Annotated in this window: 35 protein-coding genes, 1 tRNA gene and 1 pseudogene (2 of these 37 only partly in view); 17 read left to right on the top strand and 20 right to left on the bottom strand. The window is 37.5% G+C overall.

The features are described 5' to 3' along the window. The 3 genes from LK994_RS12095 to LK994_RS12085 form a co-directional block, all read right to left on the bottom strand. On the bottom strand, positions 1–7,954 hold the 5' portion of the coding sequence (locus LK994_RS12095; RefSeq protein ID WP_229760344.1) for a YDG domain-containing protein. Its footprint begins 626 nt before the window's first position; the window shows 7,954 of its 8,580 coding nt (coding positions 1–7,954); its start codon is at positions 7,952–7,954; its stop codon lies beyond the left edge, outside the window. 213 nt (positions 7,955–8,167) lie between these two features. Continuing rightward, positions 8,168–16,642 carry a T9SS type A sorting domain-containing protein gene (locus LK994_RS12090; RefSeq protein WP_229760343.1) on the bottom strand — a complete coding sequence of 2,825 codons (8,475 nt, stop codon included), beginning with the start codon at positions 16,640–16,642 and terminating at the stop codon, positions 8,168–8,170. A gap of 396 nt (positions 16,643–17,038) precedes the next feature. After that, complete coding sequence (locus tag LK994_RS12085) at positions 17,039–22,078, bottom strand: beta strand repeat-containing protein (protein ID WP_229760342.1); 5,040 nt, start codon at positions 22,076–22,078, stop codon at positions 17,039–17,041. A 678-nt stretch (positions 22,079–22,756) separates the two neighbouring features. Here LK994_RS12085 and LK994_RS12080 point away from each other — a divergent pair. The 4 genes from LK994_RS12080 to LK994_RS12065 all read left to right on the top strand — a co-directional run bounded on the left by LK994_RS12080 (position 22,757) and on the right by LK994_RS12065 (position 25,783). Continuing rightward, complete coding sequence (locus LK994_RS12080; RefSeq protein WP_229760341.1) at positions 22,757–23,137, top strand: hypothetical protein; 381 nt, start codon at positions 22,757–22,759, stop codon at positions 23,135–23,137. A 386-nt stretch (positions 23,138–23,523) separates the two neighbouring features. After that, the gene (locus LK994_RS12075) at positions 23,524–24,486 is read left to right on the top strand and encodes a S1 family peptidase (protein ID WP_229760340.1); all 963 of its coding nucleotides are present in this window, start codon (positions 23,524–23,526) and stop codon (positions 24,484–24,486) included. Between the two features lie 22 nt (positions 24,487–24,508). Continuing rightward, the gene (locus LK994_RS12070; RefSeq protein WP_229760339.1) at positions 24,509–24,721 is read left to right on the top strand and encodes a hypothetical protein; all 213 of its coding nucleotides are present in this window, start codon (positions 24,509–24,511) and stop codon (positions 24,719–24,721) included. Positions 24,722–24,754: 33 nt separating this feature from the next. After that, entirely contained in the window at positions 24,755–25,783 is a 1,029-nt protein-coding gene (locus tag LK994_RS12065; protein ID WP_229760338.1) for an HNH endonuclease, read from the top strand. A gap of 486 nt (positions 25,784–26,269) precedes the next feature. On the opposite strand, the gene LK994_RS12060 is transcribed toward LK994_RS12065, so the two are convergent. Both LK994_RS12060 and LK994_RS12055 read right to left on the bottom strand, forming a co-directional pair. Next, entirely contained in the window at positions 26,270–27,070 is an 801-nt protein-coding gene (locus LK994_RS12060; RefSeq protein WP_229760337.1) for a hypothetical protein, read from the bottom strand. 12 nt (positions 27,071–27,082) lie between these two features. After that, the gene (locus tag LK994_RS12055; RefSeq protein ID WP_229760336.1) at positions 27,083–27,334 is read right to left on the bottom strand and encodes a helix-turn-helix domain-containing protein; all 252 of its coding nucleotides are present in this window, start codon (positions 27,332–27,334) and stop codon (positions 27,083–27,085) included. Between the two features lie 174 nt (positions 27,335–27,508). On the opposite strand from LK994_RS12055, the pseudogene LK994_RS14620 reads away from it, so the two are divergent. The 5 genes and pseudogenes from LK994_RS14620 to LK994_RS12035 all read left to right on the top strand — a co-directional run. After that, a pseudogene (locus tag LK994_RS14620) lies at positions 27,509–27,601 on the top strand (transposase-like zinc-binding domain-containing protein); the annotation flags it as partial. Positions 27,602–27,619: 18 nt separating this feature from the next. Further along, positions 27,620–27,877: a hypothetical protein gene (locus LK994_RS12050; RefSeq protein ID WP_229760335.1), complete on the top strand. Its 258-nt coding sequence runs from the start codon at positions 27,620–27,622 to the stop codon at positions 27,875–27,877. A 538-nt stretch (positions 27,878–28,415) separates the two neighbouring features. After that, positions 28,416–29,579, top strand: coding sequence for a ComEC/Rec2 family competence protein (locus LK994_RS12045; protein WP_229760334.1), 1,164 nt, complete (start codon positions 28,416–28,418; stop codon positions 29,577–29,579). A gap of 11 nt (positions 29,580–29,590) precedes the next feature. Next, positions 29,591–31,855: a ThiF family adenylyltransferase gene (locus LK994_RS12040; protein WP_229760333.1), complete on the top strand. Its 2,265-nt coding sequence runs from the start codon at positions 29,591–29,593 to the stop codon at positions 31,853–31,855. 107 nt (positions 31,856–31,962) lie between these two features. Continuing rightward, a complete protein-coding gene (locus LK994_RS12035) occupies positions 31,963–32,544 on the top strand; it encodes a hypothetical protein (protein ID WP_229760332.1) in 582 nt (193 codons plus the stop codon). A gap of 110 nt (positions 32,545–32,654) precedes the next feature. Here LK994_RS12035 and LK994_RS12030 read toward each other — a convergent pair whose 3' ends face one another. The 3 genes from LK994_RS12030 to LK994_RS12020 all read right to left on the bottom strand — a co-directional run bounded on the left by LK994_RS12030 (position 32,655) and on the right by LK994_RS12020 (position 35,315). After that, a complete protein-coding gene (locus tag LK994_RS12030; protein WP_229760331.1) occupies positions 32,655–33,302 on the bottom strand; it encodes a hypothetical protein in 648 nt (215 codons plus the stop codon). A 467-nt stretch (positions 33,303–33,769) separates the two neighbouring features. After that, positions 33,770–34,957, bottom strand: a complete 1,188-nt coding sequence (locus LK994_RS12025; RefSeq protein ID WP_229760330.1) for a site-specific integrase — start codon at positions 34,955–34,957, stop codon at positions 33,770–33,772. Between the two features lie 273 nt (positions 34,958–35,230). Beyond that, positions 35,231–35,315, bottom strand: a tRNA-Ser gene (locus LK994_RS12020). 135 nt (positions 35,316–35,450) lie between these two features. Between LK994_RS12020 and LK994_RS12015 the strand changes: the two genes are divergently transcribed. Then, entirely contained in the window at positions 35,451–35,888 is a 438-nt protein-coding gene (locus tag LK994_RS12015; protein ID WP_229760329.1) for a CBS domain-containing protein, read from the top strand. After that, positions 35,875–36,417, top strand: a complete 543-nt coding sequence (msrA, locus tag LK994_RS12010; RefSeq protein ID WP_229760328.1) for a peptide-methionine (S)-S-oxide reductase MsrA — start codon at positions 35,875–35,877, stop codon at positions 36,415–36,417. The genes LK994_RS12015 and msrA overlap by 14 nt, the downstream gene beginning before the upstream one ends. 2 nt (positions 36,418–36,419) lie before the next feature. Here msrA and LK994_RS12005 read toward each other — a convergent pair whose 3' ends face one another. After that, entirely contained in the window at positions 36,420–38,078 is a 1,659-nt protein-coding gene (locus LK994_RS12005) for an ABC transporter substrate-binding protein (protein WP_229760327.1), read from the bottom strand. A gap of 47 nt (positions 38,079–38,125) precedes the next feature. Between LK994_RS12005 and LK994_RS12000 the strand changes: the two genes are divergently transcribed. Next, the gene (locus LK994_RS12000; protein WP_229760326.1) at positions 38,126–39,823 is read left to right on the top strand and encodes a M1 family metallopeptidase; all 1,698 of its coding nucleotides are present in this window, start codon (positions 38,126–38,128) and stop codon (positions 39,821–39,823) included. A 19-nt stretch (positions 39,824–39,842) separates the two neighbouring features. After that, complete coding sequence (locus LK994_RS11995) at positions 39,843–41,357, top strand: polysaccharide biosynthesis C-terminal domain-containing protein (RefSeq protein WP_229760325.1); 1,515 nt, start codon at positions 39,843–39,845, stop codon at positions 41,355–41,357. Here LK994_RS11995 and LK994_RS11990 read toward each other — a convergent pair. Further along, positions 41,354–42,094 (bottom strand): C40 family peptidase, encoded by a 741-nt coding sequence (locus tag LK994_RS11990; RefSeq protein ID WP_229760324.1) that lies wholly within the window; start codon positions 42,092–42,094, stop codon positions 41,354–41,356. The genes LK994_RS11995 and LK994_RS11990 overlap by 4 nt on opposite strands. Before the next feature lie 268 nt (positions 42,095–42,362). Between LK994_RS11990 and dnaE the strand changes: the two genes are divergently transcribed. Next, on the top strand, positions 42,363–45,983 hold the full coding sequence (dnaE, locus tag LK994_RS11985; protein WP_229760323.1) for a DNA polymerase III subunit alpha: 3,621 nt from the start codon (positions 42,363–42,365) through the stop codon (positions 45,981–45,983). A gap of 77 nt (positions 45,984–46,060) precedes the next feature. Here the strand turns inward: dnaE and LK994_RS11980 are convergent, their stop codons facing one another. After that, entirely contained in the window at positions 46,061–46,357 is a 297-nt protein-coding gene (locus LK994_RS11980) for a hypothetical protein (protein WP_229760322.1), read from the bottom strand. A 205-nt stretch (positions 46,358–46,562) separates the two neighbouring features. Between LK994_RS11980 and trxA the strand changes: the two genes are divergently transcribed. Together trxA and ychF are read left to right on the top strand one after the other, a co-directional pair. Beyond that, positions 46,563–46,880 carry a thioredoxin gene (gene trxA / locus LK994_RS11975; protein WP_229760321.1) on the top strand — a complete coding sequence of 106 codons (318 nt, stop codon included), beginning with the start codon at positions 46,563–46,565 and terminating at the stop codon, positions 46,878–46,880. Positions 46,881–47,090: 210 nt separating this feature from the next. Beyond that, the gene (gene ychF, locus LK994_RS11970; RefSeq protein ID WP_229760320.1) at positions 47,091–48,191 is read left to right on the top strand and encodes a redox-regulated ATPase YchF; all 1,101 of its coding nucleotides are present in this window, start codon (positions 47,091–47,093) and stop codon (positions 48,189–48,191) included. 159 nt (positions 48,192–48,350) lie between these two features. On the opposite strand, the gene LK994_RS11965 is transcribed toward ychF, so the two are convergent. Continuing rightward, positions 48,351–49,370 (bottom strand): tetratricopeptide repeat protein, encoded by a 1,020-nt coding sequence (locus tag LK994_RS11965; RefSeq protein WP_229760319.1) that lies wholly within the window; start codon positions 49,368–49,370, stop codon positions 48,351–48,353. An 89-nt stretch (positions 49,371–49,459) separates the two neighbouring features. Then, complete coding sequence (gene glgB, locus LK994_RS11960) at positions 49,460–51,427, bottom strand: 1,4-alpha-glucan branching protein GlgB (RefSeq protein WP_229760318.1); 1,968 nt, start codon at positions 51,425–51,427, stop codon at positions 49,460–49,462. 396 nt (positions 51,428–51,823) lie between these two features. On the opposite strand from glgB, the gene LK994_RS11955 reads away from it, so the two are divergent. Further along, positions 51,824–52,552, top strand: a complete 729-nt coding sequence (locus LK994_RS11955; protein ID WP_229760317.1) for a pyridoxine 5'-phosphate synthase — start codon at positions 51,824–51,826, stop codon at positions 52,550–52,552. A 4-nt stretch (positions 52,553–52,556) separates the two neighbouring features. On the opposite strand, the gene LK994_RS11950 is transcribed toward LK994_RS11955, so the two are convergent. From LK994_RS11950 to LK994_RS11920, 7 genes are all read right to left on the bottom strand, one after another. After that, positions 52,557–53,639 (bottom strand): TlpA disulfide reductase family protein, encoded by a 1,083-nt coding sequence (locus LK994_RS11950; RefSeq protein ID WP_229760316.1) that lies wholly within the window; start codon positions 53,637–53,639, stop codon positions 52,557–52,559. Between the two features lie 46 nt (positions 53,640–53,685). Continuing rightward, positions 53,686–54,456 carry a tryptophan synthase subunit alpha gene (gene trpA / locus LK994_RS11945; RefSeq protein ID WP_229760315.1) on the bottom strand — a complete coding sequence of 257 codons (771 nt, stop codon included), beginning with the start codon at positions 54,454–54,456 and terminating at the stop codon, positions 53,686–53,688. Between the two features lie 21 nt (positions 54,457–54,477). Continuing rightward, complete coding sequence (locus tag LK994_RS11940; protein WP_229760314.1) at positions 54,478–54,714, bottom strand: hypothetical protein; 237 nt, start codon at positions 54,712–54,714, stop codon at positions 54,478–54,480. 133 nt (positions 54,715–54,847) lie between these two features. Next, complete coding sequence (trpB, locus tag LK994_RS11935; protein WP_229760313.1) at positions 54,848–56,065, bottom strand: tryptophan synthase subunit beta; 1,218 nt, start codon at positions 56,063–56,065, stop codon at positions 54,848–54,850. Positions 56,066–56,180: 115 nt separating this feature from the next. Further along, entirely contained in the window at positions 56,181–56,672 is a 492-nt protein-coding gene (locus LK994_RS11930) for a GNAT family N-acetyltransferase (protein ID WP_229760312.1), read from the bottom strand. Between the two features lie 12 nt (positions 56,673–56,684). Next, positions 56,685–57,317 carry a phosphoribosylanthranilate isomerase gene (locus LK994_RS11925; protein ID WP_229760311.1) on the bottom strand — a complete coding sequence of 211 codons (633 nt, stop codon included), beginning with the start codon at positions 57,315–57,317 and terminating at the stop codon, positions 56,685–56,687. A gap of 14 nt (positions 57,318–57,331) precedes the next feature. Then, on the bottom strand, positions 57,332–57,671 hold the 3' portion of the coding sequence (locus tag LK994_RS11920) for a phosphoribosylanthranilate isomerase (protein WP_229760310.1). The gene runs 290 nt beyond the window's last position; 340 of the gene's 630 nt are visible here — the last part of the coding sequence; the start codon falls outside the window, past its right edge; its stop codon occupies positions 57,332–57,334.

Genomic DNA, 57,671 nt, shown 5'->3' with positions numbered 1-57,671 from the left:
GCCTTGTAATTCCTTCTGTTGGAATGATGTATTTCTTATCTAAGTATTTATCGATCAAATATGCGGTCAATCCATTGGCAAAATTATTTCCTACAAATTGCAGCTGATAGGAATAATTAAAATCAAGTTTAAGCATTTGCAGAAAAATAGTGTCGTCAACAACGATTGTTCTTCTCTTTTCTACAGCCAGATTGCTGTCATTTCTCAGCAGAGATATTTTTTCTTTGGTTTGAAAAGTTTGCAGTTTCATTGCATCTTGTTCATCTACTTCATTGTTGAAATTTTCACTATAAATTGTTGCTACACCATCAGCTAAAATTGGTGTTTGATTTGCATCTATATATGCCAGATTGGTATAAAATGATGAAATGGAAGGATTGCTTGCAGGTGTTGCATTTTCGCCGGGCCTGCTTGCCAAACCTTCAATACCACTGGTGGTCAATTTATCAGATTCATGAAAAACAATTGTTCCGGCACTTCCTGTATTATTAATAAAGAATGTTCCTCCCGATTCAATTTTTCCTGTAGTGCCATAAGCACTCATATTACCGGCATCAATTGAATTAGGAACTACTGTATAAGAATTAAGGCCTGTACTGGTGAAAGTAACCCATGCTCCCACGCCTTTACTTCCCAATAGTTTTGGATCCCACATGTAGTATGTTTTGGTATTGTCAGAACCAATGGCAGCTCCCTTATACGTAACATTATTCATTGTAATGGCAGATGGATAAGGATTACTAAGTGCTTGTTTACCTGTAACAATATTTACCGCAGTATCACCAATATTTATTTTACCTCTGATGCGTAAGTTATCTCCACCGGTGGTATTAATATATTGGGTTGAAACAGTGATGCTTCTGTCTCCTCTAACAAAAAGCATATAGGCATTATAATTAGTAATGGTTGTACTCGTTGAACCTGGAACAGACCATACCCCTGTGCCCGGCTCCATTTTGTAAATAGATGGATTGGCGGTAGAGCCTGCATCAAATCCATTGATATTATTGCTGCCGCCATTACCATTAGTAATATGCGTACCATAACCCGGTGTGGGATTATAGATGCTTACCGTACTGGTGGCACTGCTTGTTGTAGGCGTTGGTGTTGCACCTTCCTGCCAGGCAGTGTTAATGCTTGGTGCATCCAATGGTGTTACAGGAACGCCAACCAAACGCCATCTTCTGCCCGAGTATGGAGTTTGCATGGGTAAAAAACGTTCTACAATAAAACGGCCGGTGCCGTAGGTTACATTGGCGCTTGGGATTGGTGTACGGGTAACATTTGCTGTATTACTGTTACTTGAAAGTAAACTGATATCATAATTATTCAGCGCAAGAATGGTACCGTCGCTAACAGTCTGGCTATTTCCTAACGTAAGTGCTTTGTAAACAGTGTTGCTGCCAACCAGTGTTTTTGTTCCGCCATTTTTATATCCAACATTATAAAAATTAAATGCCGGAATATTTTGTGTTGAATCTACTCCATTAAAATCTATAGTGCTGCCGGTTATAGTATAGGTATTCGTTCCCGGCAGGAAGGTGCTTTTTACCCCTATCGTACCCGAAGGAGATAGGATCCTTGTGCCGGTATTTGTTGATGTAAGGTTATTGTATGCTTCTGCAACGATGGTTTGCGATGCACTGCCATTATAGGTGATAGTACCTGTGCCCGAAGTAAAAGTGGCTGTATTGTTCCAGCTGCCATCTAAAATAATATTACCACCATTGGTCATATCAATGATACCATTGGTTTGGTTGGTAAGATTACCTGCTACATTCAATATACCACCGTTTGCAAAACTTAGTGTTTGGTTAGAAATAGAAATATGATTAGCATAAGCATTTCCTCCGGCTGGCGCATAAATGGAGGTAGGGTCAATTGTTGCAGGATTACTTGCGCTTGCATCGATGGTTACAGTTGTTGCAGAGGTAGGTACAACACCATTGCCCCAGTTACCACAATAAAACCAGTCGTTGGTTAAGCTGCCCACCCATGAGCCGCTGGTGCCGCTTGGTACAATGATATCCACATTAGCTGAAGCTTTACAGCCATCGGCATCTGTTACCGTTCCCACATAAGTGGTGCTGGTGGTGGGATATACAGAAGGGTTTGCAGCAGTACTGTTTGAAATATTTGTAGCAGGTGTCCATGAGTAAGTAGTTGCCCCAATTGTATTGGTAGTAGCTATTGAAATTGCATTGCTTGCCCCCGGACAGGAATTGATGGATGAACCTACTGCTGTTGGCAGAGGTACTTCACTGCCGGCTGTTATTTTATACCCTGTTAATGAAATATTGTCTATTGCCCAGTTCTCTTCTATACGGTTATTGGTAGCAGAGAATCTGAATTTAAACTGTGCAGTACCTGCTGGTAAGGTAACTGTAAATTTACTTTTTGTGTCTGAACCACTATAGCTTGCATTTGCATTATAAGCAAGTGCAGTATTGGGTGATGTAGAGAACGGGATCAACCTGTTGCTATGGCCAACTTCGGTTAACAGTGTACTCCATGTTGCCCCATTGTCCAAACTTATTTCAACTACCATATCTTCTCCATTATCAACGCCATCTCCGCTACCGCCGCCGCCTGTTCCTCCTAATGAGGCCAGTTGAAAACTAAATACTGCATAATCATACAATGATGTATTGATCGTTTGATTATCGAAAGTAACAGTATTCTTTGTGCCCTTCTCTCCCGATGCATTATTAACAGAATATGATTTTGTGAGTGTTTTGCTACCTGAATAATTTTTAACAGTTGTTACATCTGAACCTGATGAACCGCCTGCGCCAACAACAGTAGGTGTACCAACTGTATAATTCCAGCTTAATGTTGGTGCCGCCTGAAAATCTTCGCTGGCAATAACGGCAGAAGTTGGAGTACCTCCGGGAGATGTTATAGTAAAAGAATTGCTTGTGGCATTTGTGAGCGTATATCCTGTACCGGTATTGGTGGTGGTGAATGCTACTCCCGTTTGTACTGAACGGGTAAATTTAATTGTACTGAAAGTGGCTAATCCATTCACAAAATTTGCAGTAACGGTACCTGATACACCACATCCTGTTGTACCCACAGATAAAGTTACTGAGCCACTATTCAAAGAGGTGGCCACCACTCCATCACTGCATGTTGCAGCAACTACCACCGGTACAATCACATCCTGAGCCGTGTTTACGGGTTGTGTCTGGAATACTAATTTTGTAGGAACAGAACAATTGGTCACAACAATTGCATAATCTTCTACTTCTCCATCAAAGGTTGAGCCTCCACCCTGGCACGGAGTAGCCGCTGAACTATATTTAGAGATCAGCCGCATTCTTGTAGTACCTACCACTGCTCCTGCAGGAACTGTTATTGACGGTGTTATACCAGATGTGCCATTGGTAACATTTGTTGCTGATCCCAGATCGTATTCTTCTGTAGTGGTACTGAAAGTTCCATCCTGGTTCCAGTCTATCCAGGCTTTTGTATAGTTGGTATAATTCCCTCCTGTATGGATTTTTGCAGATAATGTATAAGAAGATCCTATTAATACTGTGGTAGAGACTGTACTGGTATAATCTGTATACGCTGTACGTGTAGAGGTATTGTTGATGGTATTGAATGTAACATTCACAATACCGTCAGCCGTTTGCCCTAAAGCTGTACAATAGCTGATAACAGGGGTGCAATTGGTAGTAACGCCACTTGTCCAGCTATTATCGTTTCTTGTAAAAATTTTATACGTATAGCTTGTACCGTTAGTTAGTCCGGTTACGTCAACTGAAGTGCCTGTGCCTTTATATACCACAAAGCCTCCGTCAAAAGCTGTTCCTGATCCAAAAACTGTATTGGCTGTATAACTGCCGCCATTACCGGTTGGTGTAGTGCCGGAAAAACTGCCGGAACTTGCTACAACCAAAATAGTATTGTAACATCCTGTTGGGTTTGTCCATCCAACGGTGGTACCTGCATTTACACAATTAGATGTTGCCTGACCTGTTACATTACTTGGGGTTGCTGAAGTAAATGTTTGTGTGCCGCCGGCATAGGCTGTGCCGGTTTTATTTCCGGTAGTAAAAGTAAGATCGGCGGTAGTAATGGCATTTACTGAAATGGTATTGCCGCCGGTGGCGCCGCATGGCAGATCAGTAGTAACATAAAAATATCCTGTGTTTCCTGCATTGACCGCTTGAGAAAAAGCAGGGAAAACCTGTGCTCCTGCCCCGGTAGGGCTTGCGATAGTTGATAACAACACATCACTGCCTGAGCTAAAGGTTGCATCGGCAGAATACCACAATTTCAGATTAGTAATATTGCTGGCAACATACGTACCTGCAGTGGTAATAGTTGCACCGGTCAATGTTGCAGTTGATGTTACTACAGACAGATCAAATCTATAAACAGGATTGTTGGTTGAATTTTGACTTAGCCCGGCCGCAGCCACTGAAGGATTGGGTGAAGTGAGTGTTATATCCGGTTTGGGAGAAACCGTACCATTTACGGTGATACTTGCTGTAGCATTACCTCCCGAGATACCAATCGTTTCTCCGTTATAAGGACTTGATGCACTCGTTAATCCGGTCTTTAATCTTACCCAAACTGTGTTAGGGCTGATAGTTCCTGATCCGGTATACGTTCTTGTGGCAGATACTCCAAATCCGGTTGTAGCACTTGTTGTTGATACTTCGTAATTGGCAGATCCGCTGATCGTTATTGTTCCGCCGCCTGCAGTAAGGTCTGTAGCACTCAATGTAAATGATTGTGCCGTTGAGGGGCCTGCTCCTTCTATATAATTGAAACCTGTTAATGAACTTACAGAAGGTGTCAGTACCGGAGCCGGTGTAACTGAGCCATTGACTGTAACTGTTTTAGTAGCTGTTCCTCCGCTTACTGTAACGGTTTCACCATTGTAAGGACTCGATGCATTTGTTAAGCCCGCTTTTAATCTTACCCAAACTGTATTCGGACTAATAGTTCCGGTACCCGTGTACGTTAGTGAGGCAGAGGCTCCAAATCCTGAGGTTGCATTTGTAGTAGATACATCGTAATCAGTAGATCCGCTGATGGTAATTGCACCTCCTCCGCCGGTAAGATTTGCCGCACTTATAGTAAATGATTGTGCAACAGATGGCCCAAATCCCTGGGCATAGGTAAATCCACTTAATGTTTTTGGGGAAGTTAAAATCGTTGGAACTGTTATAGGGGTAAGGTATCCGTTCACACCAAAACTTAATACCCTGAAATAAATACCAGAGCCACTTGCATCATATGGGTATACCCTAAAGTATAGCGTATTATCAGCAACATCTCCTGGTAAGGTTGCAGTTGCAGCGGTATAAGTCGTAGTCGTTGCAGTAGTTGTAACTGCTAAAGTACTGGTGTTTAATTTTGTTGATGTAGCAAAAGTGGGATCAGTTGAATAATAAATTTCAGCCTTATCGGAGCCGGAAGATACATTTGCTTTGATAGATACACTTGTTGTTGTCATTGTATAAAATGCCGCAGGTGTCAATGAAAATTCAAAGTATCTGTCAAAATTTGTTAACGAGGTTGTGGTGTAATAGCCGTTACCATTTATACCATAAGTTGCATCTGCTGCAGCATTAACATTTGATAATCCGCTTGTAGCAGCATTTGCTCCTGTAACATTTGATGTTACAACCGGTACGAAGCTGGTTGTATTTGTCCAGGTAGCCAAACCTGCAGACACCGTTAATGTTTGCGTTGCATCTGCTGCGGCAGAATAATTGGTATTACCGGCCTGTGATGCGGTGATGGTTGTAACACCGGCACCAACAATATGTACCTGCCCTCCAACAATTGTTGCAACAGAAGTATTAGAACTTACATAAGTTACGGTAAGCCCCGATGATGCTGTAGCCGGATTGTAATCGGCATCCCCCACATTTTTTGTTGCCGTTGAAGCTATAGATATCGTTTGACTTGCCTTTGTAATATTGGCTGTTATGCCCGGTTGTGTCAGCGTATAATTACCGGCATCTGTTCCTGACAGAATGAGTGTTACGGCTATATTGTTTGCAACAGTAGCACTGGCAAAAGTTCCTGTACTGCTAACAGATACAACATCACTCAACTGTATTCCTGACAATGTTCCCGGAGTTGAGATCGTTGCAGTAGTAGTGCCGTCATATACTTTGTTGGCAGCTACTGACCCCGAAACTGTTAAAGTAGCTGCAGTAATATTTGCAGTTAATCCTGTCGGTTGTGTAATGGTATAATTGTTCTGCGTAGTTCCACTCAAAGTAAATCCTGTGGCAGTAATAGCTTTTGCAGTTCCGATATTCTTGTTTGCAAATGTGTATGAAGGAGAAGATCCGCTGATGGTTACATCATCTGCTCCAACAATCCCGGTTAGTGTAGGCGTACCCGTTGTAGTGGCTGTAGTGGTAGCATCGTATACTTTATTTACTCCCGTCAGTCCTGTAATGGTCAATGCTTTTTTGTTTACTGTAAGGGTTTGATTAGCAGTGGCAGCATTCCAGTTAGCATCGCCTGCTAATGAGGCTGTTATTACAGATGAGCCAACGGCATATATAGTGATCGATGCAACAGTATTACTGCTGAAATCTGCAATAGAGGTGGTAGCACTTGAATATGTGATTGTCTTACCTGAAGAAGATGTATTGGTTGCTGCGGTAAAAGTATAGGGAGTTGTGCCATAAGTAGCGGCACTTAACGCTCCGAAAGAAATTGTTTGTGTGCCTTTTGCTATGGTATAATTAACAGCAGCGTTGGATGCACTTGTTCCTGCCGCATTGGATGCACTGAAACTTGCGGAAAATGAACCGGCGGTAGTGGGCGTTCCGGTGATGGCCCCGGTTGAAGTATTCAAACTGAGTCCGGGAGGTAAACTGCCACTTGCTAACGCATACGAAGTAGGACCGCCACTGAATACACCTGATAAATTAAAGGTTGAAACTGCTGTACCTACTGTTCCGGTTGGCGAACTGGTAGCAGTTGTTACAGCCGGAGGTACTCCTGGAGGAACAACCTCTCCCGAAGCCAAAATTATTGGTGTGCCGGGAAAACCGGTGAAACTGATCTGTGCAAGCTGGCCCGAAGTAAGGCCACCTACACCAACAAATATTTTTCCTGCGGTACCCGATACCCCTGCAGTACCGGTCCATCCGGTAATGGTTAAAGTTTTACCGGAAGTCCAGCTAACAGCACTGCTATTGGCAAATGTTAAAGAATGACTGCCGGTTCCTAATGCAATGGTAGCATCGTTGGTTAAAGCCAGTGTACCCACAGTTTCACTATACCCTGTTGAAGCACCGGTATTAAAGGTGCCGCCATTTAATATGATATTAGAAGCATCTGCAATAACCCCTGCAGCTCCTAAAGTAAGTGTACTGCTGCTGGAATTGATGGTTGTAGTGCCGGTATAAGTATTTGCACCGGAAAGTGTCAATATTCCTGCGCCTGCACCTCCCAAAGTAAGGTTCTTTGATGCACCGCTGATAACCGAACTGATAGCGATCCCTCCGGCTCCATCAATATTTATGATATTATTGGTAGAGTTGTTTAAAACAATATTCATTGTTTTACCTGTACCTGTTTCATTATTTTGGAGTGTTAAAAGATAACCGGAATTATTTCTGAGGATTACATTTGAAACGCTATTTATGGTTGTGCCGCTCAGGGTGAGGCTTCCGGTTCCGCTGGAACTACCGATCGTAAGTGTTCTTGTTCTGGCAGATGTTATCTCAATACCTCCGATAGAAAGTGAAGCAGTTCCCATGTTTATTCCGGCGGTAGTTGCCGAACCTGCATTGGCAAACTGTGCAATATTGCTTGTTAGCCATGCACCGGATGCGGTACTTGGAGACCAGTTAGCTGCTGTATACCACGCTGACGCATTTGAAGTGTTTGCCCACACAATTTGTCCCTTACCTCTGGATACCAATAATAAAAGACCCGTTAAAATCAAAAAGTACAATCTTTTCATAAAATATTTTATCTGTGTAAAGTTTACACAAGACAAGGTTTATATAACCAGACGAAAAAAACACTTAAAAGGTTCGGTCAATTTAAAAAAAATATGAAATATGATATGAAAAATACAATGCGGTCAAAATATATACACATAAATGCTGAATGAGTATCTGTATTTTTACTGACGCTTGCCTGCTTTAATCCATACTTTTTATTCGTATATATATTAATAAATCACTTTGATCGTTTGTTTTGAAAGATCAGGGCTTGTTATTTCAACATGGTAAATACCTTTTGCCGTAAGTGGTTGAAGTGAGATCAAGCTGTTTCCTCCGGCATGTTCGATATTTTTTGATTGCAATAACTGACCGGCATTATTATAAAGCCTGATCGCATATTGCCCCTTATCTGCATTATTCAGGTTCACTCCTATTTTGCCATCTTTTGTTGGATTTGGATAGATAGCAAAATTTGCAACGGCTTCACCATAATTTATTTTTACGATCCTGCTGTACAACAGACTACCATCTTTACCAATACTTTTTATTCTGTAAAAATTATCTCCAGGATTTGCATCAGCGTCAATCCAGCTATAGTTATTGCTTGTATTTCCTGTAGCAGCGGTCGTGTTCATTGTAGTGAAATTAATTCCATCTGCTGATCTCTCTACTTCATATTTAACAATATTGATCTCATTTTCTACTTTCCAATCTACTATGATCTTATCTGCATTTTTGATGGCATTGATCAATGTAAATGTTACCGGAACAGGAAGAGGCCCACTTTCAGGTTCTCTGAAAACAACCTTAAATCTATTCACATCTGTACTGGCAGTATTTGAATTGGTTTCAAAGTTATGTTTGGTATTTCCTTGCGTAGGAATAACATAATACTTATTCAGATATTTATCAATTAAGAATGCAGTCAGATCAGGAGCAAAATTTTTGCCATCAAATTGCAACTGATATTTGTAGTTACTGTTCAACTTGATCATTTGCAGATAGATCGTGTCATTGATCGTAATTGTTTTCCTTCTTTCAATTGCCAGCAAACTATCATCTCTGAATAAAGCGATCTTTTCTTTAGTGCTAAATGTTTGTACTTTCGGCGCATCCTCGTCAGTAACTTTATTATCAAAATTATCCCAATAAGTAGTTGCCACACCATCAGCTAATATTTCATCACCGGCACCGTTGATATAAAACAGGTTTGTATACAACGCAGCATAAGCAGCATTTGGAGTAGATACTACCGGTCTGCTGGCAATGCCGGTGGTAGTATTACCTGAAATGCTGGCAATTTTATCTGTTTCATTAAATACAAAGTTTGCAGAAGGAATCGCTCCGGATTTATTAACCATAAAAGCCATACCCGATTCGAGCGTACCTGTTGTTGCAGTGAAATTGCTCATTCCGGTGCTGCCATAGGGGTAACTGGTATAAGGAACATAATCAAATTTGTTGGTACCGCTGTTCCAGTTGAATGTGGCCCAACCTCCTACGTTGTTACTGCCTAATAGTTTAGGATCCCATAAATAATAAGTAGTGATAGGAGTACTCACAACACCACCACTGCCATATCCCACATTTACCATATTAATTGCAGACGGATAAGGGTTGCTGAGGAAATTATTTCCTGTACTCACCGGCACGTTTACAGCACCAATATTTATTCTTCCTTTAATACGGGTATTTGCTCCGCCGGAAGTAGTTTGGTATTGATTGGTTACCGGTACACTTCTATCTCCTCTTACAAAGAGCATATAAGCATTAGCGTTAGTAATGGTGTTTGTGGTAGCTGTCGGAACTGTCCATTTGGTTCCATCCCAATAATAAATAGAAGGATTATTGGTAGTACCTGCATCAAATCCGTTTGCGGCAGTTGTGCCGTTGGTGATACGTGTGCCATACCCCGGATTAGGATCGTATGCATCAGGACCTATTGTGTAGGCGCCTGTGCCTGATAATGCTAAGCCACCTTCCTGCCAGGCCGATTGAATGGTTGGGGCACTGGTGGTTGATATCGGAACTCCCATTAAGCGCCATCTGCGGCTTACAGAACTTCCGGTTATATCCATTGGTAAATAACGTTCGATCTTAAAATTACCAGTACCATAGGTAACATTGGCAGAGGCGGCTACTTGTGCAACTCTTGCAGTTTTTGTACTGCTCGATTTTAATGTTAATTCATTGTTGCCGATAGCCAATGTTGTGCTTGTGCCACCTAAGGTCAATGAGTCTACAAGACTGGCATCTCCTACCAATGTTTTTGTACTGCTACTTGTATTGGTAAGTGTCAGACTGTTGTAAGGCAAACCTGCAAAGTTTTGATTTGAACCATTCAGTAATACTAAACCATCATTGTGGGCAAATGTGCTTGTTCCAGATTTAACCAGGTCACCTTTTACCGTTAATGTGCCTGATGGCGCAGTTTTTATGCCATCTCCGCTAAGGGTCAGGTTTTGATAAGCAAGCGTATTGGTTATTGGCTGATTACCACTTACTGCAGTAAGTGTAGATCTGTAATAATCAACTGTACTTCCTGAAGCAAGCGTTATATTACTTGTTGAGATATTTGAATGTATAGAAGAATTGTCTGTAGCAATTGTGCCTCCAAATCCGGCACTATTACCTGTTTTAAAAGTTGAACCGGTTTCTACAACTACCGTAGATGAATTAGAACCTGCTGCACTTTTTATTGAATGATCATTCATATAAAAAATTCCGCCTGTCTTTAACGTGAAGTTTCCTGCGGTACTGTTAAGCACAATATCGTTGGAGCCATTGGCTACACTGGTGCCGGTAACTTCAATGTTTTTGTAAACGATATCTGCCGAAGCTGCATTCTTTGCTTTAATGGTCTCATTAGTTGCCAATGTATTATAGAACTCAATAACACCGCCTGTTAACGTGTAGGTTCCATCAATATCAGGCTTAGGACCGGTTCCTCTCATTCTAAAACGTCCGCCATCCATGATCAGATTAGTGGTAGAATTTCCAAATGAAACATTAATTGCATCTACAATTGCTGATCCGGTAATGTATGCGTTGCCGTTAGGATTGAATCCGCTGCTTAATAATTTTGTTCCGCTGCCTGAAAAAGTAATATTACTATAATCAGTTCGGGTGGTAACAGCCTGGTCTCCATACAATCCATATTCAATGGTACTGCCTGTATTTATTGTAGGAGTAATTCCCGGGATAGCTGTATTGGTTCCTGTAAATCCTTGTACATCTTGTGTAATGAACTTACCATTGATCGTTATAGAGCCTCCTGAATTTGTTATCTGACTTTCTCCACCGTTGTTATAGGTAGCACCAGATGCAATGGTCATTGCTCCATATAGATTGATATCATTTTTAGGAGTAGTAGCCATTGCCACTTTACGGGTATCTTCAATACTAACGTTTCTTAATAATATATTGGTGGTGGCAGGTAGCGGAATAACTACTGTATCTGGATGAGCTCCTTTTACAGTTAAGTCAGATGTTGAACTTCCTTCCAGGTATCCTCCCGATGCAGATAGTGTAGCATTGTTAAGATTTAACAAGCTGCTACCAATTTTTAAAGTACCGGAAGTGAGTGTCAGGCTGCTGGTCAATTCCATTCCCTGTGTGTTCAATTGAACAGAATTAGTTCTGTTCAATGTTAATGAAGCAATCACCGGACCAGAAGTAAATGTTCCCGAAGGGAAAATAACATTAGATCCTCCGAGATTTCCGGTGGTTCCAAAAACTAAATTACTTGTATTGCTAACAGTTAGTGTTCCGTTAGTTCTTACAAAAGGGAAATTACCATTGATAAATGTGAGTGTTTGTCCTGATGCATCTACCACACCTTCTGTCAATACGAGTCTTCCTGCATTTGCCGGATCATTCACTCCATCGATGGTGAGTGCAGAGCCAAGTGTCAGTGTCTTACCTGTTCTGTTCATCGTTAGCATGGCAATCACCTGGTAGCCCGATTTAAAACGTAAGGTTCCCGGTGTAGCTCCAACCGATCCTGCTACAGTTATAAAAGCAACATTATCACCTAATACAGAGCCACTGCCTGTCATAGTAGAGAATGACAGATCGCTGCCATTCAAAGTAAGCTCATTTGCACCCAACGCTACTGTACCGGAGGCCAGTGCAGATCTGTTGAGCGTTACATTGGCATTAAGTGTGATATCTCCGGGAGCCCCATAAGTGCCTACAACAGTACCGGAGAAAGGTGTAGTGGTAGCAGCATTAAATGTATAATTAACCCCGATCGCAAATTGTGCCCTGCCAGCAAGCGCACTTGCTCCCACACTTCCAAAACTTTGCACACTTCCGGATGCAGTTGTTCCCCCAAAACCATTGGTATTAGAAGTAATTAAATTTGTTCCGGAGGCTGTAATAAATTGCGGATTTGTTGTTCCTGCTGCTATGATGCTCTTCGTTTTAAAATCCAATGTACCATATACACTAAAAGTACTTGATGGGCCACTTGAAGAACTTAACGTAAGGTCTGTAAGCATTTCTACAACTGCGCCGGTAGCGATCTCATATTGTACATAGCTGGAGTTTGTATTACTGTAAGAAAATGTTGCTGGTGTTCCGGTAGTACCACCGGTCATTACAAAACCTCTGGCAGCTGAGGTAGAAGTTGTGCCGAAAGTACCTGTGCCGTCTTTTTTAAAATTTCTGCCAATGTATATCACATTTGATGTAACTGTACCTGTACCAAAGTCAACCATAGCACTACCCGAAGAAAACAATGATGTACCGGAAGCTGTAAAATCTCTTCCCACATTAATGGTTGCTACACCACCCGTACTTGAAATGACTTCCATATTTATTTTTCCGGCATTGGTAATTGTAAGGTCCCTGGTAACGGTAACGCTTGTACTAGGAGTTGTACTGCTTCCTTCTAAAATATTTAATGTTCCCCCCGATATCAGCAGGTCATTTCCTACAGAGAAAACTCCAACGCCTGCACTGGTACCATAGCTCATTTTTAAATAACCTCCGGATAAAGTAGCATCATTACCAACTGTAAGGGTTCCAGTTCCCGAAGATTTATTTAGAAATACATAACCTAAAGATTGGGTATAGTTATTTGTTACAGTAAGTGTAATACCTGTACCTAAAACGAAGTCATCATCCCCGCTGAATTTTAAATTATAATAGGTAAACGAAACCATATTGTATGAATTCAATCCACCTGTGTTGGATGAATAATTTACCGTACTGGTAGATGGGTTATATGTTCCTGATCCTAAAGAAAAAGTATAATTGATATTAATTTCTGCATTGGTTCCTAAAATACGATTTCCGTTGCCGCTATTGGTTATCTGGTAATAGTAAAAACCAGGTATGGTTTGAGAACCCGTGCCGGCAAAATTGAAGATATTGGTACTAACCGTTACTGTAAAACTGCTTAAAGTACTAACGTCAAATACATTGTACACATTGATAGTACCGGCAGGCAAAGTGATAGCAGCGCCGGACCTGCTATTACTCAATGTAAGGTTATAGTAATCACCGTCTGCAATTGATTGAGCAGCTGTGCCGATATAATTCACTGTGCTGGTACTGATGGTGTAGGTTCCTGTACCACGGGTAAAGCTATTACAAATGCCTACTGTTCCTCCTGTAGGTAATACCCTGTTGCCTCCTGTGGCATTCAGATTTCCGTAATTCAATGGAGGGATCGGTTGAGATAAATTGCTGGTGATATTCACTGTACTTCCACAACTTATGGTTGCAGTAGCAGTGCCACCGTAAGTAACGGTACCTGTGATAGTAAGTGTTCCGGTAGAAGCCATATTGAAATTACCTGTACCGTTCAATGTAAAATTCTTTACAGTACGTGAGTCTGTAATATTCAATAAATAAGTTGGAGCTGTGTTGATGATCACATTATCTGACGAAGTTGGAAAACCCGTATTAGGACTCCAGTTAGCTGTGTTTGTCCACAAGGTATTATTACCCGATCCAGTCCACGTATAATCTGTAGCTGCAGATGGAACACATACCAAGTCTTCCCAGCTTGTTGCTACACGTATACCATCCAGGTATCCTTCAGTTCTACTGGTAGGAGAATTCCCCTGTCTCAACCCAAAGTATTTCAGATCGGTGGCATCGGTTGTAGCTGTGTTTGCAGTAATCGTAGCTGAACCTGCAGCAGCTTCAGTAGCCGGAACCGAACCAGAAATAACCCACAGTGAAAATGGATCATTCGTTCCACCGGCAACAAATGTATATTTTAGGATCACTAGATAAGTAGTGCCAAAATTAAGGTCGGCTGTTTGGTTATCTGAACCGGTTTTGCCTATACCTAATTTAAAAGTAGTACTGCTTGTATTTTGTGCGAAGATACGGGTGGCATAAGTTGGACTTGGGCTTGAGGCCATCAATGAAGCAAAGTAATCATTTGTAGTACTTGTTCCATTGGTTAAATTTATCAGGAAAGATGCATATACCGATCCGGAAGTAATTGCTGTTCCGGTAAATGAACGATACAGATCTTCTGTATTACTTGTATTAAAAGCTGCTGATCCTCCAACACCTGAACTTCCATATCCTGAATAGGTTAAACTGGTAGTGGCATAATTGAAATTGGTTCCCGTATTGGTTACCCAGTTACCGGATGTCAATGATTTAAGGTCAGTACTTGTAGAGCCTCCATATTCAAAATTTTCTTCCAATAATGGGGTGTTACAGGTTACGACTGGTGTTACAGAACCACTAACAGTAACGATGGTAGTAGAACTTACGCCACCTCCAGCAACTGTGATCAGTTCTGAATTATATGAATTTACACCCAACCCTGCTTTCAATCTTACCCAAACAGTATTACTGGCCAAACTGCCTGTACCCGTGTACGTTAGTGTAGCTGTATTGCCAAAACCTGTTGTAGAACTGGTGGTAGAAACATCATAGTTGGTAGAGCCTGTAAATGTGATGGTACCTCCGCCGGCAGTTAAATTAGTGGCTGTTACTGTAAAGCTGCTGCTGGCAGATGGACCGCTTCCAACAACATAAGTAAGTCCGGTAAGTGTGGATGTACTAGGTGTAATTGTTGGAGACGTTGATCCTGGTACTACTTCTCCGCTGATAATTGTTGCTGCACCGGCATAACCATTAAAAGTTATTTGTGCCAATTGTCCGCTGGTGAGTCCACCAGATCCTACCACTATCTTTCCTGCAGTGCCGCTTGCTCCTGCTGTTCCTGTCCAGCCATAAATGGTCAAGGTAGTGCTACCTGTCCAGCTGGCACCGCTACTGTTAGCAAAAGTGAGTGTATGACTACCCGTACCTAAATGTATTGTTGAGGTAGCCGAGAGCGTTAGTACTCCCATCGTTTCATTAAATCCGGCAGAAGCACCCGAACTCAGGTCGCCACCGGCTAAATTGATGGTACCTGCATCTGCCAATACACCTGCTGCACCCAATTGAAGGGTACCCGAAGTAATGGTAGTACCTCCGCTATATGTATTTGCCGCACTTAAAATTCCTGTGCCGGCTCCGTTTTGATTGATCGCTCCTGAACCACTTACTATTCCCGAGAGTGTAACCGAGCCACCTGAACCGGCGGCCAGCGTTAATGTATTACTACTTAAAGAAACAGGCCCCGGCAGTGTAGCCGCAGCACTTGCCGCAGTTACAAACGAATAGCCGGATGTGCCAATATTTGTACTGTTTGGTGCATACGCCAATGTACCCGCTGGTAATGTAACAGCTTTTACTCCTGCCTGTGTGTTATTAAAATAAGCATCATACGTTCCACTTGCAGATGGCCAGATAGAACCTGCTCCGGAAGCAAATACTGCACTGGTTGGTGTACTCCAGTTCTTATCTGTTGTATTCCAGGTAAAAGAACCTATATCAGTAGAGTTTGTGTTGGCTCCATTCCAGTAATAGCTTGTTGCCCCTGTTGCTACCGTTACTTTGTAATTATCAAAATCAGAACTCAAATTGGCTCCGGTATTGTGAGACCATAAAAAGCCAAATGTACTCAATGCAGATCCGGTGTATGTACTGTTTGCAGTAGTACTACCCTTTTGTGTGGTAACGCCGCTGGATGGATCGGCCCAGGCACTGGCACCATCATCTCTGACATATAATGACCAGTTGTTGGTAGAGGGATCGTAGGTTACCCGTACACTGGCATAATTATTAGTTGCAGAAATATCACTTGCACCCGAAGTGCAGATATTAGTAAGTGTACCTGTAACACCTGTTGTATACGCAACTAACCGGATAGGATCCGGAGTGCTGGCATTTCCGTAGATAATGGCATATCCATTTCCTGCAGTGGAAATGGTGGCACTTGATCCTGCCAATACAATTGCAGTTCCGTAAGCTCCACTTGCAGGAGCTGCCGGATTATTTGATGAGGCTCTGTTCCACCTGAAATTAAATGTCCAGGTTACCAGACCGGTATTGCTGCTGAGTGTGGTAGAAAAAGGAGAAGAAAATGTGGAGTTGCTGCCCGTTACGTAAGAGATACCACTTGTGGGGGCTGTAGCTCCAGATCCAATACTTAAGTAAGTAGAAGAGGCTGTAGTAGCAGAGATATTACTGGCAAGCGTAGACGTGTAGGTCATACTTGGAGTACCTCCGGGGCTAAGCGTAGCCCTGTTAAAATCATCCGTAAAGACAGTAGTTTGCGCTACAATTTTTCCGGATAACAAAAAACAAACTCCTAACAACAATAAGTAAAATCTCCTCATAAAATATTTTTATTCATTCGTGTCTTTTTCACACTATGAAAAGTAATCGTTAAAACACTGATACGTAAAGTAGGTAAACAGTTGCCTGTTTAAATTGTTTTCGATACTGGTAATGGAATATTTGCTGGAAGAGGATTTTACTTAATGCAATTTACGAAATAAAAGCAAAAATAGTACCACTAATGAATTATGAAATCATTAAGAAAGTTGTGTTATTCTGCAATAATTTTTTAGTACAAAGGCATCATAACTGCAATTTATGTAAAAAAGCAATACGATTTATGTAATTATTTCCACATTGGTTGAAAAAGTCTTGAGCAATTCAAAACTTAAAATCTTGTGCATAAGTTTAGCCCGATGCGGTTAGAAAAGCAGCTATAAATGGGTGAAATGGAACTATTTACGCAATATTACGGTGTAAACGCTTTGTGTATTGTCGGGGTGTATCAGGGTCGCCTGGTATTTTCCGGCAGGAAGTGTGTTGTTTACCGGGATAGATTCTATGGCATCTCCCCCATTGTATCCGATGTTTTTTTGCAGTAATATTCTGCCAACCATATCAGAAAGTTGAATGAGGTATTTTCCTTTTGGTAAATTATTGATGGCAATGTGTATTTGCCCATCAGTGATCACTGTTGGATAAATATTTACAGCTGTTATTTGTTCACTGTTACTCACTTTTGCGATCGCACTGTAATAATATTGCCCGGTGTTGCTGATACTTTTAATCCTGTAGTACACAAATGGTGTTGTCATTTCATTTACATCAATAAATGTATAGCTGTTGGTGCCGTTGCTGTTAGCGGCAGTTTCATTTAATACACTAAAATGTATACCGTCTGTAGATCTTTCAATTGCATACTGATTGATATTGATCTCGTTCTCTACTTTCCATGTAATGAAATTAGTGCTACCCGATTTTCCTGCTTTAATGCTGCTGAAAATAACTGGTAATGGTGCTGATTCCGCCGAAGGTCTTAATAGCAATTTAAAACGGGCAGTATTGGCAGAGCCCGGTATATCACTGCTTACAATAAAATCAAAATGACCGGTACCCGAAGTCACTCCCAACGCTATAGGAATGGTGCTGGCTGTAGCTGCATCTTCCAGGTATAGATCATATTTTGTTTTGAAATTCTCAGCGGTAAATTCCAGTCTGTAATTCTTGCTATCCAGGTTACGTATTTCAAAATATGTAGTGTCGGAAAGTGTTGTCAATGTTTTTCTTGTTTCGATAGAAAGCAATTTTCCGTCTCTCAAAATGCTGATACTTTCTTTACTGTTGAACGAGATCAATTTAGGTACATCAGCAAAATCAACTTCATTGTTATAAGTTGGATAATAGGTGTTGGCCACACCATCGGCAATCATTTTAGTGCCATCACTGCTAATGTAATACAGATTGGTGTACACTTTAGAAAGATCGGCTGCTCCTGCAGTAGCAATAGGTCTGCTGGCAATACCAACAGTGCTGCTGGTGGTTATTTTATCTGTTTCATGAAAAGTAATGGTGTTAGGTGCGCCGGCAGAATTAATAACAATGGCAGCCCCCGATTCTATCTTACCATCAGTGATACCACTCGAGTTGGTATTTGGTGTAACAGTATAATGAGATGGCTCACCTATGCCGTCATTTTTTACAGTGATGAATTTTCCTACATTATGTGATCCATCTGTTTTAGGATCCCAATAATAAAAGTAATACCCGGCATCGTTAGGAGTAGCTCCGTTCAGTAATACCTTATCAAAACTAATGGCAGAGGCGTAAGGATTTCCGATCACCTGCTTTCCGGTAACAAGCGTTTTTGTTACATTCCCAATTTGTACATTTCCTTTTGGAGCCAGTGTTGTTGGTGCGGCAGAAACAAATTGGTTATTGATGATAACGCTTCTATCTCCTCTTGCGAAGATCATAAATCCTTCTTTACTCGCTATCAAAGTAGACAAGGTGCTGGTAGGCGCTGTCCATGTAGGCGCCAATCCCGGATTCATATAAAAGATAGAAGGGTTTGCTGTTGAGCCAATATCAAAACCGTTGGCTACAGCGGCGGCGGTATTACCATTGGTTATTTGAGTGCCATAGCCAGGTCTTGGATTGATAGGAGAACTCAAACTGCTGTTAGCTACTCCTTCCTGCCATGCCTGGCTGATAGAAGGAGATCCTGTTAACAACAAAGGAGTGGTCAATAATCTCCATCTACGGGATACAGAAGAGTTTTGCATCGGAAGATATCTTTCAACGATCATTTTACCAACGATCGTATCTCCACTATTAACTCCACCGTTAGTAACATCCGCTATTCTTGCAGTTGCGTTTGCGGTTGACCGTAAGGTGATATTATCTCCTGTATTTAAAGTGGTATTATTGACATTACCAAAGCTGATACTGCCTGTTATATTCAATGTGTCGCCGGCAGTAGATGAAACAGTTACGCCTGCGGTATTTGATATCTTAAGGCCGTCAATGGTCTTATTGGTGAATACCGTTCCGCTGATGGCCTGGGCCGTCGTGCCATTCAATTCGATCGTTCCGCTTTCTGCATTGAAGGTACCAGAATTTCTTATTATACCTGCGATTGACAAGGATGAAGTCACTGTTAAGGAGGAGCCTAAACCAATGATCACATTTTTTGTACTGCCTGATGCTGATATTGCCGGAGCATAAAGAGTACCAGCAGGTATCACAGCATTTCTGGTTGAATTAGGTACACCGATACTCCAGTTGGTGGCATTTGTCCAAACACTGGAAGTGGTGCCGAGCCATATATTATCTCCGCCATAAACAAGATCTACTTCATCGGCACCGATATCAGGAGCGGATGAACTGCTAAGGATAGAGCCTGTCGGGCCCGGGCGGGAATCATTATCCAGATCGACTGTTGTGCTTAGGGTTGCTCCCCTGCTTTCTATATTGCTTACATATGCTGCTGCTGCCAACGTAACATCGGCCGTATTGATATGTAAATTTCCGGTAGTTACATCGGTGAATGGGATATACTCGTTACTAAAACTGTTATTATCTCCGCCTGTAGAAGATTTCCATGAAGTAAAATCTTTGTCATTTGTTACGAGGGTTGTACCCCATAAACCAATTGAAGACGAGGATGACGAATTGAGGATGTTATTGTCAGAAGTGAAGTTTGCTGTGTTGGATGTTTTATTAGCGATCGCATAAAAACTTGCAGAACCGGCACCTTTAGATCTGGCCATTGCAAGAATATTATTTTTGATCACGGCCGTACCGCTTCCGCAATTATATAATAATGCCGCCCCATAACTATCTGCCGGTCCACTACCGCCTACATACACACTATTATAGTAGTAATTTCTTGTTCCTGTTGTTCCTGTTTTATCATATATACCTGCCACTAAAGCCGCCGTTGTATAAGATCCATTGGTCAGGCTGATCATATTGTTGGCAACTGTCCAGCTACCGCTTGCTATCTGGCAACCGGCTACAAGACTACCGGTATTATTGCTGATATTGGTAATGTCATAGATCTTGTTTTTACGCAAATTACCACCTCCTGCCGAAGATAAAATGCTGATGCCACTTGCTCCTACTGCTAAAGATGTGGAGTTGTAGGTAGCACGAATACCTGAAACAATATTACTGTCAATCACATTTGCTGTGCCTGTAGAGTAAACAATTATTCCGGCAGCAATAGGGTCTGTAGTATAGGTAGAACTGGATGATATATTGCTTATGGTATTTTTTTGGATGGTCATACTCAGATTGGATCCAAAGTAGGTGGTAATGCCATACGCTGCACCTGCAGCACTGGTAGAAGTTTGTGATATATTATTGATCGTATTACTTTGGATAGTGCATGTTCCAAACCTGGCATCAGCAAAGATTCCCATGATACTGATATTGGCACTTGAAGAAAAATTACTGATTTGATTATTGTTAACAGTATATCCGATGCTTGGAGAACCCTGAAAACTGATAGCTCTTAATGCCGGCGAAACAGTTGAGATCAGAGAAACGTCTTTAATGACATTATTAGAAATATCAATCGTTGTGTATGATAAAGCTCCGGTTCCGCATTGAATCATGGAAGCAAAAGCATTAGATGAATATAGTGCCAATTGAATATTACTGATCGTATCGTATGTGCAATTCATCGCACCAGCAAAAATACCAATTGGTCTGAAATTAGCGGTAGCTCCATCTGATGTAAAATTGATGTTCATTACCTTATTCCCGCTAATGGTTGAAGTAGCGCCTGCAACAGAAGTAGCGATACCAAGAAATTGCCCTGATCCTGTAAAAGTGAGTGCCCCTCCAGTAGCTTTTGATGCAGTTCCTCCCAGATAGTTATTATTGATTTGAAAACTATTGGTGCAGGAGCTGGTAACATTGATACCATTAAATTGAATACTATTGGTGGTCAAATTCCTGGTAGCAGATTGGTACAAACTGTTCCCGGTGATCGTCCAATCGCTGGAATTCCGAAGCAGTACACCACTTGGAGAAGCTATGCCGTTATAAAAATCATGAATATCATTGTTGGAAATAATATTACCACTATTATACGTTGCTGAAGAAGTTGTAGATCCATCTGAATAGATTGCATTGAGTGGTGTATTGGTGGCATCTCCGCCAATATCACAATTGTCTACTGTATTATTGTCATTGCCGGTTGTTCCAGTAGTATTTGAAAAAAATACTGTGGAGGAAGTAGCGCTTTTATTCCTGCTTTTTATATAACAATATTTGATCGTGTTGTTGGATGCATCATTAATGAATTTAATGGCAGCATTATTGTATCCGGCAGTGATAACGGTAGTAGCACTCAACGCACTTGTAGGCGCAGCTGTTACAACAAAATGTGTTGCATCTGTAACAGAACTTACTTTTGTACCGGCAGCAAATAACCCGCTACCAGGCGATACACCCACAAACATTCCGGCTACAAGGCCTGTTGTAGAAGCGCCAGATCCTGTAAGCGTAATAGTTGTTCCCGAGGAACTGGCTCCTGCAACGTTAAGAACATATAAAGAGGTACTTGTATTTTCTATCGTAAGATTTTTTGTTGTACCGGTGCCTCCTGCCCTTCCATCGAAATAAATATATTTTGCTCCGTTCAGATTTATAGTGCAACTATCATTGCTGCTTACAATGGAGAGATTGGTTGCTCCGGCTGCCGGTCTGAATGTTACGGTATTGGTTGCTGTAGTACCAAGATTGGGAATGGTTATCGGGAATGTTTCAACTGTAGATACATAAGTACTTTGTAATTCGAAAATATATGCACCGGATAAAGAACCACAAGAACTGATATCTGTTAACGCAGCTGTGATGGACGCATAATTTCCTGTAGGACCAATAGTATATGTACCGGGAGAAGGACATGCAAGTGGCTTGGCCATTACAAGATCACTTGAAAATAGCAGGGAAACGACAAATAACAAAATGTAAAATTTCCTCACTTAATTAATTTTAATACAAATAATGGTTCGCTAACACTTCAACAACAACTAAATCATCAATTGGTTTGATTAAGGGGAGTAAGTAACTTTTGCCAGTCTTGTAGATATCCTACTACACATATGCAAGTTACTTTTTTTTGATAAAACGTTGCATCCGAACCAAAGAAATTTGACCTGTTTTCAAAGATTGAGTACTTGAACTCGGAAAACTCGAAAATATACGGATTGCATTTGCGGATTTTACCAAACTATGCCCTTTTTTTAGTACTTGAAAATATCTTGTCTGGTTTTTGCAGGGTAGGTTTTTATCTTTAAAAAAGCATGTATCAGAAATTTTAAAAGCAAAAAAGCCTGTAAGTAGTATGACTCACAGGCTTTTAAATCGATTAAATTTATGAGGCGGAGAGAGAGGGATTTGAAGATTTTAAGGATATAGTGAATTGGTAAGGGTTTTAGGGATAAGGGGGTAAAATGGACAATGATTAGGACATTTTCACGGGAATTGGGGAAATATTGAACAAATTGGATATTTTATATAGAATTATGCAAATATCGTTGGTGTAACTGCCTGTTTTATTGCTTCCAATTAAACTTTCATATATATTTGAGTTAGTGTCCCCCTTTTCAATGTTTTATTACAAAAAATGTAAATAGTGTTTTCACGAAACCAAGTTTAAAATGGACTGGACGAAATTAACAGAGCAAGTAAATAAAATCAAAGTAAAGAATGTGGTTGACATGCCATTATTCTATGGACTTTGGGTGCTTGTACTTGCGGTAATTTCTGCTATTTTTTGCAAGTTAGTTTGGGTTACATTACTACTTTTTTGTTTTGCTGCACTCCTATTTTTAATTGCAGGTTTTGGATACTTCTATTTTACCTTCACTAATCCGGATTATTTACGTTCTGAACAATATCATTTAAGAAAACAATCTTTAGAAATACTTGGAGACAAAGACAATCTATTACCGGTTGACGCACGAAATATTGTTGACATAACAAATCCTTATCAATTACAAATTGATGAAGGTAATAATGAAGGAGAATCAGATGAGTAGAACTGCTTACATACTAACTTTTGACAGAGACGATAATCTTGATTATAAGTCATTCCATGAGTTGCTTATTAATTGCCCAAGTGTAATTAATTGGTGGCACTATATTAAATCATGCTATATACTTATAGCCGACACAAAAAATGCGACAGTTTTGCAACAAGAGATTAAAGAGATAATTCCAAATAAAAGATTTCTATTAGTTGAAGTCAATTTGAAAAATAGAAATGGCTGGCTACCATTAGAAGGTTGGGATTGGATTAAAAGACAAACATCAAGGATTTACTAGCAGAAATTTAAGAAATTTTGCACTAGGTTATGCTGCTAACATTGGATTTGCCAAAATGAGTGGCGGATGGAAGCAGTGCTTCAACTATAATGAACAAATTATGACATACGAAAAAGCAGTAGAAATTCAATTAGAAATTTGCGATAGATTTTTCTTTAATAGAAAAAATCGAGAGGTTTTTGCTGGAGATTTCGAAGATGAACCTGAACCTTCAGATTTGGTTTATGATATATTTGGTGAAGTTTTCGCAGTAAATGTTATTAACTCATTAGAAGGAGCCTATGTTATTGAGTTAATGAGTCAGAATGACGATTTATATATTACGCCCATAATCGAATTTTTCGGTCTTAATAAAACCGATATTGTAAGTACAAAATCCGAAAAATTCGAATTACAAGTAAGAAAAAGACCTCTTGAAATTGGTTGCTCAATTGGTCCCCTTGTCGAAAATTGGGGAGGAACATTGGGATGCTTCGTGAAAGACATCGACGATGGGAACAACTATATCTTAAGCAATCATCACGTCTTATTTAGTGATGCTGGCAATAAAGATAATTTTATTGTACAGCCTTCAACTTCTAATGGTGGGAAAAAAGAAGATGCAATTGGTTTATTTGTTCGCTCTATTAGACCTGATCCAAGTGGGGTAAATAATTTTGATGCGGCATTAGCTGGCCCCATTTCCATTGAAATGCAAAAAAATATTCCTAGCGTCGGTAGCCCTATTATGGGAGTCAAATCGCCAACCATCGGAATGAAAGTTTATAAAGTTGGCATTAAAACTGGCAAGACATTTGGTGTTATTAGAAGTATCAACTCAGGTTTAAAGGTAGAGGATGATAATGGAGTTATTTTAGATTATCAAGATCAAATTGTAATTTCAGGTACGAAAGAGGATTTTTCAACTCCAGACTTCTTTTCACAAGCCGGAGACTCTGGCTCAGTAGTACTTGAATATGGAACTAATATGTTAGTGGGGTTACACTTTTGTGGGAATGGGACACTATATAGTTGTTCCAATAAAATTGATCCTCTTTTCAGTAAGTTAAGAGTTTCATTATAAACTATGTGATAGAATATAAGATATGAAAGCTGCAGATGCATCAAAAAAATTATATCAAAGACTTCGTATCTATGACGATGTTGTAGGGATTGGTGTTTGTTCAGCAAATGACGGTCAATGTATTGTTGTATATTTAGCAAAAAGATCTAAGGAAATTTTAAAAAAAATACCAGATATTTATTTTGGTAATTGCGTAAAAACTGAAGTTACAGGTAACTTTTACTTCCAGCAATGACTTGCAAAACCTCGAAACAATATTTTACCATTAATGACAGACGGGAGTACTAATATTAAACCAGAGGTTATAAAATCTCATTTATTAACCTATTTCAAATCCTTAAAAAATTATCCTGATAAATATTTGCATCGCTTCTTTGTCGACACAGCAAATCCACCTGAACATTTTGCATACCTCTGTCCACTTTGCTTAATGAATGGTATTATTGTCGAGCAAACAATTGGATTAGGAATGCATGCAGACTTTTCACTTGACCACTACCCTCCTGAAAGCATAGGAGGATTTCAAAAAATTCTTGTTTGTAAAAAATGTAATAATGACGCTGGTACTTTTTATGATTTCTCATTAAAAGAAAAAATACAACAATTGGCTTTTAATAATAGTACTCCAGAAGCATCTCTCAATTCTAAATTTATTGCCACTAATCTAACGGGTAGGTATCCAAGTAAGCTTACAATTGACAAGGATGGTAAAATTGAGATTAGTTTAAAGCCAAACCCAGATATTCATGCTCCGTTTTTGGATAAGTTTATTGAATATTCAAAAGACAATCACGATTATAAAATCGAACTGACTCAAAAAAATCCTGATGAAAAAAAGGTTTCAAAGGCGTTAGTTAAAACAGCATACCTGACCTGCTTTGATATGTGGGGCTATGAATTTGTTTTTTCAAATACAGGTGAAATGGTAAGGAAGTTTCTTAATGATGAATGTGAATATCCTGTTCTTAACCCGTCTTTTTGGTTAGGCAGTATTGCAAAAACAGAAGGAATACGTTTGCCTTTAGGTCTTTGTTATCTTAAAGAGCCTGCAGAATGGCGTTCTTTCATAATAAACATTTGCCTTCAAGACAAAGAGACTGGCTTTTCAGAAGTTGCCTCGGTTTTAGTTCCTGGACCATCGAAAGAAGATTGGGAGAATCTATCAAACATTCAAACCTTGCTGAATGAAATGCCGATTACAAGTATGTCAATCGCACATGTGACAGAAAATTTAATTACTGACAACATTTTTGACGGCTATACCAAAGATTGGAAACTTCTTACAGACAATAATTAAACATGAACTAATTTCAAATCCAAGTTTCAGTTGGTCGGATGAACAGCTCCTGCAGTTTTTGATATTTTTTTACTCTTTAAACGCATCCTACCTATATAAGAGAACTTGTAGTAATCTCTTTATCTAAATGTTTATCATAAAAGGATAAAGGTATTGTTACATGTTTAGCTTGTGTTTTATGGCGCTTTAATTTTCTCCCATATTAAAATGTTTTCTACACTGACTTACAAAAGCTTGTTTTGAGCAATAATCCTCACTTGTACTAATGACAAGTAATAATAACTACCTTGATAATCAATAAAATTACATTAAGTAAGTTTTAGAAAAAATAACATGCAAAAAAATAGAAAAAGTACTTGTACCAATGTTGTGCACCTAGAATCTTCAAATTTGATTTTTTATACCTGTAGAGTAACCCCATTCATAAAATTATAAATTTACATTTAATGGAGGGGGTCAGCTCAAAGGTTTATACAAATGAGATCATTAAAAAGTTTCTTCGCTGTCACGATCTTTGATAACTATATAAGATAATTGCCGTTGGAATCTTTCTTCATTAATCGCCTTATTCCAAAAACGAACAAAAACAAACGGCAAAGAGTCTTTAAAAAATTTAGGCTTGTTGCTTAATAATGCATTCAAAATCTTTAATAATTGTTCCATTTGTTTTTTCTCGCCAAAAGATTTTAAATCCTCAATAAATGTGTAATATAGTTTCGTACATAATTTTATTAAATCGGCAACAGTTTTTTCATCCCATAAAATAGAACAAATACTTTTATATGTTTTTTTACAACTCTCATAAAACTTCCATTTATTTAGAAAAGGGATATCTAATAATTTTTCGACTAATTCCCATTCTTTTTTATCATTAAATTTTGTTTCTTCAATTACTTCTTTTTTATCTTCATATATATCCTTACGTTTTTCGTATGACCCTTCTATTTTTTTAGATAGTTTACTATGCTCAGATAGTCGTAATGCCTTATCCATTTTTAAGTCATCTCTTACCCTTCTTACATATATGCCATCTTCATTTTTTTTATTGTATTTAATATAGCCTTTGGGGATAAGAATTCTATTAATTGACCGACTAACAGTACCCTTTTTACAATGTGCAATTCTTGATAAATAATAATTATTAGCCGTACACCCTTTTTCATCCTTGTCTAATTGAATTATCGCACCCAAAATCATTACATCATTAGCTGACAGGTCTTCGTCATTCATAATTTCGGCTGGTAAAAACAAGAACCACTTTCCTAGTGGTATTTTTTTCTTCTTCATTTTGTTTATTTTTTAGGTTATTAATTTCTCTACATCGTTTAGTTTATAGAACCATGTACCATTTACTTTTTTAGCATTTAATGTTCCGGTAACACGTAATCTTTGTAAAGTGCCATCTGATATATGAAGCATTTTTCGTACATCGGATGATCTAAGGAACTTTTGTTCAACATTTTTATTACCACCAATCAATAGCTGCAATTTTTCAATCGCCTTTAATACTTCTTCTATATCAGCTTTAGTTGCTATTTCGTTTAAATACATTGGTTAGATGTTAAACCGAGAATATATAAGAATGAATGTTTTAAACAAAACACAAATTTTAAAAAAAATAGTTTGCTATAATTTGGGATATAATAAACTGTAAGTGATATAATTATAAAATATTATTACATTTATAAAATCAACACAAATTATCTTGTGTGTGTGATAAATATCATGAAATGTATATATTGTAAAAGCTATTATTGTGTAAAAAATGGAGTTGATAGAAAGCGAAATCAACGTTACAAATGTGTCGATTGCAAGAAAACATTTACAAGCGCAAAAATGGCAAAATTGGCTATGCTGAAGCACAAACGTGTTGTTCTTCATTTAATTTTAGCAGGTTGTAAAGAATCGGAAATAGCTGAATATTTTGAAATCCGAGAAAGTTTGATAAAAAGTTGGAAAAAAACACATTTCAGAGAATTGCAGGAAATTTTACCTAATCAATCCTTATTATATATTAATACACTGGCACAAATTTATAATGCAATTGAGAAATCACGTATTGCAAGCTTACATAACAAACGGCACAAAAAGTAAGTTTATAATGAAATAAAGACTGCCAATTCATGACACTAACGTTACCCTATAAGTATTTATGACACATTATAATGTATTATTGGCAGGCAAACGGCACATTCAAATACACAAGAATAAAACCAATTTATTTAGCCAAAAAATACTAAAACACTTAGTATCAATAACTTGATTAAATTAACCACATTATGTGGAAAATTGCTAGTTTGACATTTTTGCATTTTATTAACTTTTGGCACAATCCTCGCTGTATGAGCGCATTGCTTGTGAGAGCATAGTGAGTTCAAATCCCCAAGAGGACTTTGGCATGGTAGCCTAATTAAGTAAGAATATAGATAATACCATTAAAGTTTCTCATTTTCTTCCCCTCTTCCTGATTTGATAAAGTGAATGTAATTATCATCGCCCATTTAGAAGTTAGTTACCAGATTATTAGGAGTTATAGCAATGTACTGCAGTTATATAAGTATGCAATTATGCTAATGATAACATGCAAAAAGACGAACCAACTTAACATTATAAACAACATAAACTAAAAAAAATGGACAATAAGATTAAATACTACCCAGTAGATAATGGAGACAATTCTCTTATTATATTAGAAGATGGGACATCAATTTTAGTAGATTGTGATATCAGACAAAGTTCTGTCGACAGCACTGATCCACTAATATTTGATGTAAAAAAAGATTTATTGAGCTCTATTAAGAAAAGAGATAAAAATCCGTTTGTTGATATTTTTATTTTAACACATGGCGACGAAGATCATTGTAGAGGATTTCGAAAACATTTTTATCAAGGAGATCCAAAAAAATATTCTGAAAAGAACAGAGATGCTAATGAAATAATTATTGATGAAATGTGGTTCTCTCCTATGATTGCAGAAGAATCAACAAATGAAGAAGAAGACGCTTATCAACTTGAAGCTGAAAGAAGAATAGAATTGCATCGAAAAAAGGATAATGACAGAAATCTCCCAGGCAATAGAATAAAAATTATAGGTTATGATGGCAATAAAGATTATGCGGAATTAAATCATTTAAGAGCAATTCCTGGAGATGTAGTAACAAAATTTAATGATAAAGAACAAAGTTTATTTTCGATTTTTATACATGCACCATTCAAAACACAACTAGCTTCAGCCGATCATGAAAAGAAAAATACTGCTAGCATTGTTTTTCAAGCAAGATTTAAGCAAAGCCTAACTTCAAAGAATTTTTCTACACTTGCCATGTTTGGTGGCGATGCCGATTATATCGCTTGGGGTGTTATTCTTGATAAGACAATCAATTCAGGAAAAGATGTATCGGAAAATGCGTTAGAATGGGATCTATTTTTAGCACCACATCACTGTTCATGGACATTTTTTAATGAACATGATAATAAAGATGAACCACAGGAAAGCTCCTTAGAAGTTTTAAAATACCAAAGAAAGGGCGGTATTGTTATTTCTTCAAGTAAAAAAATAGTAGATGATGATAAAAACCCACCTAGTTATTTAGCAAAAACTACATACATAGACAATTTAGAATCATCAGCAAAATTTTTAAATACTGCAATTGAACCTAAAGAATCTGGCCCTAAACCTATTGAGTTTATTATTACAGTAAATGGACCTGTAAGACCTCCGTCTACCAAAGTAGGGAATGCTACTGTTTCAGCTGGGGGCTCAGGTGCAGCGTCCACAATTGTAAAGCAAGGATAAAAGAGAAAAATATGCTTTTTAGTGAAGAATTAGAACCCTATACTGGAGAATTACCTGAATCTATTAATAATAGTATTAATGAGATCAAACGGTTCTTTAATTTGGAAGAAGTAGCGATTCTTAAATTTGATAATTATAACATAGCCATTCCTGTTGTGTTCACAGTGCCCATTCCACCAATGGGCACTGTAAATGATATTGATATAAGATCAGAAGAACCCATATTAATAAAATTCTCTTTAACTCAGTATCCGAATATAATCCCAAGAATATTAAGCAATCGAAAAGATTTTCCTAAAAAGTATTTGTCTCATTTATATGCAAGTGAAAATGAAACTGAGCCTGCTAGATTATGTTTAGTAAGAAATGATCCAAACGAATGGTTTTCAAATAAAACTACCCATGATTTATTGGCTGTCACAGAACAGTGGCTTTTTAAAGCCGCTATTGGAAAATTAGTTGATGATGGCGATGAATTTGACCCTATACGATTAGAAAGTTATAAAGGATATCATATTTACAAATACGATATGCTAAATAGAATTGTAAGTGAAAATTTAAGATTTACTTCTGAGAATCCGTTTGCAATATTATTAGGATATGTATATAAAGACGACTATCAAAATGTTCATAGTTTAACTTACAGAAGTTTATCGCTTATTCCATTTATAAGCATTGCAACTACGTTGGAGGCCATAAAAAAAATTAATACCAAACTCGAAGATAAAATAGAAGCATTCCCTCTGTTTTCAATATTAATTTGGAAAGAAGATAACGCTATTGAAAGTGATTATTATACTGAATTGCCTAAAAACTATGATGAATTAAAATTGTATTTTCAAGCGAGAAGTATTGACATAAATGACCTGATAACTAATTATCGAAACATTGACCTTCATTTACGTAATGGCATTCCGGTTATATATGCTATTAAAAGGCCAAAAAAAATTATTGGATACGATGGTGATTATGAGTTTATTAACTTTTTAATAAGTGCAGGTGAATTAAAAAAAAATAAAATTCCTGGTAGTGCAAAGGTGTCTATACAATCACATATAGAACCATTTAGTAAAGCGTTAGCCGAAAAAGTCTCAGGCGAAAAAAGAAATTCAAAGTCTTTTTATGTTGGTGCAGGATCTTTGGGCTCTAAAATTATTATACATGATGCCCGAAGTGGGAAAATGGATATAGGAGTAATAGATAGTGACGATTTTTTACAACATAATTTAACAAGACACGCTCTATATAATGGAAAAATTGGCCTTAATAAGGCGAATGCAGTAATAAAGGAAATAAAAGATTTATTTGAATCAGATAGCACCAATGGTTTTGTTGCTTATGATTATAAGATTCATAATATTTCAGATGAAATACTAAATAATTATGACTGGCTTATTGATACTACAGCTAGTAACAATGTTTTAAATTGGTTAGTTCAAAAAGAAGTTCCTGAAAACCTGAGTATTGCTCGCTGCGAAATAGTGAATGATGGAAAATTGGGATTATTATATATTGAAGGGGCAAACAGAAATCCGAGAATTGATGATCTTGTAAGCTTAGCATATTATGAAGCTGTCAAAAACCCAATTTTTGAAGATTGGAGAAAAAGAGATTCCGAACGAGAAGTTACAAATTTAAGTGTTGGACTAGGATGTAGTTCGTCAACTACTATTATGCCCGATGATATCATCTCTTTACATTCCAGCATATTTTCAAAGGTGCTACATAATGAAAGTGATAAACAAAACATATCCGACTTAGGTTTAATGTACGCAAGTATTTTTGACAATGAAGGACTGCCTATTATAAAAAGTGAAAGTCAATTAGTAGAACCTTTCGATATCTATTCCTGCAATGTTGGTAGCAAATGGGAGTTAAGAATGTTACCTGGGCTTAAAGATAAATTTTTTCAATTGTGTAAAGAAAAAGGTGATATTGAAACAGGCGGAGTATTAATAGGCGTCTCAAACTATAAGACTAAAACAATTCATGTATTTGATATAATACAAGAACCTCAGGATAGTAAAGGGTCATGCAATGGATTCATAAGAGGCGTTAAAGGACTACCTGAACAAGTGGAATATATAAAACAAAAAACTGGCCAAGTAATAGGCTATGTTGGAGAATGGCATACACATCCTATGGATCTAGAATCACTAAGTTGTAGGGATAAACAAACGATTGAGGAACTCATTACAATAAATAGAACAACACCAATTCCTACATGTGCAGTGATAGTAACAAACGAAAAAATTTTACCATTTATATTTGAATAATTATGAATAACTATTTCACCAAAGCTCGGTTATACCCTACTCTTATTACTATTATACCAGTAATAATTTTTTATTATTTTACATTAGGTACTAAACTTAACGATTTGATGAGCTACATAATTGCGGTTCCTATCATTTTACATGTTACAATTACTGGTAGTTTAATTTATGGGGTAATACAACTAAACCGATTTATTTCCAAAGAGATATTTCAAAGACTTTATTTCAAAGAAGAAATACATATGCCTACAACTAATTTTTTGTTACATTCTGATAAATCTTTAAGCAATGGCATGAAAGATAAACTAAGAGAAAAAATACATAATGAGTTAAACATCGCATTATTAAATCAACGGGATGAAAAAAAGAACGAAATAGAAGCTAGGAAACAAATAGCATTTGCAGTATCACAAATCAGGAATAAAACCAGAGATAATAAATTGTTATTGCAACATAATATTGAATATGGATTTATAAGAAACTTAGTAGGAGGAAGTTTAATAGCATTATTTGCATGTGTTGCAAACATTATTATCTTCAAAAACATCCATCCAATTAATATTGCTTACAAAGTCAGCATAGGGCTGCTTATTTTTTATGCATTGATTGTTCTTTTAAGTAAATGGGGTATTATGAGGAACGGTAGAGCATATGCCAAAGTTTTATTTGAGCAATATCTTAGTACGTGATTTTATTGAAAATATATAAAGCTTAAATTTTTGTGTATCTCGAAAATGGTCTGCTAGATTTGGCTAGTTATTTTTAATAAAGATGAATAATAGAGATATTATAACCTACTTCAATTTGCACTTACAGCATAATAAATTTTCTCAGAAGGGTTAAAACGAACATCAAAAGTGCTAATATTTAAAACAAGTCCTCCAAAAGCATTTTTGCCTCGGTATTTAACAACAACTACCCATCCCTTTTTTGATTGTTTTAGTATTTTGTAATTTTCAATATCAATACTATTTGGGTCATTTGCATATTGCTCTAAATAAGTTTGACAAGCATCTTTAAGTGCATAATCTGACATTGGTTGACCATATGTTAGATAATTTGATATAGCGGTTTTCATTTTTTTACTATCAATTAATTGTTGCCTAAGTTTATTCAATTTTGATGGCGAATCAACTTTAAAGGAAGGATCCTTTTGTAAAGCTGATAGTATTTCTTGCAAAACATTTTCAAGAGATACCTGATAATCTTCATACTGTGGAAATTGACCTTCCGTTTCTAATTTAACAGCATCCCATTTGTCTTGAAAATACTTTAAGTACTCTCCTTCTGTCATAGAAGGAATTTCATTTTTAACAGTCTCCGTAGATGTTCCATTTTTATCTTTGGTGTCCGTACAGCCCAATTTTTCATAAACAAATCCCATAAATAGAAATGCGCCTATGACTACTAAATATTGTTTTGTTTTGCTTTGTTTTGTGGGTGTCATATAATTTTTGTTTGAAATTGATAGTAACTAGCATAATAAATGGTCTAAATTCAAATCCTTACATCCTTCTTAATAAAAAGATTGCAATGATTGGCACAAGTAAAAGAGGGAATGCAATACACAGACATCCTACTACAACATATAATATGAATTTGAACATAATTAGTGATTTTGTCACTGCTTTGCTCTAACAGTTATTTAAATAAAATAGCGTGAGCAAAATAACAATCCCGTTGGAGGTACTGGTATACCTTGTGCAAGAAAGTAAATCACTCACGCTTTACGTGAGCATTCAACTTTTTCTCTGCACATTTTTAAATTACCAGTTTTCCAACGAAGAGAAATTAAACGCTATATGTTAAAATATTTTTATGTTTTTATATGCCTCTAGTTTTATTTTTTAATTTTTCAAATATAATTCTTTTTACAACCTATTCATGTAGAAGCAAATTTCAAATACCAGGTATTTAAACCGCTTTAAGTTGTTCATTGATTTTTACCATTTCATTGGACACCTTCTCCTCTATTATTTTACCATAGATTTGAGTAGTTCTAATATTGGTATGACCTAACATTGAACTTACAGATTCAATAGATGCCCCTTTTGTTAGCATTAAAGTCGCAAAAGTATGCCTTGCTGTGTGAGTGGTTAATTTCTTATTACATTCGCATAAATTGGCTATTTCTTTCAAATAAGCATTTTGTTTTTGATTGGTTTTAGTAGGAAGTAATCTGTCATTATATTGGCAAAATTCATTGTCTTTATATTTCTCAATAATTTCCCATGCTTTTGAAAGCAAAGGAATATTCGCAAGAATATCTGTTTTAGTACGTTTAATATTGATTTGTTTACCGCCGTTTATTCCAAGTACAATGTTTTGTTTACTAAGTTTTACAGAATCGGAATACGAAAGACCGGTATAACAGCAAAATATAAATACATCTCTTACTTCATTTAGTCTTTCATTAGGCAATATCTTGTTTTCAATGACATTCAATTCCTTCTCGGTTAAAAACTCTTTATCAATACGCTCCAATTTGCCCCTATAACGTTCAATTGGATTATTTTTTATCCATTCCTGTCTTACGGCAAAATTGATAACGGCTTTTAGGTTTTTGATATATTTTAAAGAGGTATTATGAGAACAACTTCTTGTAGTTTTTAGATAAAATTCATAATCTGTAGCAAAAGAGTAATTTAAATCATGCGGGAATAAATCATCTATTTTGTACTTATAGGTTAGAAATCGTTTTAGATGATCCAGCGACGTTTTGTAACGTTCATAAGTACCAATTGCATAATCCTTTCCAATTAGCTTCTTTACATGTTGTTCATTATAGTATTCATGGAGCTGTATTAAGGTGTATAATTTGCCCGATTTTCCTAAATGGGTATTTACAACAATTTCTGGGGTTATTAGTTTTCCTTGTGATTGAAAGTCGGCTCTAATATTTAGTAGATTTAGCTTAATTGTAGTCAATGTATGATTAGCAGTTTTAGCCACTTCAGTCGTTCCATTTATTTTGGCAGCCTTAGGATTCCATTTTTCATTTTGAGCCCAAATTTGGGTTGAAAACTCCCTTGATTTGCCTTGAATTGTAAGGCGACAATAAATTGGATGTTCTTTGTCTTTATTCGTTTTACTTCTGTGCATGAAAAACAGAATAGAGAATGTATTTCGGGTTGGTGTATTTACGTGATTCATGGACAACGATTAGTGTATTTTAATGGCATTAAGTTACAATTTAATACGTTAAAAATCAAATATTTACACGTAAATCATTGGATTGATTTTAAGAGGTAAAAAGACAAGGATATAGACATGTAAGGATGGGGTAAAATGATGGATTTTAAGGGGGTTAAAATGCAAAAAACCCATTAAATATTAGATTTTAATGGGTTTTGAGATAATTGAGCAATTATCAGGCGGAGAGAGAGGGATTCGAACCCCCGGACCTGTAACAGTCAACGGTTTTCAAGACCGTCGCAATCGACCACTCTGCCATCTCTCCGGCGCAAAAGTACGGAGCGGAAGATTTAATCCCAAAAAAATATTGAAATAATGTGTTTATTCTTGTTTTTATTTTTCAGATTCACTGATTTTTTGGGATTAAAGTTGTATTTTACAAGTACCTAAAAACTGTCGTATGAATAAAAAAGTTTCTGATGTACTTTCCCGTAAAGGCATCAATTTAATTGCTGTAACCCCCGACACATCAGTATTTGATGCCCTTACCATCATGGCTGAAAAAAATATCGGAGCAGTTGTTGTTCTATCAGGAGATGAATATGTAGGTATTATGACAGAAAGAGATTATGCCCGAAAAATAGTATTGAATCGTAAATCTTCAAGTGATACCAAGGTTACAGAAATCCTTTCGGATGATCTGCCTAAAGTGAGCCCGGCTGATAAAGTTGATTATTGTATGTCGTTGATGTCTGACAGGAATATCCGTTATCTGCCAGTTTTTGAAAATAATAAAGCGATCGGTATTCTTTCTATCAATGACCTGGTAAAAGAAACGATCTTATCTCAGGAAGAAACGATCAGTCATTTAACTAATTACCTGCATGCCGGACAATAATATTTCTGTTGCCACTTTAGGAACAGGCTGTTTCTGGTGTACCGAAGCTGTATTTCAGCAATTGAAGGGTGTTAATAAAGTAGCCAGTGGTTATAGTGGCGGCGCCACCCAACATCCCACGTATAAAGAAGTTTGTACGGGTACTACAGGTCATGCGGAATGCCTGCATATAGAATTCGATCCGTCAGTGATCAGTTTTGAGGAATTACTGGAAGTGTTTTGGAAAACACATGACCCTACTACGTTGAACCGGCAGGGAAATGATGTAGGTACACAATATCGTAGTGTGGTGTTTTACCATGATGCGGCACAAAAAGAGATCACTGAAAAATATATACAGCAACTTACCGATAGCAAAACCTTTAGTAGCCCTATCGTTACTACTTTGGAGCCATTCACTGTATTTTATCCTGCAGAAGATTATCACAAGAATTATTTTAACCTGAATGGAGATTCATCCTATTGTCAGTTTGTAGTTCGTCCTAAAGTAGAAAAATTTCAAAAAATGTTCAAAGACAAATTGAAGTAAGGTCAATTCTTTTTCGTTTCTCTGAGTTCCAGCAAGTTTATACTATTCGGATAAAACTGTTCAATATTTGGTTGCACCAAATGTATCACCATATCATACCACAATGGAACCACGGGTGCGTCATTGATAATTATTTTATCCATTTGTTGGTATAGCGCATATCTTATCGAGTCATTTTTTTCTGCGATGGCTCTTTCGTATAATGCATCATACGTTGGATTTTTGTAGCGTGTATAGTTTGGGGGCGCCGGGTTCTTGCTATAAAAAAGACTCAGGAAATTTTCAGCATCAGGATAATCTGCTATCCAGCTGCCTCTGAAAAACAACGCCTGTGATTTGGCTGTCTGTTGCAAAAGCAAACTTTTCTGTATCGTTTCTACCTGCACATTGATGCCTGTTTGTTTTAATTCGTTGGCAATATAACTTCCCAGGTCTGCATAGATAGGAATGGTTAATAGTTTGATGGCAGGCAGATCTTTCCCATCAGGAAATCCTGCTTCGGCCAGTAGTTGTTTTGCTTTGGCAACATCATAACGGTAACCAATAACTGCTGTATCGAAAGAAGGTAATCCCATCGGGGCAAAGCCATTTTCGGCTGCAGTGCCAATTGAATTACGCAGGTATAACATCATTTTTTTTCTATCGAATGCATAATTTATAGCCTGTCGTACTTTTTTTGATCGCAAAGGAGAATTTTTTACCAACTCATTGGTGCTATCTACCAATATACCTAAGTATTCTATGTTCAGGTATGGGTATTTTTGCAATATGAGTTTCCCCTCCCACTCTTTTTTCAAATTTCCTGATTTGGTTAATATCTCATCTTTAAAAGAAGCGTCAATATCATTGATAAAATCTAACCGGCCTTGTCGAAACTCTAAAAACTCTGTGGCTTTACTATCGAAGAAAGAAACTTTGATGCCGTCTAAATACGGTAAGCGTATTCCGTGCTTGTCAGTTTCAAAATAATGTTCATTCTTTTTTAACACCAATGCTTGTCCTTCTTCCCAGGCTACAAAGCTAAAGGGGCCGGTGCCAACGGGATGTCTGCGAAATTCGTTGCCATATTTTTCTACTGCTTCGTGCGGAACAACAGAACAATACTGCATACTTAATATGCCCAATATAGGTTGAAATGCACCTGATAATTTTAATTGAAAAGTTGAGTCATTAATGGCAGTAAAAGCATTGAGAGAGTCCACCCTATTGTTAAATATCCAAGCACCCGGGCTGGCAACACTTTTATCAATGATTCTTTTAAAACTATATACCACATCATCAGCTATCAGTCTTCTGCCCTTTCCATTACTAAAACAAGCATCATCATGAAAATTGACATCAGTACGTAAATGAAAAGTGATCAATATATTGTTATCGCTTATCTCCCAGCTCTTTGCCAATGAGGGCCGTAAGATGAGATCGCTGTCAATTTCCAGCAATGTATTATACAATTGATGCACCGGCCAAACGATGGCCTGGTTTTTTGCAAATGCAGGATCTAAAGAAGCAATACCTGATTGTTCGTTGTAATGAAATATTTTTTTATCGTGATGTTCATGGGTATTACAGGATGAAAGTTGCAGGGAATAAGTAATGAATAATAAGTAACAGGCATATTGCAAAGCTTTCCTGATTGCGGTATTATTATTTAAATGGTTCATAAATGCGATAAAAGAAAACTAAATTAGCATATAATAAACAAACAATAATGAAACATTTAGTAAGCGTGCTGCTCGTTTTTCATTTTTCATTTTTCATTTTTCATTATTCGATTGCTCAGTCATTTACACATGCGGATACTTTAAGAGGCAGCGTTGGCACAGGAAGAGACTGGTGGGATGTGTTGAGGTATGATGTGAATGTGAAATTTGATTTTGAAGATAGTACGATCAGCGGATACGCTAATATTGAGTTTAAAATTATAAGAAAGGGTATTGTCATGCAAATTGATTTACAGGAACCATTAGTTTTGGATAGCGTCTTTTATATCCGTAATGATACATTAAATAATGGTTTACTTAATAAAGGCATACTTACCGCCGCATCAAAAATTGAAAAAATCACCAGAGACGGTAACACTTATTTCTTCAATAACATTGCAGAAAAAAAATCTAAGAGAACTCATAAGTTAGTTATATACTATCACGGTAAACCACAAATAGCGATCTATCCTCCATGGGATGGTGGCCTTATCTGGAAACGAGATAAAAATAATAATCCTTGGATAAGTGTGGCTTGTCAAGGTTTGGGAGCAAGTGTTTGGTATCCTTGTAAAGATCATCAAAGTGATGAGCCGGATAAAGGAGCAAGCCTTACTATGACATTCCCTGATACATTGGTTGCAGTTGCCAACGGCAGGTTAAAAGAATCGGTTGATAATAATGACAATACCAAGACGGTAACATGGGAAGTAAAATCACCTATCAATAATTATGATCTTGCTTTTTACATTGGTAAATATGTTCACTTCGGCGAAACATACAAAGGTGTGAAAGGTAATCTCACTATGGATTATTGGGTGCTTGATTATGATCTGGAAAAAGCAAAAAAGCAATTTACTGATGCAAAAAGAATGATGAAGGCTTTTGAATATTGGTTTGGCCCCTATCCTTTTTATGAAGATGGATATAAATTGATAGAGGCTCCGCATTTAGGCATGGAGCATCAAAGTGGTATTGCTTACGGCAATAAATATCAGAATGGCTATTTAGGAAATGACCTGAGCCATAGCGGCTGGGGATTGAAATGGGATTTTATTATTGTACACGAAAGTGGTCACGAATGGTTTGGTAATAATATCACCACAAAAGATATTGCTGATATGTGGGTGCATGAAAGTTTTACCAATTACAGCGAAACATTATTTACTGAATTTTATTATGGCAAAAAAGCTGCTGATGCCTATTTGCAAGGCACCAGGGAAAATATCGAGAATAAGAATCCTGTCATTTCATCTTATGGGGTAAACAAAGAATCGGAAACTACTGATATGTATTACAAAGGCGCCAATATGATCCATACTATCCGGCAGGTGATCAATAATGATGCTTTATTCAGAAAGATTTTACAAGGATTAAATAAAACGTTTTACTATCAAACAGTCACTACCCGGCAAATCGAGGAGTATATCATCAAGCAATCGAAGATCAATTTCAGTAAGGTGTTTGATCAATATTTACGAACCATACAAATACCTGTTTTGGAATATAAGATCGAGGGGTACAAAATATCGTACCGTTATACAAATTGCATTAAAGGATTTATCTTGCCGTTAAAAATCAATGCTAAAGGACAGCGATGGATAAGGCCTACAGAACAATGGCAAACGCTTTCTCTTTATCCTGAAGGAGAAATAAATTTTTCAGTAGACCCAAATTTCTACATCAATACAAAAAAGGTAGAGTAATTTAGCAGCAAAGAAACCTATGTCTCAAATAAGAAAGCAAAGCATCATTTCCTCGGTAGTAGTGTATATCGGCTTTGCATTAGGTTTTGTCAATACCTATTTATTTACCCGTGAAGGAGGTTTTACAAAAGATGAATATGGCTTAACAGCTATATTTATTGCTATCGCCAGTTTGATGGCATCTTTCTCCAGTTTGGGGATGACGGTGTATGTTTCTAAATTTTATCCTTATTACAATGATAATCTGCCCAGAAAAAAGAACGATATGCTCACTTGGGCATTGCTGGTATCATTGATAGGATTTTGTTTGGTGGCTATTGCCGGTATTCAGTATAAAGACCTGATCATCCGAAAATTTGGAGGACACTCTCCCAAGCTGATCACTTATTATTATTGGGTTTTCCCTTTTGGGTTAGGACTTACCTTATATGGCATCGTTGAAAATTTTGCCTGGCAGATCAAAAAGGCAGTACTTGCTAATTTTTTACGGGAAGTGCAATTCAGGTTATTTACAACAATATTGATTGTGCTAACGATCATCGGTGTTTTGACTGATTTTGATCTATTCATCAAAATATATTCTTTTACGTACCTGGGCATCGCATTTATTATGATAGCTTACCTGATCGCAAAAGGATATTTTCATTTAACCTTTTCTGTCAGTATAGTTACAAAAAAATTTTACAAAAAGATATTGATACTTGCTTCATTTGTATTTGGTGGGAATTTTGTATTTACCATTTCCAGTGTTTTTGATTCTTTTTTGATTGCCTCCGTTTTAAAGGATGGATTGGCTGCTGTGGCAGTTTTTACATTGGCGCAAAACATAGCCAGTCTTATACAAGCTCCGCAACGTGGCGTTATTTCTGCTTCAATGGGACCATTGTCGCAGGCTTGGAAGGATAAAGATTTTGGACGGATCCAACGAATTTATCAGCGGTCATCGATCAATCAATTAGTTTTTGCTGTGGGGATGTTTTCCCTGATATGGCTGAATTTTACAGACGGCGTATTTACTTTTCACTTTCAAAAAGGATACCTCGATGCTAAATGGGTTTTCTTTTTTATAGGTCTCATGCGTATCGTAGATATGGGCACAGGTGTAAATGCACAGATCATTACCACTTCTGTTTTTTGGAGGTTTGATTTCTTTACGGGCCTGATCCTGGTATTCATTACTCTTCCTCTTGATTATGTGTTGACCAAGCATTATTTTGGTGTTGTAGGACCGGCAATAGCCAATCTTATTTCCTTTACTATCTACAATGCAATCCGTTATTGGTATATCAAAAAGAAATTTGATCTGCAACCATTTACCATTCAAACTTTGTATACCATCCTGTTAGGCTTGGGTACTTTTTTCTGCTGTTATTTTTTATTGGATAATTACCAGGGATTTGTTTGGATAGTGATCAGAAGTACACTTTTCTGTTTGATATACCTGGCGGGGATATTGTTGTTCAAATTATCACCGGATATACAACCGGTTTGGCAAACGGTGTTAAAAAGAGCAGGTATAAAAAAAGAAGACTAGTTGTCTTCTTCTGTAAAATTTGTTAGCGTGTCATCGCCTTGCTGCGGATATATTCTTCCACCTGAAATGAATTTCTTATCGTAATAAGGATCTGTAAGACTGCTGATAGTAACTCCATCATGCACACTGCTATGTACAAAATAATTATTACCAAGATAGAGTCCTACATGGCTTACACCACCACGGGTATTAAAAAACACCAGGTCTCCTTCACGTAAATGATCCCTGAAAACGATTCGGTTAGACACCTGGTATTGCTCTCTTGCAGTACGGGGAACAGTGATATTAAACACTTCCTTTAATAATTTTCCGGTGAATGCGCTACAGTCGATCCCAGCTCTGGTACTGCCACCATAACTGTAACGGGTACCCCACCACTGATCTATAAAACTATACAAAGCACTATTTGTAAAAGATTCAACTTCCATGTCCAGCATCATCGCATATTTAAATTGCCATGCTTCGCATGTTTCAATTGCACTGGATGAAGAAGCTGTAATCTGTTTTTCGGGAGCTTTATCTTTTTTTACGGGGGCAATAGTTTTTTCAGTATTTACCTCAGCTGAAGCAGGTGATACTTCAGGGGCAAATTCAATCCCATCAATAAATTTCAGTGATATCTTTTTGGCAGACTTTTGATTAAGTTTTTCAATATTGATATTCGTCTGGGCATCAGTAGTGTTGGTTGTGGTAGAAAAAATGCCAGCCATCACTACATAAATAAATAAGTTTTTCATACGTTAAATTTAAGTTTTCACGTAAGTACAACTTGATCTATTGTTATTTATTCAACTCTCAATCTTAACTCGATAATGTTATACTTTTCCTTTCTGTGATTCCTGTAATACAAACTATTAATAAAATGGTCGTTTCAAATCCGGGGCAAAGGTAATGCCGTAAACCTGTAAAACCAAGTTAATTATACTAATAATATGATTATCAGTAACTTGCATTTGTGGAAAACGATATTATTGTAACAATTTTGAGTGAACGATATTTGTAATAATGAAATTTTCGCATTTACACGTCCATACTCAATTTTCGCTTTTAGATGGAGCTGCATCTATAAAAAACCTCTATAAAAAGGCAATTGCCGATGGTATGCCTGCGCTGGCCATCAGTGATCATGGTAATATGTTTGGCGCTTTTGAATTTGTAAAAGAAGCATATAACCACAAAAATGCCGATGGTACATTAAAGGTAAAACCCGTTGTTGGTTGCGAATTTTATATTACAACCGACAGAACAAGAAACAAATTCAGCAAGGAAGAAAAAGATCCCCGTCATCACCAGATACTGTTGGCTAAAAATGAGCAAGGGTATAAAAATTTAGTAAAACTAACCTCACTCGGATATATAGAAGGGATGTACAGTAAGTACCCTCGTATTGATAAAGAACTGATCCATAAATATCATGAAGGGCTGATTGCTACCACTTGTTGTTTGGGAGCATTAGTGCCTCAAACGATCCTGAAAAAAGGAGAAGATGAAGGAGAAAATGAATTCAAATGGTGGCTGAATATTTTCCAGGAAGACTATTATGTTGAGCTGCAACGGCATGGCATACCCGAACAGGATAAGGTAAATGAAGTTCTTTTAAAATTTGCCAAAAAATACAATGTAAAAGTTATAGCAAGTAATGATAGTCATTATGTAGATCAAAAAGATTTTAATGCACATGATATTCTGCTATGCATCAATACCGGCGAAAAGCAGGCCACTCCTGCCCTGCGTGAATTCACCGATGACGATGTAATGACAAAGAATAAACGTTTTGCATTTCCGAACGATCAGTTTTATCTGAAAACCACGGCAGAAATGTCGAAGGTGTTTGAAGATATCCCTGAAGCGATCGATAATACCAATGAGATCGTTTCTAAAATAGATCTGTTGGATCTGAAGAAAGAAATCCTGTTGCCTTTTTTTGAGGTTCCCGCTACTTTCAAATCACAGGATGATTATCTGGAGCATCTTACCTGGAGCGGAGCAAAGCAACGGTACAAAATAATTACGCCAGAAATTGAAGAACGGTTACAATTTGAATTAGGCATTATCAGGAAGATGGGATTTGCCGGCTACTTTTTAATTGTGAGTGATTTCATACGACATGGAAGAGATATCGGTGTATTCATCGGCCCTGGCCGTGGATCTGCTGCAGGTAGTGCCGTGGCTTATTGCATCGGCATTACTAATATCGATCCGATCAAATATAATTTACTATTCGAAAGATTCTTAAATCCTGAGCGTAAGAGCATGCCCGATATTGATACGGACTTTGATGATGATGGTCGTCAGAAAGTGATCGATTATGTGGTACAGAAATACGGAAAGAACCAGGTGGCGCAAATCATTACCTATGGTACTATGGCTGCCAAATCGAGTATAGCAGATGTGGCGAGGGTAATGGACCTTCCGATTGCAGAAAGCAGGGCTTTATCAAAATTGGTTCCAGAAAAGCCCGGTATCAACCTGAAGCGATTGTTACATGCTCCCATCACTACCAAAGAAGCAAAAGACGGAGAAAAAAGTCTGGAAGAAAAAGAGTCGTTGGTTGCTGACGATATTGAGAACGTAAAGAAATTAAGAGAATTATATGCCGGTAATGATCTGAACAGCAGAATTTTGCACGAAGCGGAAATATTGGAAGGTTCTGTTCGTAATACAGGTATCCATGCCTCAGCTATTATCATTGCACCGAAAGATCTCACGGAATTATTGCCCGTAGCTACTTCAAAGGAATCTGAACTTTGGATGACACAGATCGAAGGGAACTCTATTGAAGAGGCAGGTGTAATTAAGATGGATTTTTTAGGTTTGAGAACACTTAGCATCTTAAAAACGGCCTTATCTCTCATTAAACAAAACCATGGTGTAGAGATCGCTATTGATGATATTCCATTAGATGATGAAAAGACCTACGAGCTTTACCAGCGTGGGGATACCAATGCAACTTTTCAGTTTGAAAGTGCTGGTATGCAAAAATATTTACGTGAATTAAAACCGGATAAATTTGCTGATCTGATCGCAATGAATGCCTTGTATCGTCCGGGACCAATTGCCTATATTCCTGAATACATTGATCGTAAACATGGCAAGAAGCAGGTGGAGTATGATCTTCCGGATATGGAAGAACATTTGAAAGAGACCAACGGTATCACTGTTTATCAAGAACAGGTAATGTTGCTTTCACAAAAGCTTGCAGGATTCAGTAAAGGAGATGCGGATATTTTGCGTAAAGCAATGGGTAAAAAGCAAAGAGCGGTACTGGATAAAATGAAATTGCAGTTTGTTGAAGGTGCTACCGCTAAAGGACACCCGAAAGATAAATTAGAAAAAATCTGGACCGATTGGGAGGCATTTGCACAGTACGCTTTCAACAAATCTCACTCTACCTGTTATGCATTTGTGGCTTATCAGACAGCTTATCTGAAGGCCCACTATCCCAGCGAATATATGGCAGCGGTGTTGAATCATGCAGGTAGTATTGAAAAGATCACTTTCTTCATGGAAGAATGTAAACGAATGGGGCTTGTTGTTCTGGGGCCTGATATCAATGAAAGTAATAACGGATTTGCTGTAAACAATAAAGGAGAGATACGTTTTGGATTCAGTGGATTGAAAGGTGTTGGTGAAAAAGCGATCGAAGATATTATTACCGAAAGAAACAAAGGTGGACATTTTGCTTCCATATTTGATCTGGCAAAAAGGGTCAATCAGCGCTCTGTCAATAAAAAATCATTAGAAAGTTTAGCATATAGCGGTGCATTTGATTGCTTTAAAGATATTACCAGGGCTCAGTATTTTTATCAGGCGCCCGGGGATGTGCAGGGATTGGAAAAGATCATTAAGTTCGGTAGTGTGTTTCAATCACAAGCCACACAATCTACCAATACATTATTTGGTGATATGGTAATGCCGGAGATCGTTCCTCCTAAGCTATCTGTATGTGAGCCTTGGTCTTTGATAGAACAACTGGATCATGAAAAAGAAGTTACAGGAATGTACATGAGTGGTCATCCATTGGATAACTACAAGTTTGAGATGAAACATTATAATATTACTCCGCTGGCTGAATACAATGAGTTTAAGGCGATGGTAAATACATTGCCTAATAAAGGCAGACAGTTCAGAGTAGCAGGCCTTGTGATAGATGCACAGCATCGGTTGACTAAAACCGGAAAGAATTTCGGGATACTAACCATAGAAGATTATAGTGGCAAAAGTGAGTTCATGCTTTGGAGCGAAGACTATGTGAAGTACACCAACTATTTAGATAAAGGAATGATCGTGTTGGTTGAAGGCGGATTCAAACCCAGATACAATACAGATCAATACGAATTTAAACTAGGTAAGATACATCTGTTAGAAACAGTCAAGCCGGCACTTACCAAGCAAGTTACGGTAACTGTAGAGCCACAATTCATCAATAATGATTTTATCAATTTCATTGAAAAAAACATCAGTGAAAATCCCGGAGGAACTTTGCTTAGATTTAATATAATAGACGTTCGGAACAACCTTAAAGTTGGTCTGAATACTTTTGAGAAAAATTTTAAAATGAATGATGATATGGCAATTTTTCTCAATGAGAATAAAGATATAGAAGTGAGTGTGGTAACATCGTAATTTGGAGATTTGGAAATGTGCCAATTTTTAGTAAGATGTTTTACATCTCCAAATCTCCAAATTTTCAAATCGATAACTCATTCAATCATAAATATTTCCCTGCGTCCACCTTCCACGCAATCCATATATCCTTTCATTATTTCTTTTAATTCATCACTCATGGTAGCTGTTCGTAGATCTTTAAAGAAAGTACCGATGTCTTCTGTTTCGGATTCAAGAACAACAGTCCAGTATGTACTAACAATATCAGTAAGTACCTTCATGTTTTTCATTTTTTGTTCTTTAGCAAAATGCGGAGCAGCTTGTTTAAACATTTTAACAAGATCTTTCGCTTTGCCTGGTTTAGCTTGAAAAGTTTCTCTTATTAAATACATGGCAGAATATTTTAGAAACTAAAATTAATTTTTATATCTGCCAATTGCAAGCACTATTTTAACCAATAAACGGCCTTTTTGCCGACACAATGACCTGTTTTTATGCCAATATTTTTTCAGCACATATTGTGGATATGTCATTACAACATATTTAAGAGTTTGGATGTAAATTTGCCCTCTTCCTACAAATTTTAAACTAAATAATATGGCACACGAATTCACAGATGTAAATTTTAAAGAAAAAGTATTAGACTCAGATAAATTGTCGGTAATCGATTTTTGGGCAGAATGGTGTGGTCCTTGCCGTGCTATCGGACCAGTTATCGAAGAATTATCAAAAGAATATGAAGGAAAAGTTAACGTAGGTAAAGTAAATGTTGATCATAATCCCGAAGTATCAATGAGTTATGGTATCACCAGCATTCCGGCTATCCTTTTTGTGAAAGGTGGTCAGGTTGTTGACAAATTGGTTGGCGCACAACCTAAATCTAATTTTGTTAAAAAGATTGAACAACATAAATAGTTGGGCTTTATTTAACCTGAAAGAGCTGTTTCGTTTCGGAACAGCTCTTTTGTTTATGGTTGGAAGTTAGATCTTGGAAGTTAACAGTATGATGATTGAAAACAATCCGCTCTATTTGAAATGCTAAACTTCCAACCTCCAACTTCCAACTACAACCCTTACCTTTGCAGCCGCAAATCTAAAATCGTAAATTTTAAATCGTAACTATAAATGGCTCTTCAAGCAGGAATTGTGGGATTACCCAATGTAGGAAAATCGACCCTTTTTAATGCAGTTAGTAATAGTGCAAAAGCGCAAGCAAGTAACTATCGTTTTTGTACCATTGAACCTAATGTAGGGTTGGTAAATGTACCTGATCCCCGACTGGATAAATTAGCAGAATTGGTACAACCTGAACGCACTGTGCCTACGCAAATCGAGATTGTAGATATTGCAGGTTTAGTACGTGGTGCAAGTAAAGGCGAAGGGTTGGGCAATAAATTCCTGGCTAATATTCGTGAGGTAGATGCAATCATTCACGTGATCCGTTGTTTTGAAGATGAAAATATTTTGAGAGATGAAGGACCTATTAACCCTGTTGGAGATAAAGAGATCATTGAAACAGAATTGCAATTAAAAGATCTCGAAAGCGTAGAGAAAAAAATTCAACGCACAGAAAAACTGATCAAGAACGGAGATGCTAAAATGAAAGCCGAACTGGAAGTATTGACAAGATGTAAAGATCAATTGAACCAGGGAAAAAGCATTTTAGCTTTGGGATTGTCAAAAGAAGAAAAATCAGCCATTGAAGATATTTTCCTGTTGACAGATAAACCTATCTTATATGTTGCCAATGTAGATGAGGCAAGTATGCATACCGGGAATAAATTTTCTGATGCATTGATTGAAGCAGTAAAGGCTGAAGGTAACCAGGTAATTATAATGACAAATGCTATTGAGGCTCAAATTGCAGAATTTGATAATCCGGAAGACAAGCAAATGTTTATGGAAGAATATAAAATGACTGAGCCTGCATTAGACAGACTTATTCATTCAACCTATAAATTACTGAATCTCTCCACTTATTTTACCGCAGGTGTACAGGAAGTAAGGGCATGGACAATTCATCAAGGCTGGAAAGCACCACAGGCTGCCAGTGTGATCCATACAGATTTTGAAAAAGGATTTATCAAAGCAGAGGTTATTGCTTACAATGATTTTATTTCTTATAAATCTGAAGCTGCATGCAGAGAAAACGGTAAATTAAGGATTGAAGGAAAAGAATATGTGGTAAATGATGGAGATGTGATGCATTTCAGATTCAATGTGTAGTTGAATAGATTAAGGCCGTAGTAAGCAAAAGCTATGCATTATAATAGTGGATTTTAATTTTTTCAGGTCAGCCATTCGGTGTCGACAATAAAAATCCCGGAATTGAGAACAATTCCGGGACAATCATCATGTATTTTTTAGTTATAGCCAAAAAACATTTTATAAACCTGCGCTCATATTCTTTTGGCGCATGCCGGCCAAAGTAGGATCCAACTCAATAGCTCTGTCGCACATTTGTTGACCTCTATCTTTGTCGCCTTTCTTTTGAAAACATAGTCCGGCTTGCCATAGGGCTTTACCGTCTTTCATATCCAGCTCCATCAATTTTTGGCAGAACTCTAATGATTTATCGTACATTTTACGTTTGTAGTAAGCATCTGCAATATCTCTCAGCATATCTTTATTACCTGGTTTTTTTGCTATCAAATCCAATAACAATTTTTCTCCTTTTTCAAACTCTCCGCTGAAGATATATGCATATCCAAGATTTTCGTTAAAGTCACTGCTTTGATTATATCCGTTTTCTGCAGCTTTATTAAAATAAACTACGGCTGTTTTAAAATCATCATTATTATAACTTAATAAGCCAAGTTCATATGACCATGCATTTTTTGTTTGGTCTAATTCTACCGCCTTTTTGTAAAAAGGAACAGCTTTCTGATATTCCTCCATTTCCAGATAACTTCTTCCGATCGTATAGGTAGCTTCCGCATCTTTAGGATTCTTTGATAAAAAACTTTGTAGGGTTGCAACTGCTGATGGATAATCTTCCTGCTGGTAACTGCTTAATCCGATGATCTTTTCAGCATTCGGGTAGTTTTTGCATTTTTTTGCAAACTCTATCGCTTTTCCAAATTGACGGTATGAATAGTATAATTCTGTTAATTGTTGTATCGCAACGGCATTGTTGGGATCTAGTTCGTAAACTTTTGTAAAGGCAAATTTTGCAGCATCAGTTCTACGCATTTCCAGATTAATGAAACCATTTTCTAAATACGCTTCTGTATATTTTGGGTTGAACTCCAATGCTTTATCCAATAGTTTTGATGCAATCTGAAATCGCTTGGCAGTTTTCTCCAACATCGCTTTTTGAAAATAAACCTGGGCACTGTCTGAATTTTCTGAGAAGGCGGTAAATGCCACAAAGGAGCATACCAAAGAGGTAATTAGACTTTTCATCTTTATTGGATTTAGTTGTACGGATAAAATACAATTACTGTACCAAAATCATACTAACTTAACCAAAGAGATAAATTAGCCTGATACAGCTATCGCATTATAATACTACCTAACGCCGGAAGGTGGAGATTTATTTCATATAAGTCAGTATTTTTTTCTACCAGGGTAATTTCAGGCGCCGGATTGAATACATCACCGGTACCCCAATACTGCTTACTGTCACTATTGAAAACCTCCGTCCAGTTTGATTTTCCGTATATTTTTACCTTCCAGTCTTTGCGTACAACGGGAGTTAAATTTAATATGACCAATACATCATTTTTTCGGTCTTTTCCGATGCGTTTATAGGCGATTACCCCCTCTTTTCGTTGGTTTGTTTCCACCCATTCAAAGCCCCCGGGAATGAATTGCAATTCATGTAAAGCCGGTAAAGATGTGTATAAATTGTTCAGGTCTTTAACACAGTTTTGCATCATTTTATGACAATCAAACTGCAAAAGATCCCACCTCAACTCTGATTTATAATTCCATTCTTCTGTTTGTGCAAATTCGTTGCCCATGAACAATAATTTTCCTCCTGGATGGGTGTACATATAAGTGTACATCAGGCGAAGATTGGCAAATTTTTGCCATTCATCTCCAGGCATTTTGTATATCATAGGACTTTTACCGTGCACAATTTCATCATGGCTCAATGGCAACATAAAGTTTTCATCATAAAAATACATCATGCTGAAAGTGAACTTATCCTGATTGAATTGCCTGAAGTATGGATCCATTTTAAAATAGTCCAATGTGTCATGCATCCATCCCATCATCCATTTCATACCAAAACCCAATCCGCCTGCAAAAGTTGGCTTGGATATACCGGGCCAATCTGTTGCTTCCTCTGCAATTGTTTGTACATCGGGAAAATCTCTGTAGATCATCTCATTCAATTCTTTAATAAAAGCAATGGCTTCTATGTTACCATTTCCCCCAAATTCATTTGGCTCCCACTCTCCTTCTTCTCTTGAATAATTTAATTTGAGCATAGAGCTAACAGCATCTACTCTTATACCATCTATATGAAATTGATCAAACCAATAACGGGCACTGCTGATCAGGAATGACTTTACCTCTCCTCTTTTATAATTAAAAATGTATGAGTTCCAGTCTGGATGAAATCCTTTACGCATGTCTGCATACTCGTATGTGTGTGTGCCGTCAAACATGAACAAACCGTGTGAGTCGTATGGGAAATGCGATGGAACCCAATCTAATACCACACCAACTCCGGCAGCATGAAATGCATCGATCATAGCCATGAAATCCTCAGGCGAACCAAACCTTGAAGTGGCGGCAAAAAAGCCTGTTCCCTGGTACCCCCAACTGCCGTCAAACGGATGTTCCATAACCGGCATGAACTCTACATGTGTAAAGCCCATATCTTTTACATAAGGAACCAGTCGTTCTGTGATCTGTTGGTAAGTGTTATACGCTTCTTCATTGTTTTTATCAGGGCGCATCCAGCTTGCCAGGTGCACTTCATATACACTCCATGGAGCATCCAGTGCATTATGTTTCATCCTGCTTTTCATCCAGGAGCTGTCTTTCCAATCATATTGTGTTTTCCAGGTGATGGAAGCGGTTAAAGGTCTTTTTTCCCAAAAATTTGCATATGGATCCCCTTTGTCAACCTCAATTCCCTGGTATCCTTTAATAAAATATTTGTATACTTCACCTTTTTTAAAGTGCGGAATAAAACCTTCCCATATACCTGAATTATCTATACGAACATACAGTGGATGTGTGTCATTTTTCCAATCATTGAAATTGCCTTTTACACATACGGCTGTAGCATTGGGAGCCCATACAGCAAAATAATAACCGGAAGTACCTAACACTTCTGCTTCATGGCTACCGAATTTTTCGTAGGCATTATACATAGTTCCATTCTGATAATTTCGTATATCCTCGTCCGTTAGTAATGAGTAATTCCATACCGGCTTTGTGCTATCTACAAAATGAATTTCCTCGTATTTTTTTGTGACTTGTGTAGTTTTATCGGCAGACATCGTTGAAGTAACTTTTAAATAAACGGTTAGTAAAGTATCTATGTAAATTTATGAATTGTATGGTAGAAATAGAAAACTAATAATGAAAAGTGCTTATGTTACTTTTTTTGCGGAAAAAAAGTAACCAAAAAAGCTGTCGATAAAGGATTACAGCCCTCCCTACGTTACGTTGGAATCGATTAGTTCCCTGATTAGTCCCCAACCTGTTGGGGATACTACTGTGAATTCGGCATTTGTAATTCTATATTATGTTATACGGTATTTACAAAGGTCAATAGGATTTCTACTGATGAAGAGTGCGACGCCAATGAAGCTACACAAAGATCTGCAGCTGGTTACCAAAATAAAAATATAGCGAAGCTATCATATTTGGAAGCTTTGTACCTTTGTACTCTGATGACTAAATTATCTGTAAATATCAATAAAATAGCTACGCTGCGTAATAGTCGTGGGGGCAATAATCCCGATCTGATAAAAACTGCATTGGATATTGAACGTTTTGGTGCAGAGGGAATCACGGTGCATCCCCGTCCGGATGAAAGACACATTCGTTATGCAGATGTGTATGACCTAAAAAAGGTAATTCACACTGAATTTAATATTGAAGGGAATTGTACCGAGCAGTCTTTTGTTGACCTGGTATTGGCTAATAAGCCGGCACAGGTTACGTTGGTACCGGATGCTATTGGTCAGCTAACTTCCAATCATGGCTGGAATACCATTGAACATAAAGCGTATCTGACAGATATGATCGCTGTTTTTAAAAACGCAGGGATCAGGGTGTCTATTTTTGTTGATCCGGTGATAGAAATGGTAGAAGGAGCAAAAGCTACAGGTACGGACAGGATTGAATTATATACAGAAGGGTATGCTAAGGAATATGCAATTGGTAATAAGCAACAAGCAATAACCCCTTATATAGCTGCCGCAAAAAAAGCAAATGAATTAGGTTTAGGCATTAACGCCGGTCATGATCTTGATCTGCATAACCTGAAATTTTTTGCTGAAAATATACCTGGTTTACTGGAGGTGTCTATCGGGCATGCATTGATCTGTGATGCACTTTACCTGGGACTAGAAAATACGGTACAGTTATACAAACGTCAACTACAAACGTCTGTTTAGGTTTTTATTTAAGCAGTTTAGCAAGTTTTCTGGTCAGTTTTTCCCCACGTAGATTCTTGCCAACTATTTTTCCCTGGGCATCGATCAAAATATTTTGAGGGATACTATTGATGTAAAATTGCTGTGCTACCACGTTACTCCAACCCTGCAAATCGCTAACATGCGACCAGGTCAATCCATCCATAGTGATGGCATCTATCCATGCCTGCTTGCCTTTATCAAGTGATACACCCAGCACAGTGAAATTTTTATTCTTGAATTTATTATACGCAGCTACAACATTTGGATTTTCCATACGACATGGCCGGCACCAACTGGCCCAGAAATCAACCAAAACATATTTTCCTCTTAAAGAGCTAAGTGTTATCGGATTTCCTGCTGTATCAGCTTGTGTAAAATCTGACATGATCGTTCCTATACCATTCTTTTTTCTGTCTTCGATCAGTTGAACAACATAATTACCCATGTTGGATATTTTTACATTCGAATCCAACATATTATACAACAATTGTGTGTTATCTTCTTCATCATCTACCTGGCTGTAATGAATGATCGCCAATGGGGAAACATAAGATTTAGGGTGTTGGGCAACAAAGTCCTGTGTGATCTTCAGCATATTTTTTTCTGCAATAGAATCATAAGGAGCATTCTCTTCCAGTATATGCCTGTAGGGTTCTATGGCCTTATCATATTCCTGATAATCTTTATTAGATCTCGATCCGGTAACTTTTGCGTTAGTAATTGAATCTTTTGTGCCAACTACTTTAACAATACTGTTATCTAAAAACATTACCAGATAAGGAGGCGTATTATTAATAAGCAATATCTTAAAGTCCGGCTGCCCAAGTTTCCCTTTGAATGAGAATTTGTTTTTATTGATTTTGGTTTCGGCTTCCTGTACACCTGTTCGTCCATTCAATAAAGCGATCTTTGTTCCATCTGTAAAGCCTTTCAAAGTTCCGTTAATGATGAATTCATCTGCTGCTTTTTTGGAACGGACAGCAGTATGTTTTTTTACATACTTTTTATGGGTCTGAGAAAATGTCAGCAGTGGAGTAAATAAAACAAGAAGCAAAAATTTCTTCATACGATAACTTTGAATATGCAATTTAACTGTTTTGCAAAGATTTAAATTAGCTTAATATTTTATTTAAGAAATCTTTAGTAACTCCGTTAATATCCAATGTGTTTTGAAGTGCATTGATATAAGCGCTGCCAATAATAGCTCCATTGGTATGTTTACAGGCTGCCTCAAAAGTTTGTTTATCTTTAATGCCAAATCCCACCAATACAGGATTCTTTAAGTTCATTTGTTGCAGCTTAATAAAATATTCTTCCTGATTGGCAATGACCTTATTACTGCCAGTTGTTGAGGAAGATGATACAGCATAAATAAAGCCGGTACTCAAAGAGTCAATTTTACGAATACGTTCCTCTCCGGTTTCGGGTGTTACTAAGAATATAAAATCGAGGCCGTGTTTTTTTATAACAGCACCATATTCAGTTTCAAATTCATACATAGGTAGATCCGGCAATATTAATGCATCAACGCCTACCTCAGCAGCAGCAGCACAGAATTTTTCTAATCCGTATTGCATGATAGGATTCATATATCCCATCAGGATTACCGGGATAGAAACCTTTTGTCTGAGATCCTTTAACTGTTCGAATAAAATGTTTAGTGTCATTCCGTTTCCTAATGCCACAGCACTACTTTGCTGAATCACTTCTCCATCAGCTAATGGATCGCTGTAAGGCATACCTATTTCAATAATATCTGCGCCGTTGGCTTCCAGCGCCTGCATTACTTCAATCGTACTGTTCAGTCGCGGATACCCTGCCGTACAGTACACGTTCAATACATTATTTTTTTTTCGATTAAAAAGTGCTGTTAGTTTACTCATGATTATATTCAACGCATTTTATTAATATACAGGCGTAATGCCCACTACATTCTCTCCTAATTTTATAAAGCTATACTTTGGATATGTGTCTATGTCTAATGTTAATTTATACAAAGTAGTTTTATCGCCTATTTTTATGTCAGATAAATTTGTGATCAGTGAATCTCCCCTTCTTATAACAGTAAAATCTTTTTCCGTGAAATTATCCGGGAGACAATAATAGAACTCAAAACGTTCTCCGTTTATATTTGATGTCATAGTGCTGTTAGGCACGGGCTGTGAACAATTGCCTTTTTTCTCTGCTACTAAAGTATGCTTGAGATAAGGCCCGGTTTCACATGAGACAAAAAAAATACAGATGCAAAAAAATGATAAAAGTTTCATATTGAGATTATGCTGTTTCCATTGCCTTCATGTAAGTAGATAGATCCTTATCACCTCTTCCGCTTAAACAAACTACTACCACATCCTCTTTTTTAAATTTAATATTATTTAATGCAAAAAGTGCATGTGCACTCTCTAATGCAGGGATGATGCCTTCCAGTTTACTCAGCTCAAATGCGGCCTGTAATGCTTCCTTATCTGTTGCACTCATAAAAATCCCCCTGCCACTTTTATATAGATGTGCATGTAATGGGCCGATACCGGGATAATCCAATCCTGCTGAAATGCTATGTGGCTCTACCACCTGGCCATCTTCCGTTTGCATGAGTAAGCTTTTACTGCCATGCAAAATACCTGGTGTTCCCAGTTGTGTTGTTGCTGCACTCATGCCGCTGTTGATACCACAACCTGCAGCTTCCACTGCAACCAGCTTTACTGATCGTTCATCTAAAAAGTGATAAAATGCACCTGCTGCATTGCTGCCTCCACCAACGCACGCTACTACGTAATCGGGATTTTTATTGCCGGTCTTTTCCTGTAATTGTTTTTTTGTTTCTTCACTGATCACACTTTGGAATCTTGCAACCATATCGGGGTATGGATGTGGACCAACCACACTGCCAATGATATAATGTGTATCTACCGGATTATTGATCCAATCTCTTATCGCTTCATTGGTGGCATCTTTCAATGTTTTACTACCGCTTTTAGCAGGAACAACGGTAGCGCCTAGCATCTTCATTCTGGCAACATTTGGAGCCTGGCGCTCAATATCTTTTTCTCCCATGTAGACAATACATTCCAATCCTTTCAATGCACAAACCGTTGCAGTAGCCACGCCATGCTGCCCGGCGCCTGTTTCGGCTATGATCCTTTTTTTGCCTAATTTGATGGCAAGTAAAATCTGGCCGATGGTGTTGTTTATTTTGTGTGCACCGGTATGGCAGAGATCTTCTCTTTTCAGATAAATTTTTGCACCATATTTTGCACTTAATCTTTCTGCTAAAAATAAAGGAGTTGGCCTTCCAACATAATCAATCAGCAATTGTTGAAACTCTTTTTGAAATTCAGGCTCATACATTATTTGCAAATAATTCTCCTGCAATTCTTTAACATTGGGATATAACATTTCAGGGATAAATGCTCCTCCAAAATCTCCATAATAACCATGTTCATTTACGCCCCAAACCCCTGAAGGGGCTTCTAAGCTCTTTTCTGTTTGCATATTCTTTATTTTTTCAAACTACTGTTTTATCATTATTTTTTTTGACAAACATTTGCTTTTCATGGCATCATCGTTGTGTCACTCACTTGTACTGCATACCAATAGTCAACAATACTTATACAATCAACTCTAATAATTTCAGATCTAGCCATCGGTCAAACTTATAGCCTACTTCCTTTAAATGTGCTGCTTCGGTAAACCCGAATTTTTTATGCAATGCAATGCTCTCTACATTGTCGGCATCTATACCTGCTATAATGCTATGCAATTGCAATTTTTTTGCAGCATCGATCAAAGGAGGTAATAATAACTTCCCCACACCTCTACCTCTGCAATCCTGGGCAACATACACAGAATTTTCTACCGTAAACCTATACCCTGCCCATGTTCTGAAAGGGCCTATCGTACTGAATCCAACAATTTTATTATTCTCTTCTGCAACAAAAACCGGAAACCCCTGTTCTTTTTTTGTATTGAACCAGACCTGTCTCATTTCCATTGTGTGCGGATTGTAATCCCATACAGCTGTAGTGTTTATAATGATATCATTATAAATTTCCAGCATCTGTGGCAGATCATTTTCGGTAGCTAGTCTGATTGCAATCATTAAAAATAATTATCAATGTTTAAATCCCTGCTTGAATTGTAATACCAGTCCCATATCTTTTACACCAGGTTCTTTTTCCAGTTTGCTATTTACATCAACGCCTAAAAAATCAGGGTGTTTGAATTTTTTGATTTTTTCAATATCATCTATGCTAATACCACCACTCAAAAAGAATGGTTTTTCAATTTTCGCTTTGCTTAAAATTTTCCAATCAAACTGTTTGCCGGTGCCGCCTGATTTGCCATCTTTAGTAGCGGTGTCAAATAAATAATAATCGCATACTGCATCATAATCAGCAACCAACTCATCAATATCTACGTTTCCATCGCCGATACTGAATGCTTTGATCACTTCTACTTCTTCAGAGAGGTCTTCACACATTTCCGGAGTTTCTTCTCCGTGCAATTGAACTACATTTAAACCGTATTCATCAATCGCATCCAACACGTCTATCATTTCCGGATTACGAAATACCCCTACTGTCTTTAGGTCAAAATCGGCATTTTTAATTTCACTTTTATTTAGTTTGTCTCCTACATATCTTGGAGAATCCTTTACAAAGATCAATCCTGCAAAATCAATTCCTAATCCATCTAACTGTTGTAACTGTTTCAATTGTGTAATACCACATACTTTAATGTTCATCTTCTTTTTTCTTTTTATAATTGACTTGTAAAATTTTTAATTAGTTCCATATCCTTGATGCCGGGCATCACTTCAAATTTAGTATTGATATCAATTGCAAATAATGCTTTTGCTTCTGGTTTCGCTGCAAATGTTTTCAAATTTTCTGCATCAGACGGTTCAATACCACCGCTTAAAAAATAAGGTTTGCCTACCTGAACTCCTGATAGTTGTTTGTCCCAATCAAATTTTTTGCCGGTACCGCCATATCCCACTCCTTCTGTATCAAACATAAACATATCGCAAACGTTCATGTACTCTTGAATGCGGTAGCCAATATTATCAGATTCACTCACTCTGAAAGCTTTTACTACT

Source organism: Ferruginibacter lapsinanis, from assembly GCF_020783315.1.
Taxonomy (GTDB): domain Bacteria; phylum Bacteroidota; class Bacteroidia; order Chitinophagales; family Chitinophagaceae; genus Ferruginibacter; species Ferruginibacter lapsinanis.
This window is presented reverse-complemented; position numbering and strand designations above follow the sequence as displayed.

What these genes read in the sequence shown, in the direction of transcription:
- LK994_RS12045 (WP_229760334.1), top strand. Translation starts at nt 28,416, where the DNA reads ATGGACAATAAGATTAAATACTACCCAGTAGATAATGGAGACAATTCT.
- LK994_RS11950 (WP_229760316.1), bottom strand. Translation starts at nt 53,639, where the DNA reads ATGAAGAAATTTTTGCTTCTTGTTTTATTTACTCCACTGCTGACATTT.
- LK994_RS11990 (WP_229760324.1), bottom strand. Translation starts at nt 42,094, where the DNA reads ATGAAAAACTTATTTATTTATGTAGTGATGGCTGGCATTTTTTCTACC.
- dnaE (WP_229760323.1), top strand. Translation starts at nt 42,363, where the DNA reads ATGAAATTTTCGCATTTACACGTCCATACTCAATTTTCGCTTTTAGAT.
- LK994_RS11995 (WP_229760325.1), top strand. Translation starts at nt 39,843, where the DNA reads ATGTCTCAAATAAGAAAGCAAAGCATCATTTCCTCGGTAGTAGTGTAT.
- trxA (WP_229760321.1), top strand. Translation starts at nt 46,563, where the DNA reads ATGGCACACGAATTCACAGATGTAAATTTTAAAGAAAAAGTATTAGAC.
- LK994_RS12040 (WP_229760333.1), top strand. Translation starts at nt 29,591, where the DNA reads ATGCTTTTTAGTGAAGAATTAGAACCCTATACTGGAGAATTACCTGAA.
- LK994_RS11940 (WP_229760314.1), bottom strand. Translation starts at nt 54,714, where the DNA reads ATGACATCAAATATAAACGGAGAACGTTTTGAGTTCTATTATTGTCTC.
- LK994_RS12030 (WP_229760331.1), bottom strand. Translation starts at nt 33,302, where the DNA reads ATGACACCCACAAAACAAAGCAAAACAAAACAATATTTAGTAGTCATA.
- LK994_RS12035 (WP_229760332.1), top strand. Translation starts at nt 31,963, where the DNA reads ATGAGCTACATAATTGCGGTTCCTATCATTTTACATGTTACAATTACT.
- LK994_RS12065 (WP_229760338.1), top strand. Translation starts at nt 24,755, where the DNA reads ATGACAGACGGGAGTACTAATATTAAACCAGAGGTTATAAAATCTCAT.
- LK994_RS12055 (WP_229760336.1), bottom strand. Translation starts at nt 27,334, where the DNA reads ATGTATTTAAACGAAATAGCAACTAAAGCTGATATAGAAGAAGTATTA.
- LK994_RS11930 (WP_229760312.1), bottom strand. Translation starts at nt 56,672, where the DNA reads ATGATTGCAATCAGACTAGCTACCGAAAATGATCTGCCACAGATGCTG.
- LK994_RS12080 (WP_229760341.1), top strand. Translation starts at nt 22,757, where the DNA reads ATGGACTGGACGAAATTAACAGAGCAAGTAAATAAAATCAAAGTAAAG.
- LK994_RS12050 (WP_229760335.1), top strand. Translation starts at nt 27,620, where the DNA reads ATGGCAAAATTGGCTATGCTGAAGCACAAACGTGTTGTTCTTCATTTA.
- LK994_RS12015 (WP_229760329.1), top strand. Translation starts at nt 35,451, where the DNA reads ATGAATAAAAAAGTTTCTGATGTACTTTCCCGTAAAGGCATCAATTTA.
- msrA (WP_229760328.1), top strand. Translation starts at nt 35,875, where the DNA reads ATGCCGGACAATAATATTTCTGTTGCCACTTTAGGAACAGGCTGTTTC.
- trpA (WP_229760315.1), bottom strand. Translation starts at nt 54,456, where the DNA reads ATGAGTAAACTAACAGCACTTTTTAATCGAAAAAAAAATAATGTATTG.
- LK994_RS12005 (WP_229760327.1), bottom strand. Translation starts at nt 38,078, where the DNA reads ATGAACCATTTAAATAATAATACCGCAATCAGGAAAGCTTTGCAATAT.
- LK994_RS11925 (WP_229760311.1), bottom strand. Translation starts at nt 57,317, where the DNA reads ATGAACATTAAAGTATGTGGTATTACACAATTGAAACAGTTACAACAG.
- LK994_RS11980 (WP_229760322.1), bottom strand. Translation starts at nt 46,357, where the DNA reads ATGTATTTAATAAGAGAAACTTTTCAAGCTAAACCAGGCAAAGCGAAA.
- LK994_RS12025 (WP_229760330.1), bottom strand. Translation starts at nt 34,957, where the DNA reads ATGCACAGAAGTAAAACGAATAAAGACAAAGAACATCCAATTTATTGT.
- LK994_RS12000 (WP_229760326.1), top strand. Translation starts at nt 38,126, where the DNA reads ATGAAACATTTAGTAAGCGTGCTGCTCGTTTTTCATTTTTCATTTTTC.
- LK994_RS12060 (WP_229760337.1), bottom strand. Translation starts at nt 27,070, where the DNA reads ATGAAGAAGAAAAAAATACCACTAGGAAAGTGGTTCTTGTTTTTACCA.
- LK994_RS12090 (WP_229760343.1), bottom strand. Translation starts at nt 16,642, where the DNA reads ATGAGGAGATTTTACTTATTGTTGTTAGGAGTTTGTTTTTTGTTATCC.
- LK994_RS11965 (WP_229760319.1), bottom strand. Translation starts at nt 49,370, where the DNA reads ATGAAAAGTCTAATTACCTCTTTGGTATGCTCCTTTGTGGCATTTACC.
- ychF (WP_229760320.1), top strand. Translation starts at nt 47,091, where the DNA reads ATGGCTCTTCAAGCAGGAATTGTGGGATTACCCAATGTAGGAAAATCG.
- LK994_RS12075 (WP_229760340.1), top strand. Translation starts at nt 23,524, where the DNA reads ATGACATACGAAAAAGCAGTAGAAATTCAATTAGAAATTTGCGATAGA.
- LK994_RS11955 (WP_229760317.1), top strand. Translation starts at nt 51,824, where the DNA reads ATGACTAAATTATCTGTAAATATCAATAAAATAGCTACGCTGCGTAAT.
- LK994_RS12070 (WP_229760339.1), top strand. Translation starts at nt 24,509, where the DNA reads ATGAAAGCTGCAGATGCATCAAAAAAATTATATCAAAGACTTCGTATC.
- trpB (WP_229760313.1), bottom strand. Translation starts at nt 56,065, where the DNA reads ATGCAAACAGAAAAGAGCTTAGAAGCCCCTTCAGGGGTTTGGGGCGTA.
- glgB (WP_229760318.1), bottom strand. Translation starts at nt 51,427, where the DNA reads ATGTCTGCCGATAAAACTACACAAGTCACAAAAAAATACGAGGAAATT.